A 57671-nucleotide genomic window follows, 5' to 3' on the forward strand; every position below is an offset into this window, starting at 1 on the left:
AAATCCTCGGCACCGTCACGTCAACCGAATGCCGAAATTACTTCACAGAGGCAGGCTATGCCCAACCTAAATTCATCCCGCTCTAGCCGGCGAGTTTTCCGCCACGCATCGGCTGCGGCGCGCCGGTGGTGCTCGGGAAACTGATCGGCAAGCCGCGCAACACGCGAACCGCGAGGAAGGCAAAACACTCCGCCTCGACCGCATCGCCGCTCCAACCGAGGCTTTCCGCCAGCACCACCTCGACGCCGGCGCGGCTGGCCAGCATTGCCATCATGGTCGGGTTATGGCGACCACCGCCGCTGACCACCAGCTTTTTAGGCCGGCTTGGTAAGAGGTCGAGTGCCTTGCCGACGGCGCCGGCGGTGAAGGCGGTGAGCAAGGCGGCACCATCCTCGGCATCCAGGCCGTCCGCCATCGCGGCACCGAAGTCGAAACGGTCCAGCGATTTCGGGTAGGCTTTGCTCAGATAAGGGTGCTGCAACAGCTTGGCCAGCCGGGCCTCGTCCACCTTACCTGCACGGCCAAGCGCGCCGTCGCGGTCCATCTCGCCGAGCCCCTTCGACTTGATGAAATCGTTCAGCGGCGCGTTGGCCGGTCCGGTGTCGAAGGCGACGACATTGTCGGCGCCATCCCACCAGGTGATGTTGGCGACGCCGCCGAGATTGAGTACGGCGACCTCGCCATTGGCGCCGGCGCTGCGCATCAGCGCGGTGTGATAGACCGCGGCCAGCGGCGCGCCTTGCCCGCCGGCGCGTATGTCGGCCGAGCGGAAATCGTATGCGACCTTGGTGCCCAAGATGGCATGCATCAGCTCGCCATCGCCGAGCTGCCTTGTCTGGCCGAGATGTCCAACCTGCGGCGCGCGATGCAAAACGGTCTGGCCGTGAAAACCGACGATGCCGATATCGGCCATCGTCATGCCATAGCCTTCGACCAACTCCTTGACGGCCGCCGACTGCGCGCGCGTCAGGGCTTGCTCTGCGGTGCGGAAGATCGCCGGCTCCGGCCCGACGAAATTCCACGCCCGCGCCTGCGTCAGCGTTTCTTCCAGCAGGGAGCGGATAGATGGGGGATAGGGCATCAGCCGATATGTGCCGAAATCCTCGATCTGCTCGCCATCGGTCTTGATCAGCGCGACGTCGATGTTGCCGTCCAGCACCGTGCCGGTCATCAGGCCGATAGCCCAGATTGGTTCCATGGTCGTTTCCTCGTTGAGCATGATCTTTTCCGAAAACCGTTTCCCACTTTTCGGGACCATGCTCCAGTCCCCATTGATGAGATCGCCGACAGCTTTACGAAGCCTAACGATTCTACCGTCAAAATGTCGGTCGGATGAATCCGGTTGGCGGGCAAGGTCCAAGCCTTGCCACTTTCGAAGTGGCGGTCTCGTTGCTGAAGGCCGAGCGGCCTTCGTAGCGCCACAGGCGATGCTGGACCGCGCAACGCCGGTTCTGCGGTCGTTTGGGCTCAACACAGCGGCAATGCCACCTCTTGCCTATCATGCGCGAAGGCGCGACCTTGCTCGATCTGGCGAAACGCTTCCGCCGAAATCCGCAAGGGAGAGAAATCATGACATCCGATGTGGCCGTTATTGCAGGCGCGGGCGCTGGTCTGAGCGCCTCGCTTGCGCGCCTTCTCACCCGGGAAGGCTTTCGCGTGGTTCTGGCCGCCCGCAACGTCGAGAAGCTGGGCGCTCTGGTCGATGAGACCGGTGCGCTGGCCGTTGAGACGGATGTCGCCGACGCTGCGTCCGTCGCCAGGCTGTTCGACACCGCCGACAAGGCCGGCCCGCTGGCGCTCGTGGTGTTCAACGCCAGCGCACGCACACGCGGCCCGATCGCCGAGCTCGATGCCGAAGCGGTCAAACAGGCATTGCTGGTCGGCGCCTATGGCGGCTTCCTGGTCGGCCAGCAGGCGGCGCGCCGGCTGCTTGTGCGGGGATCCGGTTCGATCCTGTTCACCGGCGCCACCGCCAGTGTGAAGGGCTTTCCCGGCTCGGGCGGCTTTGCCATGCCGAAATTCGGCCTGCGCGGCCTGGCGCAGTCCATGGCCCGCGAACTCGCCCCGAAGAACATCCATGTCGCCCACTTCATCATCGACGGCCAGATCGAGCCGCCCGGACAGGCAGCCGATCCCGACCGGCCGGACCGCCGCCTGTCGCCGGATGCCATCGCCGAGGCCTATCTCACAACCCATCGCCAGCATCGCAGCGCCTGGAGCTCGGAGCTTGAGTTGCGGCCCTGGGTCGAGACGTTTTGACAATCCAGCTGACCGGCGGGCGGGAAGTAATGCGATCCTTCCGCCGTTCCTTGCATATTAGGCAATGCTGATATTTTGTGGCGCTAAGCTGCTTATCCAATACATAAAAAGACATAGAGTAATATATACGTTTGTTTAACGCCGGTTGTGCATGTTGCAGCTTTCCCGGGTTAATTGAGAACGCGCATGTCGGTTACACGTCGTACACTGCTTGCGGCCGGGAGCGGCGGGTTGCTGATTTCACAAGCCCGGGCAGCCAGCACTCTGGGACAGCAGGCGGAGAGCGCCCCTCAACCTATCGCGAGCGGCGATGCATTGCGCATCGCAATGCCGGCCTTCGCTTCCAATCCGTTCTTCCCGGCCGACGGATCGGGGGACGATGGCATAGACATGGAACTGGCCCACGGCATCGCCGCGGCGCTTGGCGTCGAGCCGGTGTTCGATCGATCCGCCGCAACGTTCGACGATATCGTCAGACAGGTCAGTTCCGGGCAGGCCGACATGGCGATTGGCAAGCTCAGCCGGACGCTTCAGCGCGGCCGGTCGATCATCTATTCCCGCCCCTACGCCATGCTGCGGCAAGGGCTGATCGCCAACCGCCTCAACCTGGCGCGTATCGCGCAAGGTAAGCCGCCCGAACAGATCGTCCGTGACTTCTCAGGCGATCTTGGCGTGATCGAGGGCTCTTCATTCGCCACCTATGCGGCCACGACCTTCCCGCATGCGCAAATCCACCGCCTGGCAAGCTGGGACCTGATCATCGATGCGATCCGAAACGGGACGATCGACATGGCCTATCGCGATGATTTCGAGATCAAGAAGCTGATGGTCGACGATCCGTCGATGACGGTCGTCGCGCGCTCCATCACGCTGACCGACAAGGTCGATACGATCGCAGTCGGCGTGCGGCCGGACAATCCGCATCTCGCGGCCTTTGTCGATCTGTATCTCGATCTCGCGCGGGGTCAGCAGATTCTCAACACGGATGAGATCATCGCCCGCTATCGCCTGGGGAGCAAAGCCTGACAATGGCCATCTCCGACGTAGCCGGACCCCTGCCTTTCGACTGGCGCCTCGCGGCAAGGCGTATCCTGCGCTCGCCCGTGACGACGATTGTGATGATTGCTGCAGGGATACTGTGCGGCCTCTACTATCCAGACTTTGCCCATGCGATCAGCCCTGTCGCACAGCTCTACCTGAATTTCCTCAAGATGGTCGTCCTGCCCTATTTGGTCTCGTCGGTCATCTTCTCCATCACGGCGATGGTCCAGGACCCGAAATCGGTCCGCTACCTCGGCAAGGTGGGTATGGCCGTGCTGGTCGTGTCGTTCCTGAGCGTGCTGGTGAGTGGCACCTTGTCGCTGATCCTGCAGCCGGGCCAGATCGAGAATCCCCAGTCACGTATCGAGCTTGGCGAGTTCATCAATTCGCAAGGCAGCGTATCCACCGATCTCGCCTTCCCGTTCCAGCCGCCAGCCTCCAATGGGGATCCCAATGGCGGGCACTCGATCCTGCTCGACCTGGTGCCGAACAACGTCTTCAACGCGCTGGCCTCGGGCCAGACCATTCAGGTTTTGCTGTTCTGCCTGCTTTTCGGGCTCGCAATGGGGAAGATTCCCCAGCCCTCGTCCATGAGCCTGACCCAGGCGCTCAACGCCGTCTACCGGGCCTGCACGGTGCTCACCAACTGGTTCATCTGGGGGTTGCCCTTTGCAACCTTCATCCTGATCGCGGACCAGACCGCGTCGACCGGAACCAAGCCGCTCACGCTGATGGGCGGTTACCTGCTGGTGATGGGCCTTTCCTGCCTCATATTCGTTGCCGGGGCTTTTGCCATTATCGCCATCCGGTCGCGACGAAGCTACTGGACCACGATCAAGACCTGCCAGCCCCTTCTCATGGTGGCCATCACCACACGCTCTACGGTCGCCTCGCTGCCTTGGGTCATCAACCTTTTGAGCGAGCGCCTGCGGTTCAGCCTGGTGGTGGTCGAACTGCTGGTGCCGCTACAGGCGGCATTGCTGCGGACAGGCCCAGCGCTGCTCTACACCTCGGGTGCGCTTTTCATCGCCCAGCTTTACGGCCACCAGCTTGCAGTCTCGGACCTCGTGCTCGTCGGTATCATCTCAGCGCTTCTCGCGCTCACCACCGGCGGCATGGGCAGCCTGCTCATCCTGTCGCAGATGTCCATCGTCTGCGGATACCTGAAGCTTCCCTTCGAGGCGGCGTTCGTCCTGTTCGTCGCGGTGGATGCAGCCGTCGACACGTTCATGACGCTGGCCAGCGTTTGCACCGTCGCGGCGAGCACGGCAATGATCGCTCCCAGCCACAGGGAGACGACGCAGCCTGACGCCGCCTCGGACCAGCTCGAAGCCGAGCCTGTCGGATGATCGACGACAGCATCCGTCCCCAGCTCGGCATTATCGGCGGTCTCGGGCCGCTTGCCTCGGCTGATTTCTACTTCAAGCTGACCCGGATGACCCAGGCGCTTAGGGACAACGAACATGTGCCTGCCGTGATCCTCAGTGTCCCGCAGCTGCCCGACAGGACCGAAGCGATCCTTGCCGGCCATGACGGGCCGCTGGCGCCTTTGAAAGCCGCGGTCGCGACGCTCAATGCGCTCGGTGTCGCCCGCATCGCGATGCCGTGCAACACCGCCCACCATTGGTACGGCCAACTGGCGGCGAATTCGCGCGCGGAAATCATCCATATCGGAGATGCTGTGGTGACGGAGACGCGTCGTAGCCTGGAGCCGGGCCGGGTTGCGATACTCGCCACCCAGGGCACGCTGGTCTCCGGTTTCTATCAGCACAGGATGTCGGCGGCGGGATTTGAGTTCTGCCTTCCCGCGAACACCGAATTTCAGGCGTGCGTCGACAGCGCGATCAGCCTCGTCAAGGCGGGTTCGATCGCGGATGCGGCGGTTGAAACCGAGCGCGCGCTCGACATCGCGCAAGCGGCCGGCGCCGATGCCGCCCTGCTCGGCTGCACCGAACTGTCGGTGGTGGCCGCCAGCCTCAACGATATCAATGGATTGGTCGTCATCGACAGCAATGCGGCCTTGGCAAGAGCCTGTCTGAACCGATTGGGCTTCGGTGCCCAGGAAGCCCGCGGCCTGTCGACTGTATCGCGGCTGCCGGAACATGACCGATCGATGCGCGCCAGCTTGGCCGCACTGGCCTAGCCCTATGGATAGAACCTCATAGCATTTCGGAACCCGTCAGCCTTGGCGCGGCACGCCCTTGGCAAGCAGGTAGACGAGGTACGGCCCGCCAAGCAGCGAAGCGAACAGGCCGGCGGGAAGTTCGTAGGGAAAGGCCGCCATGCGCGACAGCCAGTCCGAAACGATCATCAGCAGGGCGCCCAGAAGCATCGCTCCGGCGAGATGGACGCGGGCGTGGGAAAAGCCGACCAGACGGGCAAGGTGTGGCGCGATCAGGCCGACGAAGCTCAATGGCCCGACGACCATGGCGGCCAGCGCAGTCAGCAGCGCGGCAACGATGATCAGCATCAGCCGTCCGCCGGCAACCGGCACGCCCAGCCCGCGTGCGCTGTCGGACCCGAGCGGCAGGATATCCAGCCAGCGGGCGGCAAGGAACAGCGGCAACGTCAGCGGCAACAGACAGGCGAGTGCTAGCCCTGCATCGAGCGCCGACGCCTGGCCGGTCGAGCCGCTCAGCCAGCGCAACAGAATGTAGGACTGCGCGTTGCCCATCGCGATCGTCGCGGTGATCGCAGCGCTGCACAGCGCGCTCATGGCGATACCGGCAAGCAGCAGCCGCTCGGCACCGAACTTTGCTTGTGCGGCAAGGGCCAGCATGGCAATCAAGGCCGCCAGTGAGCCTAGGGCTGAGCCGGCGAGCTGCCAGCCGAGACTGGCCGTGGCGCTGACCATCAGCACGGCTGTCAGGCCGGCACCGGCGCCGGTGCCGACTCCCAGCACTTCGGGGCTTGCCAGCGGGTTGCCGGTGACCCGCTGGATGACGACGCCGGCGGCCGCGAGCATGGCACCTGCGGCAGTTGCCACGCCGATCCGCGGCGCACGCCACGCGGCGAGATCGGTTAACAGGTCTCCCCCAGCAATAGACCAGCCGTCCGGGCCACGCCCGACGACAAGCGCCACGATGGCAGCGACAAGCGCCAGCGCAAGCAGAAGCAGGATGATGAGCCAGGGCCGGCTGGCCTTGCGCGGTGCGGTACCATTCGAACCGAGATGCGGCCACTCGAAAAGGCGCAGCCGCGGCAACAGCCACAGCAGCAGCGGACCGCCGAGCAGGGCGGTGCCGGCACCGGTCGGAATGCGTTCACCACCGGAACCGGCGGCCAGCTGTACCAGCCCGTCCGTCAGCCACAGCAGCACGGCGCCGATCAGCGGCGCGGCGATCAGTTTTTGGCGCAGTGTGCGGGCGCCCGAAAGCGTGGCCAGCGCCGGCGCTGCAAGGCCGACGAACCCGATGACGCCAACCTCTGCCGCGACTGACGTCGCCATCCACACGGCAAGCGCGATGATGAGAAAGCGGCTTGAGTGACGGGCGACGCCCAGGCCGCGTGCCGAGGCATCGTCGAGACCAAGAATGGTCAGCGGCCGCAGCAGCATCAATGCGGCAACCACACCGGCCGCCAGCCTGATCGTCAGCGCGATGGTCGGCTCCCAGTCCTGCTGGACCAGCGATCCGCCGCCCCAGATGAACAGCGAAAACAGGTACTCGCCATTGGCGAGGATCAGTGCTGCGCTGACGGAACTGGCGGTCAGCGCCACCATCATCCCGGCGAGCACGACGGAGACCGGTTCCAGCCCGCGCCGCCAGGTCAATGCCAGCACCAGCAGCACCGCGGCGATGCCACCGGCGAAGGCGACCAGGCCCTGCGACCGCTCCATCAGCAGCGGTGCGTAAAGCGAGGCGATCGTCATGGCCAGTTGCGCGCCGGCCGAAATACCGAGCGTCGACGGTTCGGCCAGCGGGTTGCGCAGCACATGCTGCAACAGCAGGCCGGACAGGCCGAGCACCGCGCCGGCCAGCACCGCCACGGCGGCGCGCGGCAGCGTGCTGTAGACCAGGATGACGCTGTCGAGATCAATGCCGTCGCCCGGCGGTGCGGCCGGCCATTGCATGCCGACGCGCCATGCGAAGAGGAGGGCGGCCAGCGCCGCCAGGAAGCTCCACAGGGCGATTGGCGACAGCGCGGCACTCGTCGCGGTGCGATCGTTCATGGCACGCTCAGCCATGGCTCTGCCCGGCAAGGGCGGCCGTCGCCAGACGCGCGAAGCGGCGTGCCGATGGCAGGCAACCGAAATGGTTGACCGGATCCAGCACAGCAACACGCCCCTGGCGGACAGCGGGTAGCGCGTTCCACAAGGCATTTGTAGGAAGCGAACGCCCGACATCCGCCGGCAGTGGCGAAACGATCAGGATCGACGCCTCGGGCACGCGCGCTAGCGCCTCCAGTCCGACGGGTGCCGCCGCGCTGTAGCTCGTCTCGTCGGTCCATGCATTGACCAGGCCGAGACGCGTCAGCACATCGCCGAACATGGAATCTCGGCCAAAGGCTCGAAAATGCCTGCTATCGCCGAGACTGATGACGAAGACCCGCGCGGGGGAGGGGGGCAAGGTGGCGCCAAGCTGCGTGATCTCGACCGCCGTCTCATCGACGTAGCGCTTCGCCTCGGCCTGCCGTCCCAGCTTTTCGCCCAGGGCCAGTGTCGCCGCCTCGGCGAACGCATAAGGTGGCACGCCGGCCTCGTACACCGTTTGCGCAAACACCGGCGCGATGCGCTCCAGCATCGGGCGCTGGTACTCGTAGAAATTGGAGATCACGATGAGATCAGGCGCGACGATGCGCAGCAGCTCGTAATTGGGCGCGCCGCGCAGCCCGAGATCGGTTGCCGATTGAGGAACCGCCGGCTCGACCGCGATCTTGCGGAACTGGATCAGTTCGGTCGCCGCCACCGGCTCGATGCCGAGCGCCAGCAACGTCTCCAGCATGCCCCAGTCGATCGCGGCAACGCGCATCGCCGCCGCCCTGGCGGCGACCGGTGGCAGCAATGCCGCGGCCGCCAGCGCAAGCACCTGCCGTCTGTTGGGCAGATGGATCATCACTGGCGGATTCGGCACATGGCTACCAAGTCGTATGCGCCTTCAGCTTGAATGAGCGGCCTTCGCCATAAGAACAGGCTTCGACAGTGGTGGTCTGACAACTGGAGACATAGGTTTTGTCGAACAGATTGGTGATGTTCAGATCGACACCCCAGGTCTCCTTGTCGTAGCCAAGCTTCAAGTCGGCCAGCGTGACAGCTGGAACCTTGTTGTTGTTTGCGTTGTCTGCCCATGAGGAGCCGACGTAGCGCAGGCCGCCGCCGATCGAGATGCCGTCGTACCAGCCGCCACGAAAAGTATAATCGACTGAGGCGGAGGCCATCACCTCTGGCACGATGAACGGCGTCTTGCCAATCAGCGCCGGGTTGGCGTCCTTGGTGATGTCGATGTCATAGGCGGTGAAAGCGCCGGTGAGCCGGAAATCCTCGGTGACGTTGACCTTGCCTTCCAGTTCTATACCGCGTGAGCGCACTTCGCCGGTTTGCAACTGCGTGAAGAAAGTAACGTTCGACGGTACATTCTGACGGGTCAGGTCAAAAAGCGACAGGGTGAACAGGCCATCGACAAAGGTCGGCACATATTTGACGCCGACTTCGTACTGCACGCCTTCTTCCGGCTTGAACAGATTACCGTTGGCGTCGGTGCCGATGAGCGGGTTGAAGAAGGTGGCAATGCTGGCATAGGGGGTTACGCCATTGGCAAACTCATAGGCGAGGCCCGCGCGACCGGAGAAGTCGCCGACAGTCTGGTTCTGCGTGCTGGAACTCGCCGAGTAATATGTCGGCCGATTGTCGGCGTCGAGCCAGCCACGGTCGTAACGGCCGTTCAGCGTCACCAGCCAGCTGTCGCCGAAGCGCAACTGGTCCTGCGCGTAAAAGCCGAGCTGCTTCTGGGTCAAGTCCTGATTGAGGTAGCTGACTCGTGGCGTCAGTGGCGCGCCGTAGATTGGGTCGAAAGCATCAATGGGAGGGGTTGTGCCGAAGAGCGCCGACGACTGCACCTGGTCGATGTTGTAATATTTGTAGTCGATGCCGGCCAGCAGCGTGTGTTCCACAGCGCCTGTCTCCACCTTGCCCTCGATCTGCAGGTCCGACAGGAATGTCGTGGCGTCGGTATCGTGACCGAAATTGATGCGATTGAGCTGCGTCGCGCTCGCCCACCCGTTGGCGTAGACGTTGACTTCATTAATCGAGGCCGCACTGAGGCGCATGTTGGAACGCACCGTCCATTGGTTGTCGAAAGTGTGCTCGAACTCGTAGCCGATCGAACCTTGCTCGCGCTTGTAGAGATCGACACTCGGCTCGGTAAAATTGACATCTGGGTCGATTCGACCGTAATTCACGCCGCCGGTAATCCGATCCGTTACAGTGCCGATGTAAGGCAGGAAGCTGCCGCCATTGTGGTTCTCATCGATGTGGCTGTAGTTGGCCAGTACCGTCAGCTTGGTCTGCTCGTCGGGCTGCCAGGTGATGCTGGGCGAAATGAAGCCGCGCCAGCCATTCTGCAAATCGCTGTAGGTGTCGCCGCCGGCGACTTTGCCCGTTACCCGGTAGCTGACAACACCATTGCCGTCGACGTCGCCGATGTCGAAGCCCAGATAGACATTGCCGGCATCGTTGACGCCTGTCTCGATATAGCGCTGCCTGCCATCCGGGCGCTTGCTGACATAGTTGACCAGGCCGCCGGGATTGCTGCCGCCATAGAGTACGGACGCCGGCCCTTTCAACACTTCGACTCGCTCGAGACCGAAGCTGTCGACGTAGAAGCCGCCAAAGGCGTAGCTGAACAGTTGCAGCCCATCCATGTAGGTGCCATCAGCCGTGGCTTGGAAACCGCGGATGAACAGCCAGTTGGTGTCGCTGTCGGGGCCGAAGGGCTGCGCGAAGACGCCGGCCGTGTAGCGCAAGGCCTCATCAGCCTTCTGCGCGCCCTGGTCGTCGATCTCTTGACGGCCGACCACCGACACGGATTGTGGGATATCCTTGATGTCGGTCGCCGTCTTGGAGCCGGTCCTGCTTTTTTTGGCGACGACGCCTTTAACCGGTCCGGTCGCGCCATCGCCGGCCTCGCCCTCGACCACCACCGGTTCAAGCTGGGTGCTGGTTTGCACCGACTGCGCGAACGCGGCCATTGGCGGGATCATCGCGGCTGCGGCGACGCTGGCCGCCAGAAGCGCCTTCATCCGGTAAGTTCTGCTCATCAGGAAAGTCCCCGCCTGTCGATATTGAGATACTTGATAATTTATCTCAACTTATCTGCGGGTCATTGGACGGAATTGGGCGGCTTGTCCATTCTTGTCCAAACGAGGGACATCGCGGTGTGATGTTGCGGAAATGTCACTGGCGACTGGTGCTCCTCATCCAGGCGCCGGGTGTCACGCCGACAATCGACTTGAACACACGCGTCAGATGCGCCTGGTCGAAAAAACCCGTTGCCTCGGCGATGTCGCCAAGTGAAGCGGCGTCACGCGCCATCATCGCCTTGGCCCTGTCGACCCGCGCCTTCATCTGCCAACGATGCGGCGGCACGCCGGTCGCCGCCTTGAAGGCATGACTCATCGCGGTTTCGGACAGGCCGGTCAGCGCGGCGAGATCGGCAAGCCGGATCCTGTCAAGGCAATGCGCGTCGATGTAGTCGGTGACGAGGCGCAGCTTGCGGCGCGACAGCGGCGACCGCCGCCTAAGGGTATCAGGCCGGTCGATCTGGAACAGGCTTGCGAACAAGGCATTGAGCAGACCCTCGCCATAGAGATCATGCAGAGGCCGGTCGCTGCCGCATTCGGCGGCGATCAGGCCGGCAAGCATGGCGATCCGGTCGTCGCGAAACTGGAAGCGCGACATCCGCAAGGCCTCGTGGTCAAGGCCGCGGCCGAAGCGGCGCGTCAGCACTGCGGCGTCGAAATGCAGGTCGAGATGCCGGATCCGCCGCAGCCCCTCGACCCGGCCGCGGATCGGCACGCCGGCCGGTATGTAGGCCATGGAAAAAGCCTGGTCGTGGCGGCGCAATTCGCCCTTGGCGTCTTCGACGAAGAAAGCGCCATCGCCATCCACATCGAGCGCGACGAACAGCCGGGGGTCGGGAGAGACGTAATAGCCTTCGGCCTTGTCACCGCATGAGACATCCCAGAGGTCGGCGACCACGCCGTCCCAGACATGCCATTTCAGGTCGCCAATGACTGAAAAGCCCTCAATCCGGCTTTCCATGCGCGCAACGAAGGTCAAGTCCTGTGATCCCAGCCATAATACATGATAAAAACCATCATGTTTATGCCCGGTTAGCGACCCCACCGCAAGTGCTTTGCGGCTGCTCGAAAATCGGCCGGAACCAATGCCGCCGGGGCAATCGGGCCTCAAACACTTTCGAGGTATGTCTCGATTTCGAAATCGCTGACGTTGAGCGCGAACGTGTTCAATTCCTGGCGTTTGCAGGCAACGAAGGAGTCGCGCAGGATGGCTGGAAAAATCTCCGCCACATGCGTCCCGCTCTCGAAGGCGGCGATCGCCGACGCCCAGTCCGGCGGCAGCTTTGCCGGCGGAAGGCCCTGGCCGTCGGTGCCGATCGGATCGCCTGGCGATATTTGTCTTTCAATGCCCGTCAGTGCGGCGCCCAATATGGCCGCTAGCACCAGATAGGGATTGGCGTCCGCTCCCGAAACGCGATGCTCGATACGGCGCGCAGCGGTCGGTCCGCCGGGAATGCGGATGGCGACCATGCGGTTCTCATAACCCCAAGCGACCGCGGTCGGCGCGTAGGATCTTGGGCGTAGCCTGCGGTACGAATTGAAGTGTGGTGCGAACACCAGCGTGCTCTCAGCCATTGCCGCCAGCAGGCCGCCGACCGCATGACGCATGATCTCCGAGCCCTGGTCGGTGCCGTCGTCGAAGACATTGCGCCCTTCGCCGTCGACCAGGCTGAAATGGACGTGAAAGCCATTGCCGGCCCGGTCGCCATAGGGCTTGGCCATGAAGCAGGCGGCAAAACCGTGCTTGCGGGCAATGCCCTTGACCGTGCGCTTGAACAGCACCGCATCGTCAGCCGCCCGCAAGGCGTCCGCGACATGGTTCAGATTGATCTCGAACTGACCGACGCCGTTCTCGGCGATGGCCGTGTCGACGGGAATGCCTTGCGTCCGGCAGGCCTCATAGACGTCATGGATGAAGGATTCGAAGTCGTCGATTTCGTCGATCGACAGTGCCGCATCGGAATCGAGACGGCGCCCGGTCACCGGCGAGACAGGTCCGACCGGCCGCTGCGACTGCGGATCGACGAGGTAGAATTCGAGTTCCGTTGCCGCGACCGGGGTCAGGCCCAAAGCCTTGTAGCGATCGAGGATGCGGGCCAGCGCCCGTCGCGGGTCGCCGAGATAGGGCGCGCCGTTTTCGTCGGCGAGCCAGAGCGGGATCAGCGCGGTCGGATGCGCTGTCCAGGCCACCGGAAGAATGCCGCGCCCCGTCCATTGGCAAAGTCCATCGGCATCGCCGGTCGAGAAAACCAGCGTGTTGCCTTCGATATCCTCGCCCCAGACATCGAGCCCGATCAGCGAATAAGGCATGCGCAGCTTGCCTTCCAGCGCCTTCCTTGCCTGCTCGACCGGAATGCGCTTGCCACGCATGATGCCGTTGAGGTCGCACACCGCGGCCCTCAGGCTCTGGATGTCGGTTCTGCTTTCAAGCCAGTTCAAAACGTCCGCAATTGCATCGCTCAATTTATAACCTCTGGTTTTCGAAGGTGCCGCAACCTGACCGGCTGCACTGTCCCTGATAAAAATAGCTTGTGAGTTTTAGGAAAACAGACTGGGCTTTCGCCAAGCGCTTTTCCTTATTTTTTCAAGTCACTAGCCGGGATGTCGGGAGGCATTTCAAAACCAATTGCGCGATCTGCGATCGCAACATAGAGGCAAGAGGCCGGAAAGCCAAGTGGCGTCGCCCGAATCCGCACGAACGCGACACACATCAGTTTCTCGCCTGCGGAAATCTCGCCTGCCGCAGGATATGCGAGGCGCCTTCGTTGATGTCGCGCACGATGGCGGCGCGGGCGCGCTCGCAGTCCTGAGCCTCGATCGCGGCGACGACTTCCTCGTGAAAGTCAATGTCGAGGATGGAGGCGAGGTCATCCTCGAACCCCGTGGCAAGGTTCCTGAGGAAAGGGCCGACCTGCATCCATACGGTCTCGATCAGGAAGATCATCTGCTCGTTGCCGCAATGGCGATAGATCGAGAATTTGAAGTCGTGGTTCTTGCGCAGGTAATCATCGATATCGCCTTTGCGGGCCGCCAAAGTCAGGTCGGTGGCGTGGCGTCGGATCGTGCGCAGATTGTTGCCGTTGATGCGTTTTGTCGCCAGTTCGGTCGCCGAGCCTTCGAGGATAGTCCGCACCGCGGTCAACTGCGAAAACCGCTCGGCCGATATCGCCGGCACTTCGACGCTGCCGTTCGGCATCGGGCTGAGCGCCCGCAGCGCCTGCAGCCGCATGAAGGCGCTGCGCACCGGCATGTCGCTGGTGCCGAGTTCCCTTGCGAGTTTTCGCGACGTCAGCTTCTGGCCCGGCGTGAACTGGCCGGACATCAGTGCCCGCACAAGTTCCAGATAGACTTTTTCATGCAAGGGAACGGTGTCGACGGCGGTCAACCCGAATTGTGTTTTGTCGGCCATTGGCGGGGGCGCTGCTTCATCGGTTCAGAAATCTGTGCGGCCGGCTGGTTTCACCGCTGGGAATTCTGCGTGGCCGAGCCCGGCGAGAACGCCGAAGTCAGCGATTTATCAAGCACATGATAGACGCTTCGATCGCTGCCCGGCAAGCCGACGCGTCGCACCAAGGCCGACGGCTTGATTGTCAGGCATATGCGTCTCTGCCACGCTGTGCAAAACGGTCATCACAAATCTTGACCTCGCATGCACTTGCACCTCTGGCCGCTGTCTGGCTTTTTGGGCTACCCATCGCAACGGAGTGATTCGCATCATGCCACTCGATTGCAAGGTTTCAAGGCAGTCTGCGGGTGGGTCGTGAAGCGCGCGCAATTGGCGAAGGAGACACAGGCATGGCCGAGTTCAAGAAGCCCGAAATCTCCGAGATGAGACCCAAGATCACCGTGATCGGCGTTGGTGGCGGCGGTGGCAATGCCGTCAACAACATGATCGCGGAGCAGCTTCAGGGCACTGAATTCATCGCCGCCAACACGGACGCCCAGGCGCTGACCATGTCCAAGGCGTCCAGGCTGATCCAGCTTGGCGCCCACGTCACCGAAGGATTGGGCGCCGGATCGCTTCCCGAGATCGGCCGCGCCGCGGCCGAGGAATCGCTCGACGAGATCATGGATCATCTGGCCGGCACGCATATGTGTTTCGTCACCGCCGGAATGGGCGGCGGCACGGGAACCGGTGCGGCTCCAATCATCGCCCAGGCGGCGCGCAAGGCTGGCATCCTGACGGTGGGTGTCGTCACCAAGCCGTTCACCTTTGAAGGCCGGCGCCGCATGCAGATGGCCGAAGAGGGCATCGAGCGGCTGCGCGAGAGCGCCGACACGGTGATCGTCATCCCGAACCAGAACCTGTTTCGGATCGCCGATGCCAAGACCACCTTCGCCGATGCGTTCGTCATTGCCGACCGGGTGCTCTATGCCGGCGTGAGCTGCATCACCGATCTCATCGTCAAGGAAGGCCTGATCAATCTCGACTTCGCCGATGTCAAATCGGTGATGCGCGACATGGGCCGCGCCATGATGGGCACCGGTGAGGCCTCCGGCGAGGGTCGGGCGATGAAGGCGGCGGAAGCCGCGATCGCCAACCCGTTGCTAGACGAAGTGTCGATGAAAGGCGCCAAGGGCGTGCTGGTCTCGATATCGGGCGGCAGGGACATGACCCTGTTCGAGGTCGACGAGGCCGCCACCCGCATCCGCGAAGAGGTCTATGAGGATGCCGACATCATCGTTGGCGCCATCTTCGACAAGGGCATGGAGGGCCGCTTCAGGGTCTCGGTGGTGGCGACGGGTCTCGACCGTGCGTTTGGTGTGGAGGATGCCGAAGCCGGCATCGCGCGCGACCACGCCGGTCAGCCGGCGCGGACACTTCAATAAGTCATATCGCGCGTTTATCCTCGCCAAGAGTAATTTCTCGGGGGAGACATCGCTGAATAGCAATTGCATTGCCGACGGATCAGATTGACTGGCGCAACTATTGTGTTCAGCTGTATCGATCTCTGTACGGTTGCTGCTACAAGAATCCGTCATAGACGGCCATCTATACTGGCTACCCGTATCGTTCGAGCGACGAGAGGCGCGGCTTGGAATTCGACTTGAAAACCATCGAAGCGCTTGCGCCCGATCAGGCGTCGTTGAGCGCCGCTTCCAGGTTGACCAGGCAATCGAACTGGCCACGGCTCGAAAAGAGCGACCAACTGGGGCTCCTCTGGGGGGAATGCCAGGGTTCCGGCTCCAATCCCTATCGTGTGGTCGTCGACACCGGCGACCATGGCTACAAATGCACCTGCCCGTCGCGGAAATTTCCCTGCAAGCACACTTTGGCGCTGATGTGGATTGCAGCCACCACGCCGGCCAGTTTTACCGCCGCAGGCTCGACCCCGGAATGGGTGAATGATTGGCTCGGCCGCCGCAGGAAGGCCTCGCCGCAGCCGGCGGCGCCAGCGCCCGGTGCGGGAGGCAAGAGCATTAGCGAGGCCTCGCGCGACGACGAAAGCGCAGACATCGAGGACGCCGCTGCGGTCGAGCGCCGCGAGGCAGCGCAGCGCAAGCGGACACTGGATACGCAATCCGCGGTGTCGGCGGCGTTGGATGAGCTGGATCAATGGATCGCTGACCAGTTGCGGCTTGGCCTGGCCGGTTTTGTCGACAACAGCAGTGACCGTTGCCGCCGGATTGCTGCACGGCTGGTCGACATGAAGGCGACAGCGCTTGCCGGCCGCATCGACGAGATTCCGTCACGGCTGATGGGGCTGCGCAGCGAGGAGCGCCCGGACGCGGCGATCCGCGAACTCGGCAAGCTTGTGCTGGTGGCCAAGGCCTGGCGATCGACACCAGGCGACGCCGAACTGAGGCGGCTCGTATCTACGTCCGAAAGCCGTGAGCAGGTTCTGGCCAATCCCGATGCCAAACAGGTCGAAAGCGTCTGGGAGGTGCTTGGCGAGAAGATCGAGTCGCGCCGTGACGGTCTCGTCAGCCATTCGACCTGGCTCCTCGACCTGAAGAGCGCGAGCCCGCAATTTGCTCTCTTGCTCGACTATTTTCCGGCCTCGGCCGGTCGCCGTTCGAACGCCTTCACACCGGGCGACCGGTTCGATGCCAGGTTGGTCTTTTACCCGGCACGCCAGCCGCTGCGGGCCTTGGTGGCGGACCGCAAGGGCGACGTCCCGACAGGTGAGTGGCCCGATTTCGGCTTTCACACAGCCGATCCGCTCGCGGCGCATGCTGCTCACCAGAACGCAGCCCCTTGGCTCACCGATTGTCCTGTCATGCTGCCGCCCGGCGCGATCCTGCTGGACGATCGGGGTGCCGCCTGGTGGCAAGCCGCCGGCGATCCGCATGGTATCGCCTTGCCGATTGCCGACACCGTCAATCCAACGCTGCTTGGGCTGGACCTTATGGCAACGGCAGCACTTTGGAATGGCAGCCGGCTTGACCTGCTGGCGGCGCAAAGCGGTTTCGGTAGGCTTGACCTGTCGTGAACGAGATCGAGCAGACCGGCCTGGCGGCCATGCGCGACTGCTGGATCACCGGCGGGATCACCTTCGACCTGGCTCCGGGCGCGTGGAAGGAAATCGCCGGCGGTGCCAGCCCCGACGAGCGCGAACGCCGGCTGCTGGCGATCGCCGCACAAGCTCTCGACATCGCCTTGCGGCCAGCCGCGCCAAAGACGCTGAAACGCCGCCCGCAATTGCCCGAACTCGCCTTGCCGATGCTGCCGGAACGGCTGCGGCCGCTATTGCGAGCCGCGCTAAAGCATGCCGCCGACACAAGAAGCAAGTCGCGTGTGGTCACGCTCGTCGCCAGCCGCGGCTTCGTGCTGCATCCGATGGACTGGATGCCAGCCGCGTCGGATCAGAGCAGTCCGGACGTCTATGCACCCTGGATCGACTGGCAGGCAGGCGCGGACGGCGAAAAACCTGCAAGCCAGGAGCATCTGACGGTGGAAAACTGGGATGACTTCTATCCCGCCGCACGCCGCACCGCGCTCGCCGATATGCGCCGCACCGCACCGGCTTCGGCTAGGCAGCTGATCGAAACCAAGGCCTCCGGAGAGCCGGCGGAGATCAGGATTGCACTCGTCGACCTGTTGCGCTTCGGCCTGGGCGCCGATGACGTGCCATTCCTGAAGAGCCTCTCCGCAGATCGTTCCGGCAAGCTGCGCGAGCTCGCTGGCCGGTTGCTGGCAAGATTGGGAGAGCACGGCTCGCCAGGCGATGGCGGGCCGGAAGATCCGACGGCCGAACTCGCTGCCTTCATCGCTGAAGGCAAATCCGGCTTCATCCGCCGCCGCACCACCTACACGCCGGCAAAACTCAAATCGCCGGCGCAGGAAAGACGTCGCGCCGAACTGTTCGAGACCTGTAACCTGGTTGACCTCGCCACGCGCTTCGGCACCACCGAATCCGAGTTTATCGGGGCGTGGCAATTCGGCGCCGAGAGCAATGCCGATATCCTTGTTGCCCGAATGGTCGCCGCATCGGGCAGCGACGCCGCGGTGACGCACATGGCGGATACGCTTGTCGCCGAACGTGACAAGCCCGCACTCTTCGTCCTCCACCTCATGGCGCGTCTGGACAGCCGCAGGAAGCGTGTCCTGGTCAGGTCGATCCTGAAGGACACGCAACATCTCGGCGCGCTCAATCTGGCCGAGGGCCTCGAAGCAAGCTGGCTGGAATGGGCCGACCTGACAAACGGCCAGACGCTCGCGGCGCTTCGCTCCGCTGTTGCAGGAAACGATGACGCTGTGAAGCGAGGCGTCGACCAGCTCCTGGAAACTATGGGCTTTCTCGCCACGGCGGCGACGGCGGAGAAATTGATCGGAGACGTCGTTGCGGCCGGTATGGCGCCGGCAGCGCCGTCACTCGGTCTTCTGCGCCTCAACGCAGCGCTGGCCGAGCCTTAACCGACACATGATCAATCCGGAGAACAGCTAATGAACGCAGCCATCCGTCTTCCGGTCGAGCAGGCCTATGCCGCCGAATTGCAGGCGCTCTCGCGCAATGACGACCGGCAAAGGCCTGCCGGATGGAGCCTTTCGCCAAAGGCAGTCCTTACCTACCTGCTCGGCGGAAAGGCTGACGACGGGACAGTGATAACGCCCAAATATGTCGGCCGGCGCCGGCTGATGGAAACCGCGGTGGCGACGCTCGCCACCGATCGCGCGCTGTTGCTGCTGGGTGTTCCCGGCACGGCCAAATCCTGGGTGTCGGAACATCTCGCCGCCGCCATCATGGGCGATTCGACCCTGATCGTGCAGTGCACGGCTGGTACCGACGAGAACCAGATCCGCTATGGCTGGAACTACGCACAGCTTCTGGCAAAGGGCCCAAGCCAGGACGCGCTGGTGCCGACGCCGCTCTACCGCGCCATGCAGGACGGCAAGCTTTGCCGCCTCGAGGAGCTGACGCGCATGGGCTCCGATGTGCAGGACACGCTGATCACCGTGCTGTCCGAAAAGATGATGCCGATCCCGGAACTCAACACCTCGATCTACGCGCAGCGCGGCTTCAACATCATCGCCACCGCCAACAACCGCGACAAGGGCGTCAACGAGCTGTCCTCGGCGTTGAAGCGCCGCTTTAACGTCGTCGTACTGCCCTTGCCCGAAGACATGGCGGAGGAAGTGGCGATCGTCTCCAAGCGGGTCGGCGAGATGGCCGGCGGTCTTGACCTGCCGGTGCCGAAGAATGTCGGTGAGGAGATCGCGCGCGTGCTGACCATTTTTCGCGAGTTGCGCTCCGGCGCTACAGCCGACGGCAAGGTGACGTTGAAGACGCCGTCCGGTTCGCTGTCCACGGCCGAAGCCATTGCCACCATGGTCGGCGGCCTCAGCCAGGCGGCTTGGTTCGACAGCGGCAAGCTCGGCGCCGAAGGTCTTGCCGCCAGCCTCGTCGGTGCGATCGTGAAGGATCCGGTGCAGGACAAACTGGTGCTGGAGGAGTATCTGGAAACCGTGCTCAAGAAGCGGCCAGACTATGCCGGCTACTACGCGGCCTTGAACGCGGCGATCTGACGCCATGGCGCTTAGCGACGTTTCCTATTTCGGCATACGCCATCACGGGCCAGGCTCCGCCGACAGCCTAGTGCAGGCGTTGCAGGAGTTGAAACCGGTCGCCGTGCTGATCGAAGGACCGGCCGACGCCAGCCCGCTGCTGCCGTTGCTGGCCCACCCCGAAATGCAGCCGCCGGTGGCGCTGCTCTGCTATCCCGAAGACGATCCGGCCTCGACAAGCTTCTGGCCCTTCGCCGAATTCTCGCCGGAGTACCAGGCGACGCTCTGGGCCGTCACCAACAATGCGGCAGTGCGCTTCATCGATTTGCCGTCTTCAGCCCGCACTGCGCCGATTGAGGTCGTGGGGGAAACCGATAGCGATGGAACGGAAGCCAACGTCGAGGCTGACTTGGCGCCGCATCTGCGGGACCCGATCGGAACGCTGGCACAAGCTGCCGGCTATGAAGATGGCGAAAGCTGGTGGGCTGATATCATCGAGCAGAACCCTGAGCCCGGCCCGATCTTCGCGGCAATAGCCGACGCGATGACGACGTTGCGCGAAGGCGAAGGTCCGCTTGCCGAATTCGAGGCAAAGCGCGAAGCGCATATGCGACTTGAAATCGCCGCCGCGCGAAAGGAATTCGATGGGCCGGTCGCTATCGTTTGCGGTGCCTTCCATGTGCCGGCACTGCAGGCGACGCGACCGCTGAAGGAGGACCAGGCGCTACTCAAGGGGCTCGCCCGCCGCAAAAGCATGATGACCTGGGCGCCGTGGACGGGGCCGCGCCTGGCGCTGGGCTTCGGTTATGGCGCCGGCGTTGTCGCGCCCGGCTGGTGCAAGCATCTGTGGCAGACGCGCGGGCGAGGGGACTCCTCGGTCCTGTGGCTGGCGAAGATCGCGGCGGTCCTGAGGGCCAAGGGGCACATGGTCTCGACCGCCTCGCTGATCGAAGCCGAACGGCTGGCCCGCACGCTGGCTGTGATCCGTGAACGGCCAAAGCCCGGTTTCGAGGAATTGCGTGACGCCGCGATCGCCGCCCTGTTCAACGGGGAAGCGCTGCTGTGGGCGCTGGTCGAAGCCGAATTGCTGCTGGGCGCCGATGTCGGTGAAATTCCGCCGGACACGCCGCTGGCGCCGCTGATCGAGGACCTACAGCGCAACCAGAAGGCGGCACGGCTGAAGCCCGAGGCGCTGGAGCGCGAATTGTCGGTCGATCTGCGCAGCGAGAGCGGGCTGTTTCGGTCGACCTTGCTGCACCGGCTGTCCGTGCTTGGCGTGCATTGGGGCAAGCTGACCGACAGCGGCCGCAGCCGCGGCACCTTTCGCGAGCGCTGGATGCTGTCGTGGGAACCTGAATATGCCGTTCGACTGGTCGAGAACCTGGTCTACGGACCAACCATCGAAAAGGCGGCCAATGGCCGGCTGATCCAGATAATCGGCGCGGCGACGTCTCTTGATGCGATGGCCGCACTGGTCCAGGGCGCCATCACGGCAAACCTGTCGGAAGCGTCGGCGGCCGGTCTCGCGGCATTGGAGGAACGGGCGGCGCGCAGCAGCGAATGCCTGGAAATCCTGACATCGGTGCCGCCGCTCGCCGACATCATCCGCTACGGCGAGGCTCGCAAGACGGAAACCGCCCGTCTGTCCGGCCTCCTGGAGCGGCTGATCGTCGAAGGCGGGATCGCACTTGCCTATGCCGCCCGCGACCTCGATGCCCAGGCATCCACGACGCTGGTCGGCGCCATGCGCAAGGCCGACGAAGCGATCAGTCTGGTCGAGCCTGAACAGGACGTGCTGGACACCTGGCGCAATGGACTGGCTGCGGTGCTCGATGGATCGCGCTCGACGGCGCTGGTGGCAGGCTGTGCCGCGCATCTGCTCTACGAAGCCGGCCATTTGTCAGCCGACGCGGCAACCGGTCTGATCGCACGACGTCTGTCTCCAGGAACGCCGGTCACCGAGGCTGCAGGGTTCTTCGAGGGTTTCTTCAGCACTGCCGGCCAACGGCTGATCTACGACGAGGGCCTGCGCGGTGCGGTGGACGCCTGGCTCGCATCCCTCGACGGAGACGCCTTCATTGCCCATCTGCCGTTGCTGCGCCGGGTCTTTTCGCATCTGGACTCGATGGAGCGGCGACGGTTGATCGAAGCGGTGCTCGGCCGCACCGCACGGCTGCCTGCCGGACTGACGCCGACTCCGGATGGCGGCGAAACGTGGCGCCGGCATCTGGAACGGCTTGGACCCCTGCTGATGAGCGAGGCCGGCTATGGATGACGAGGCCGAAATCAGCGAGCCAATGCAAGCCGGCGACGGACGGGAGCGCCGCTGGCGCATGGCGATCGGTGCCGATGAGGAAACCTCGTCAGCGCTGTCCGACACCGACAAGCGGCTTTCCGCGGCGCTCGATGCGCTTTACGGCGATGGTGCCGGCGATGCGGCTGCCGATCCGCGCAAGCGGCGCGGCGGCCTCGGCCGCTCGGCGCCAAGGGTGGCACAGTGGATGGGCGATATCAGGTCGTTCTTTCCCGCACAGGTCGTCCAGATCGTCCAGAAGGATGCCTTCGAACGGCTCAACCTGAAGCAGATGCTGATGGAGCCGGAATTCCTCAAAGCGATCGAGGCCGACGTCAATCTCGTCGCCGACCTGATTTCGCTCCGCTCGGTCATGCCGGCCAAGACCAAGGACATTGCGCGCACGATCATCGCCGATATCGTTGCCAAGCTGATGCAGCGGCTGGAACAGAAGACAGCCGAGGCGATACGCGGCGCGGTCGACCGATCGCAGCGCACCAACCGCCCACGCCAGCGCGACATCGACTGGCTGCGTACGATCTCAGCCAACCTTCGCCATTACCAGCCCGAGCACAAGACCATCGTGCCGGAGAAGCTGGTCGGCTTCATGCGCAAACAGCGAAGGCTGGTCGACCTGGATGAGGTGGTGCTGTGCGTCGACCAGTCGGGCTCTATGGCAAGCTCGGTGATCTACGCCTCGATATTCGCGGCGGTGATGGCCTCCCTGCCGGTGGTGCGGACCAAGCTTGTCTGCTTCGACACGGCAATCGTCGATCTGACCGAGGAGCTTAGCGATCCTGTCGAAGTCCTGTTCGGCGTGCAACTGGGCGGCGGCACCGACATCAACCAGGCCGTGGCCTATTGCGCGGACCGCATCGAACGGCCGACCAAGTCGCATATGGTGCTGATCACTGACCTTTATGAGGGCGGCAACGGGCAGGAATTGCTGCAGCGGCTTGCTGCACTCGTTCGCTCCGGCGTCAACGTCGTGGTGCTCCTGGCGCTGACCGACCAGGGCAGGCCGGGTTATGACCCGAAGATGGCAGGCTCGGTGGCCGCCCTCGGCATTCCGGTCTTTGCCTGCACGCCGGATCTGTTTCCAGACATGATGGCGGCGGCATTGCGTCGGGAAGATATCGGCGCATGGGCGGCTGGCGCAGATATCAAGCTGGTTCGTGCCGAGGCCGAGACTCCGGAGTAAAACAGCCATCGCCAGAGCTGCCAGGATGCTTCTGGCAGCTCTGGGATAAATCGCTGGAGCTCAGCCGAACTTCGGGTCGAGGCTGCCCGACTTATAGCGCTTGGCCATTTCGGCGACCGGCAGCGGCTTGATTTTCTGCGCGTTGCCGGCGGTGCCGAACTGTTCGAAGCGCTCTTTGCAGAGCTTGCGCATGGCCGCCATGGCCGGTGTCAAATATTTGCGCGGATCGAACTCGCTCGGGTTCTCGGTCAGCACCTTGCGGATCGCGCCGGTCAGCGCCATGCGGTTGTCGGTGTCGATGTTGATCTTGCGCACGCCGTGCTTGATGCCGCGCTGGATTTCCTCGACCGGCACGCCCCAGGTCGGCTTCATCTGGCCGCCATATTTGTTGATGATTTCCTGCAGGTCCTCGGGCACCGAGGACGAGCCGTGCATGACCAGATGCATGTTCGGCAGCCGGCGGTGGATCTCCTCGATGACGTTCATGGCCAGCACCGCGCCGTCGGGCTTGCGCGAGAATTTGTAGGCGCCGTGGCTGGTGCCCATGGCAACCGCCAGCGCATCGACATGGGTGTCCTTGACGAACTCGACCGCTTGTTCGGGATCGGTCAAAAGCTGGTCGTGGCTGATCGCGCCTTCGACGCCGTGGCCGTCTTCCTGCTCGCCGCCGCCGCTCTCCAGTGAGCCGAGCACGCCGATCTCGCCTTCCACGGACACGCCGCCCCAATGCGCCATGTCGACGACGCGCTTGGTGATGCCGGAATTGTAGGCGTAGTCGGCCGGCGTCTTGCCGTCTTCCTTCAGCGACCCGTCCATCATGACCGAGGTGAAGCCGTACTGGATAGCGGTGACGCAGGTGGCTTCGTTATTGCCATGGTCGAGATGCATGCAGACCGGAATGTCGGGGTGGATTTCGACCAGCGCGTCGATCAGCTTGGCCAGCACCACGTCATTGGCATAGGCGCGGGCGCCGCGGCTTGCCTGCAGGATGACCGGTGACTTGGTCTCCTCGGCGGCCTCCATGATGGCAAGGCCCTGTTCCATGTTGTTCATGTTGAAAGCGGGCACGCCGTAGCCGTATTCGGCAGCGTGGTCGAGCAATTGTCTCAGTGTTATGCGAGCCACCCAATAGTCTCCCGTATCTGGTTTCAAGCGCAACGTCGCGGGCCGGCCGGTTGCCGGTCGGCCCTTGATGCTTCTGGCGGGATTTCAACGGAACCGCAACCTTCAGAGCTCTTCTCGATCGCAATTCTTGTTGCAGGGTTGAAATCCGGCCGTTTTGGTGACTTAAGCCGCGATCGACTCCCGCGCCGCCAGGAGTTGCACGCAGGCGTTCGCCGCTTCCTTGCCCTTGACCGTGAAGTGCTCGAAGAAGAAGCGGTGGTGCTCGGCGCTGTCGTGGTAGTTGTGTGGGGTGAGCACCGCCGACAGCACCGGCACGCCAGTCGACAGCTGCACGTTCATCATGCCGTCGATGACAGCACTTGCGACGAATTCATGCCGGTAGATGCCCCCATTGACGACAAAGGCGATGCCGAGGATCGCGGCATAGCGGCCGGTCCCGGCCAGGGTCTTGGCATGCAGGGGAATTTCATAGGCGCCGGGCACGTCGAAGACATCGACGGTGAAGCGCTCGCCTCCGATGCCGGCCAGTTCCGCCTCGAAGGCCTGTACGCATTGGTCGACGATGTCGGCATGCCAGCGCGCGCGGATAACGGCGATGCGAGTTTTTTCGTAGCCTTTATGGGAATGCTGATTCATGGGTCCATCCTTCCGTTTCGAACCAGAATCAGGACGCACGATACGGATTAAGCCCGCGAAAAGCGGGCCGGCTTCCGTTTCGTTCTCTTCCATCCGGACTATAACCGTCGGCTCCGGAATCACACCGGATCTGCTGACCTTTCCGAAACCGGAAAGCGCTCGCGGGCTCAGGCCGAAACCTTTACCGCCGGTGGGGACTCTCACCCCGCCCTGAGAACATTAACGGCTTTGTATGAAAGGGCAGGGCGCTGCTGTCAACCGTGAGAAGGTTGGACCAAGTCCGTTCGATTACCGCGTGCGCCACGCCGCTGCCGAAGCGGCAACCAGCATCAGCAATGCCGCGACCATTGCGCAGATGGCAAAACCAAAGCTGGAGTAGAGCGGCCCGAAGCTGGTGGTGCCGACGAAGACTGCGAGATAAGTCACCGCGCTGTTCAGGCCCATGATCGTGCCGCGCCGCGACGGATCGAGCGCCGACAGGCGCATCACCAGGACATTCAGGCCGAAATGATTGGCCAGTCCCCAGATCGCCACCATGGTCAAGGTCAGCCCGAAACTGCCGCTCGTCGTGGCCATCGCGACGTAGACGACGGCAACCAGAAGATAGGCGAACGGCATGACGCGCCGCGCACCCAGTCTGTCGATGACGCCGTCGAGCAGAGCAGCGGTGCCGAAACCTATGCCGTAGGCAAGCGCCGCCAGGCCATTGGCGCTCACCGGCTGTCCGAGCCCGACATGAAGATGGTCGCCGAGATAGCCATAGACGCCGTAGAACGAAGTCATGAAGGCCGCGCATGCGACCAGCAGCGGCAGGATTCCGGGAATGCCGAGCGCTTCCAGCGGGGCGGGCGCCGGTCCGGCCTTCCTGATGTCGCTGAGCGACGTCACCGTCAGCCCCATCCATGCAAGGGCCGCAAGCACCGCGACCGCTGCGAAAACGGCGCGCCAATGCACAAGATCGGCAAGCACGGCCGAAAGCGAAACGCCGGCGACCATGCTGAGCGTCCATCCGGTCAGCACGACGCCGATCGTGCCGCTCTCTCTGCCCGGTGGAGCGATGGCCGCGGCGCTGGCATAGATCGCGGGCATGGCGATGCCGGCAGCGATGCCGGCGAGTAACTGTGCCGCGACCAGCATGATCACCGTGGGTGCGGCGGCACTCGCAACCAGCGCCAGTGCCAGCAGCAACAAAGCCCCCTGCAGCATCCGGCGTGCGCCGAGCCGGTCGATGTAGCGGGCCAGGAACAGGGCGCTTGCGGAGGTGCCGAGGCCGAACGCGGCCGCCGCAATCATCACGGCAGGCACGCTGGTTCCGAACGACGAGGCGACAGCCGGTGCAATCGGACCCAGCACAAGCGAGTTCGAACCGATGACGGCGATGCAGCCCGTCAAGAGATAGGCAAGCGCCGGGATCGGGGCTCGGGCAGTCGATGGCGCAACTTGATCAATGTTCGACATATCAGCATAATGGCCGTATTCTATTCAGTGGAGAACCAGGAATTTCGCCATGGATGAAGAAACAGATGGTATTCCGCAGAACAAGGCTACGGCCCGCGACCTCGACGCGATTGACCGAAGAATATTAGGCGTCCTGGTCGATGACGCCACGATCAGCTACGCCGAACTCGGCGATCGCGTCGGCTTGTCGCCACCGGCCGCGCATGAGCGGGTCAAACGTCTTCGGCGCAGCGGCGCCATCCGCAACACAGTCGCCATCATCGATCCCCGGGCGGTGAAAAAGCCTTTGCTTGCCTTTGTCCATATCGACACCAGGGGCTGGGGAAAGACGCCCGAACTGATGGCGGTCTCGCAATATCCCGAAGTCGAGGAGATCCATACCGTCGCCGGTGATACCTGCATGCTGCTGAAGGTCCGCACGGAAGACACCAGAGCACTCGAAGGCCTTTTGGCGCGCCTGTACGAAACGCCGGGCGTCACCTCGACGCGCAGCTATGTGGTTTTATCGACCTATCTGGAGCGGCCGGTGCAGCCGGGCATTACCGAGACATGGCCGACGCCGAAGCATATGGCCGAGCCTCTGTACTAGGGACGTGGGCTACGCCCGCTCGGGGAACATCGCCTTCAATCCCTCGCGCGATGCCTTGGCAACGCCGCGCTCGGTGATCAGGCCGGTGACCAGCCGCGCCGGCGTCACGTCGAAGGCCGGGTTGGCCGCAGGCGTCGTCTCCGGCGAAATGCGCACCTGGGCAATCTCGCCGGCAGCGGTCTTGCCCCAGACCAGCGAGACCTCGTCGGCCGAGCGCTGCTCGATCGGGATCTCGGCCAGTCCGTCATGCACGGTCCAGTCGATGGTCGGCGACGGCAGCGCGACATAGAACGGCACATCATTGTCGGCGGCTGCGAGTGCTTTCAGATAGGTGCCGATCTTATTGCAGACATCGCCGTCGGCCGTGGTGCGGTCGGTGCCGACGATGACCATGTCGATCTCGCCGCGCTGCATCAGATGGCCGCCGGCATTGTCGACGATCAGCGTGTGCGGCACGCCGTGGCCGGCCATCTCCCAGGCGGTCAGCTGGGCGCCCTGGTTGCGCGGCCGTGTCTCGTCGACATAGACGTGGACCGGAATGCCGGCTTCCGTGGCCAGGTAGATCGGCGCCGTGGCGGTGCCGTAGTCGACGGTGGCCAGCCAGCCGGCATTGCAGTGGGTCAGGATGTTGACCGGCTCGCCCTTCTGCTTGCGCGCAGCGATCGCCTTGATGATGGCGAGACCGTTCTCGCCGATGGCGCGGTTGAGGCCGACATCCTCGTCGGCGATCTCACTGGCCCGCCGATAGGCGGCTGCCGCGCGTTGTTCGGGAGGCAAAGGCCGCAGGAAGCGCCGCATCTCGTCCAGCGCCCAGCGCAGATTGATCGCCGTCGGCCGTGTCTCGTGCAGGGTCTCCCACACGGCGTCGAGCGCTTCATCCGACGGATCGTCGGCCATCTGCATGGCGACGCCGTAGGCAGCGGTGACGCCGATCAGCGGCGCGCCGCGTACCCACATGTCGCGGATGGCGGTGGCGATGCCGTCGACCGTGCCGATCGTCTCGATGCGGAAGTCATGCGGCAGCCAGCGCTGGTCGATGATCTCCACCGAACGCCCGTCGTCGCTCAGCCAGATGGTGCGATAGTGGCGGTCGCCGACGTTCAAATGCTGCTCTCCTGTTCGATCAGCGCGGCCAGATTGTTGACCTCGTCGATGCTGTGGATCTGGCGCCGGTTGACGGCGAGGTGGCGGCCGAATTTCAGCGCCTTTGCTTCACAACTGGCGCGCAAATCCTCATCGGCAATGGTCTCGAAATCGGCATTGTGGGCGAGGCCGAGGATGCGCCGGTGAACCTCGATGCCGGCAAAGCCGAGCAGGTCGGTCCAGATCTGGTGCAGAACATGGTCGAGCGCCTGCTCGGCACCGAGTATGTCGCTCTGATCCTCGAACAGGCTCCTCTGGTAGAGCATGCCGGTGCGTTCGGTCCGCCATAGATGCGAGAACTCGGCGCGGAACACCGCCCAGGTCTCGACCGTCACCCCGAGCAGATAGGCGCGCATGGCGTCGCGCTTTCCCTCCTGCTCGTGGCCGCGCTGCGAGAAGAAGGACATCCAGAAATTGGCGAGCAGCATGCCGACATCGAAGGCCATCGGGCCGTAGAAGGCAAACTCCGGATCGATCATCCGGGTTTCGGTGTCGGTGACCATGATCGAGCCGGAATGCAGATCGCCATGCAGCAGCGTTTCGGCATTGGCGGCGAAGATGTGCTTCAGCCGCTGCGCCTCGACCTTGAGGTCACGGTCGGCGCGCAGTTCGGCGACGAGACCGTCGAGCTGCGGCGAGGTGTGCCGGTTCATCTTGGCGTCGAAATAGGGGTCGGAAAACACCAGGCTTTCGGTGATGTCGCAGAGCTCGACATTGTCGGCGAACAGCGCCAGATCGGCCTTGCGGTCCTTGGCGGCCATGTGCAGGTCGGAGCCGCGAAACAGCGTCCGGGCCATGAACAGGCCGATGTCCCGGGCAATGTTCGGCAACTGGCGCCCGTCGATCAGGGCACGGCGCAGGATGATGTGCGGCGGCGCAAGATATTCCATGATGATCAGCGCCTGGCCTTCATCGAAATAATGGATCGCCGGCACCGAGCCTGGCGCGCGCGCCTCTTGCCTGGTCAGCGCGTGATATTCGAAGAAGGAGCGCTTCAACGGCAGCGGCCAGCTGTCGCCGACCAGGCGGACATAGGGCAGGGCTTGCTTGACCACGGCCGCACCGCTGGCGCCCTCGACGATGAACACCAGGTTGAGATTGCCGTCGCCGACCTCGCGGACCTTCCAGGCGCCAGTGTCCTTACCGATCTTCGCGCACAGCGCCTCGTTGCCGGCAAGGCGCGCAGCAAGGGTTTCGACCGATAGTGCTTCGAACGGCAATTTTTCAGTCATCGTCATCCTCCCGCTTATGCGCTCCGAACATAACGGACACATGGCGGCTGGGCCAAGCTAGGAAGCGATCTGGCAATTGTCAATCGTGTTGACAATTGCCGATGCAGCCCATAGCGTCATATCAGGGAGGAACGCATGGTCGGCAATGCCGTGTTCCGCGTAGAGGGACTGAGGAAATCCTTTGGCCATAACGAGGTGCTTGGCGGCGTCTCGCTGGAACTGCATGCCGGTGAAGTCACCGTGCTGATGGGCGCCAATGGTGCCGGCAAATCCACCCTCGTCAAGATCATCTCCGGTGTCTACGAACGCGGCGGCGGCACGATGGCGCTCGCCGACCAGGATTTCGCGCCGAAAGCCCCGGCCGAAGCGATCCGCGCCGGCGTCGTCACCGTGCACCAGAATATCAACGACGGTGTCGTCGCCGATCTCGACGTCGCCACCAACCTGACCCTCGACCGGCTGAGCGGCAGCGGTGCGCCGACTCTGTTCAATCCAATGCGCGTGCGGCGGGAGGCCAAGGCGGTTGCCGACCGCATGGGGCTGACCATCGATTTGAAGGCGCGGGTGAGCGATCTTGCGCTGGCCGATCGCCAGATGGTGGCGATTGCCCGCGCGCTGGCGCACAAGCCGAAAGTGCTGATCCTCGACGAGCCGACCTCATCGCTCTCCAGCGCCGAGGCCGACCGGCTGTTCGCGCTGATCGACAGGCTGCGCGAGCAGGGCGTGGCGATCCTCTACATCTCGCATCGCATGTCGGACATCAGGCGGTTGGCCGATCGCATCGTCTCGATGCGTGACGGGATCATCTCAGGCATTTTCGACAAGAAGCCGCTCGACTATGAAGGCGCGGTCAACGCCATGCTCGGCCGCAAGATCCATCTCGACCAGATCGTCGTCAGGAATTCGGCCAAGGCCGTCCTTAAGATAGAAGGTCTGCGCGTCGCACAAGGCGCCAGGCCGATCTCGCTGACTCTCGGTGACGGCGAGGTCGTTGCCATCACCGGCCTCGTCGGCGTCGGCAAGACGGCGCTTGCCGAGACGCTGTTTGGCGTGCGCCAGCCGCTCGCCGGTACAATGACACTGAACGGCAGGCCTTATGCGCCTGAAACAGCCGGCGAAGCGATCGCTGCCGGCGTGTTCCTCGTCGCCAAGGACCGCGGCGAGAATGGCATCGTCCAAGGCTTCAACATCCAGGAAAATATCAGCCTGCCGTTTCACAAGCGCATGTCGCGCTTCGGCATCCTGAGGCGCCGCCTCGAACGCGCCACGGCACGCCGGCAGATCGAGGAGCTGAGCATCGTCTGCCGTTCCGAGAAGGACGAAATGTCGGAGCTGTCCGGCGGCAACCAGCAGAAGGTGATGGTCGCCCGCTGGATGGCGCAGGAGGCAAGACTGTTCATTCTGGATGAGCCGTTTCAGGGCGTCGATATCTCGGCCCGGCGCGACATTGCCGCCAAGCTCAGGGCCAGTGCAAACGGCCGCGCCACGCTGCTGTTCGTCACCGAACTCGACGAGGCGCTGGAGACCGCCGATCGCATCCTGGTCATGTCGGAACAGACCATCGTCGGCGAACACCGCAATGCCGATGTCGATCTCGACCGCCTGCTGGCCGAGGTCGCCGGCGGGCCGCTGCACAGTGCGGCCTGAGCGCGGGCGATAGGAATTGGAATGGAGAGAGCATGGGTTCGGATTGGGTAAAGACGGCAGCAGCGCGCGGGAGCGCCGGATGACATTGCGCGACCACGCCATCCGCTACGGGTTCATCGTGCTCTTGTTCGGGCTCGTCGCCTATTTCTCGATCGCCGCCGACGGTTTCGTTTCGCCGCAAAGTGCCGTTTTCATCTTTCAGTCGGTCGCCATCACCGGCGTGCTGGCGCTCGGCGTCACCGCCACGCTGGTCGTCGGCGGCTTTGATCTGTCGATCGGATCGGTCGCCACGTCAGCCATGATGGCGGCCGCCTATGTGATGGTGGTGCTGGAGCAGAACGCCCTTGTCGCGGTCGTCGTCTGCCTGCTGATCGGCGCCGTTGTCGGCCTGATCAATGGCTGGCTGATCGTCTACATGCGCGTGCCCGATCTGCTGGCGACGCTCGGCATGATGTTCCTGCTGGTCGGGCTGCAGCGCATCCCGACAGAAGGCCGCTCGATCGCCACCGGCATGACCATGCCGGACGGTTCGGTCGCCAACGGCAAATTCTCCGACGCCTTCCTGGCGCTCGGCCGCCACCGCTTCGATTTCTTCATCCCGAACCTCATTCCGGTGTCGGTGGTGGTGCTGCTCGTGCTCGCCGCACTGATCTGGTTCTTCCTCGAATACACACGTTTCGGGCGCATGATGTATGCCGTGGGCAGCAACGAGCGCGCCGCCGAACTCGCCGGTGCACCTGTCAAGGCATACAAGATCTGGGCCTACGTTATTTCAGGAGTTTTTGCCTCGATCGGCGGTATTTTGCTCGCTGCCCGGCTTGGACGCGGCGACATCGCCTCGGGTAATAATCTGCTGCTCGATGCGGTTGCCGCGGCGCTGATCGGCTACGCGGTGCTAGGTGCCGCCAAGCCGAACGCCTTCGGCACTGCCATCGGTGCGCTGTTCGTCGGCATCTTGCTGCAAGGCCTGACGATGATGAACGCGCCTTACTACACGCAGGATTTCGTCAAGGGCGTGGTTCTGGTCGTCGCCCTTGTCTTCACCTTTGCGCTTTCGGGCAGGGGCAGGAGGTAGCTTTCGACCGGAACAGGATTTTCGAGTTCAACAAGAGTGGAGGAAAACAAAGTGAGCATTACAAGAAGACTTCTGGGGAAGGTGGCGCTCGGATTGGCCGGCGCAACCATGCTGGTGCAGGTCCCGGCTTTTGCCGCGGACAAGCCGGCGCCTTTCGACAAGCCCGGCGTCAAGATCGCGCTGGTGCGTTATCTGTCGACCGGTGACTTCTTCCAGGCCTATCTCTCGGGCGTCGAGGCACAGTCGAAGGCGCTCGGCATCGACCTGCGCGTCCTCGACAGCCGCCAGGATGCCGCCCTTCAGTCCGACATGGTCGATCAGGCCATCGCGCTCGGCGTGCAGGGTATCATCATCCAGCACGGCCTGACGGAATCGATGAAGGACGCCGCCCAGCGTGCGGTCGACGCCGGCATCAAGGTGGTGGCGTTCGACGTCAATGTCGAAAATCCCAAGATCCCGCAGATCGAACAGTCCGACCGCGACCTGGCGCGCCTCGCGCTCGAGCAGGCGGTCAAGGACAATGGCGAAAGCTGGAATGCCGGCTATGTCTATGTCGCCGGCATCGCGCCGCTCGACCGCCGCAACGAGACCTGGGTCGACGTCAAGAAGAAGTATGCCGGCATCAAGGAAGTCGCGATGTTCGGCACGCTCGACAATCCGATTGCCAACTCCGTCGCCAACCAGGCGCGTTCGGTGCTGTCGGCTCATTCCGATATCAAGGTGATGTTTGCTCCCTATGACGAATTCGCCAAGGGCGTGAAAATCGCCGTCGACGAAGCCGGTTTGAACAAGGGCATCAAGATCTACTCGGCCGATATCTCGACGTCCGATATCGCAGCGATGCGCGAGCCCGACAGCGCCTGGGCTGCCACCGCCGCGACCAATCCGGCTGTCGTCGGCCAGGTCTCGGTGCGTGCGCTGGCGCAGCTGCTGGCCGGCGAAGACCCCGGCCACAACGTCGTCGTGCCGCCGACGCTGATCACCCAGAAGGACCTCATCGACAAGGACATCAAGAACATGGAGGACCTGTCGGCCAAGCTGCCGCAGTTCGCCCACGCCGATGTCGCGATGCCGGCCTGGATGCCGAACCCGAACGCGAAGTAAGTTTCGCTGTCGAAGGCCCCCAGCAGCGGGTTGCTGCTGGCGGCCTTTTGCCGAATATTTGCAGCCGGCTCGCAGGTTCCGGCCCAAGGTTCGGTGCATATATGGAAGTCCAGGCGGTAATCGAGGAAGGCCTGTCCGGCGCTATCGCCGGAACATTGCTTCGCTGCCCACACGCCACCACCGGCGTGGTGGTGCTGGGTGGATCGAGTGGTCGCGTCGATGTCGGGCGCGCACGGCTCTTTGCAAACCAGGGCTCGTCGGCTTTGGCCCTGCGATGGTTCGGCGGTGAGGGCCAGGCTCCTGGAATATGCGAAATTCCCCTCGAAACCTTCTTTGCGGCAACCGACTATCTCATTGGAACGGGATGCCGCCGCATCGTCTATGTCGGCACATCCAAGGGTGCCGAGGCATCACTCCTTGCGGCCGTCCATGACCAGCGCATCAACGCTGTGGTCGCTATCAGCCCGTCATCGGTGGTTTGGGGAAATATTGGTGCGGGCCGGGATGGCGTCAGCTGGCCAGAACGATCCTCATGGTCGCTCGACGGTATCCCCCTGCCATTCGTGCCGACGGATCCGGATTGGAGCCGAGAGTATGTGGATGGGTTGGTTTCTCACAGGGGGCTTTTCGAACGCTGTTTGAAAACCTTCGAGCGCGAAGCAAAGGCGGCGACCATCCCCGTCGAGACCGCAACAGCCGAGATCCTGCTTGTCGCAGGTGGCGACGATGCGCTGTGGCCTTCCCTGTGGTTCGCGAGGGATATTGTCCGGCGGCGCAGCGAAGCAGGTAAGCACACACATCTCGTTTCGTTGCCGGATGCGGGTCACCGCATTCTCTTGCCGGGCGAGGACACACCGCGCTCGACATTGCGTGCATATGGCGGCAATGACGAGGCTGATTCAGATCTGGGCAGAAAGGCCTGGGAAGGAAGCCGAGAACTGCTGTAGCAGCTTTTTTGATGCGTATCCCCAGCCCCTTCGGGTCGGTTACAGCCAGTGTTCCGGATCGCGCATCCCGTGGACAATCGCCACCACCAAGACACCTTCCGGCTGCGGTTCGTAGATGACGATATAGCGGCCTTCGATGAGCACACGGGCCGTCGGGCTCAATTCCGGTCGGGCCGTGCCCATCTTTGGGTGCTGTGCCGTCAGTTCCAGTTTGTCAAAAATTCGCATGAGCAGCTTGTCCGCTGCCTTTTCGTTGTCGATTGCGATGGTATGCCAGATATCTCGCAGCTCCTGCGAGGCGCGTGGTGTGAGCCGAATATCTAGCCACGGCCGCGGCGTTCTGCCTTCAGGCCGCGTAGAAACTCAGTGGGTTCGACTTCCAACGGCTTGCCGCTAGCCATGCCCTCGGCATAGGCCCGTTTCAAATGTTCGAGTTCCAAGGCTCGCAATTCTTCGCGCTGCTCCCACAGACGAAGGGCGTCACGAACAATCTCGCTGTTGGAGGCATATCCTCCGCCTTCGACGGCGCTTTGCAGGCGAGCAACCTGCTGAGGGGTAAGGGATATGGTAAGGGTACGCATTGGTTCGGTTTTCATTCCCAACCTGTAGCAGACCTAACAAGAATTAACAATTGTTGTTAGGGTTGCGCCCGCGTCTTGCCCCGCTGCCTCGCGGCAGCAGGGTGATCAAGGCAGGATTCCCTACCGCAACGCCGCCGCGATGTTGCCACCATCGACCGTCGTCACATCGGCGGTGGTGCGGTCGGCCAGCGCGTGATGCAGGAAGGCCTGCGCCACGTCCTGCGCCGTCACTTCCTGGCCGAGCAGATTGCCGGACATGTAGTCCTTCTCCGACACGCCGCGCGCGCCCGAACGGCTGGCAATCATGGCGTCGGTCAGAAGCCCCGAGCGGATGCGGTCGGCGTTGACGGCGTTGGAGCGGATGCCATGCGCGCCATAGTCGAGCGCGTATTGCCTGGACAGGAACAGTGTCGCCGCCTTCGGCACGCCATAGGCGCCGAACTTCGGGCCGGGGTTGACCGCCTGTTTGGAGGTGTTGAACAAAAGCACGCCGCCTGTGCCCTGCTCGAGCATGATGCGCACGGCATTCTGCGCCACCGATTGGTGGGCGAAGAAATTGAGCTCGAAACTCTTGCGCAGGAGTGCGTCGTCGAGCTCACCGATGCGGCCTTCCCAGGCCGCGCCGGCATTGGAAACCAGGATGTCGACACCGCCGAACACGGCGACGGCTCTGTCGAAGGCGGCACGCACCTGCGCCGGGTCGGTGATGTCGGCGGCGACGCCGATCGAATTGTTGCCGGCCTTCTTCGCCGCGTCGGCAGCCTTTTCGGCGTCGAGATCGACGACGACGGCATGGGCGCCATTGTCGGCGAACAATTTGGCTGTCGCTGCGCCGATCGCGCCGGCGCCGCCGGTGATCAGCACCACCTGGCCAGTCAGTGGCTTCGGCTTGTTGGAGGCGAGCTTGGCCTGTTCCAGCGACCAGTATTCCAGCGGGAACAGATCGGCCTTGGAGAGCGGGTGGAAACGGCCGACCGCCTCGGCGCCGCGCACCGCCTCGATCCACATCTCGCCGACATCCGAGGCGATCTTCGCGTCCTTCAGCGTGCGGCCGTGGCCGAACATGCCGAGGCCGGGCACCAGCGTCAGCCGCGGCATCTGGTCGAGCATGGTGCGCTTGACGTCGTCGAGCGCATCATTGGTTTCGAAATAGGCGCGATAATCGTTGGCGAACGCGTCGACATGGCTCTTGATCAACGCCTTGTAGTCGCCGGCCTTGTCCGCATCGGGCGCCGGCAGCGCCATCGGCCCGGTCTTGATGCGGATCGACAGATCGGGTGTCGACACGCCGCGCCCGGCATAGTCGGCGATCTCAGCCGAATTGATGAAATCGACGATTGCCGGCGAAGTGCGGAAATCAGAGATCATGCGGTCGAAGCGGCCTTCGCCGCGCGACACGGCCACCGCGCCGCGCAGCATCGGCGCGATGGACGCCGGTGTCGCGAGCTTTGCCGGCAAGGCTGCCTTTGCCGCCTTCGGCTTGCTGCTTGCGGCAATGAAGTCCTCGGCGACATTCACATAGTGGATCATCCGGTCGTAGGCCTGTTTGGCGTCGTCGCCGAAGGTGAAGATGCCGTGCTTGTCGAGGATCAGGCCCTCGACATCAGGGTCGGCATCGAAGATGTCTGCGGCCGCCTTGGCGAGGTCGAAGCCGGGCATGATATAAGGCACGTAGCCCATCTTGCTGCCGAAAACCGTCTTCACCAGCGGCTTGGAGTCCTCCTGGTCGACGATGGCGAGGATGGCGGTCGAGTGCGTGTGGTCGACGAATTTGTGCGGCAGGAAGGCATGCAGCAGCGTCTCGACCGACGGGTTGGGCGAGGACGGATCGATGAGGTTGACGCGTTGCAGGGCAACCATGTCCTCGTCGGCCAGCCTGTTCAGCGCGCGCGCCTTGAGCAGCGGCTTGAGCTTGACCGCCGGCAGGCCCTGCGGCTTGATGACGCCCATATCCCAGCCGCTGCCCTTGACGCACAGCACGTCCCATTGGTCGCCGACGAGGTCGGTTGCCGTCGTCTTGCAAGAGGTGTTGCCGCCGCCATGCAGGACCAGCCGTGGTTCGCCGCCGAGCAGCCGGGTCGTGTAGACGCGCAGCGCCAGGTCGCGGCCGACACCCTTTTTCGCGTAGTCGGCGACGAGTTTTTCGGCTGCTTCGTCATTCCACAAATTCTTCATGTTCGCTTCGTCCGGTTGCTGTCTTTGTTGGTGAAACAGGATTGCCGCGACGCTTTGATGACAATGCGCCGGCAGCGGAGAGGGGGGTTCTAGGAGGCCTTTTCTATGGTGGCAGCCGCATGGTCCAGGAGCCGCTGCGCCATGTGCGCGCCGACCACCAGATGCGTGCAAAGGCCGCCGGCGATCGCCGCGAGCAGCGGTTCGAACTTGCTGTCCTCCTGCACCACCACCAACCGCCTGGCGATGGCGCGCAGCGAGGCAAGCTCGGCGGAGATCACCCGCCTGTTGTAACTGCAATCGAGCAGCTTGCCCTCGGCGTCGATGATCTGCCCGGCAATGACACCGGCAGCACCCTGCCTGCGCAGCTCCGCCATTTCACTTGGTGTCAGCGCGCCGCATTTGACCAGATGGCTGTCGGCGTCGACCGCGCCGACCGAGTACAGCGCCAGATCGCATTCGCTCACGCCCGACAGTTGTTCGCGGATCACCGGTTCGGCGCGCAGCGCGCGTGCCAGCTCTTCCGTCGACAGCACCAGCGGTGCGTAGAAATTGAGCCCCTTGGCGTTCAGCCGCCGCGCGATTTCCATGGTGCATTGGTCGGGCCGGTAGGAATAGGGCGCGCCAAGATTGCCGCAGAGCTGCACCACCGTGACATCCTGCAGGTCGGCATAGGACATGATGTCGGCGATCATGTAGACGGTCCGGCCCCAGGCGACGCCGATGCGGTCGCCCTTCTTGACCAGTTCGAGGAAGACGCTCGCCGCCAGCACGGCGATTTCCGTCGACGGGTCGGCAATATGATCATTCTCCGGTGCGATCCAGACGGCGTCGAGGCTCAACGCATCCTCGAGCTTGCGCGCCAGAACGTCGTCGGTGAAAAGCTGGGTCGAAGTCGAGATGTTGACGATGCCGGTCTCGCGCGCCTTGCGCAGGTACATGGCGACCGAGGCACGGGAAATGTTAAGCTGGCTCGCCACTTGGTCCTGCCGCAGGCCATGGGCATAGTAGAGCCAGGCGGCCTTGTGGATGAGTTGTTCTGCCGGTCGGATCGCCATGCCGTCTCCTCGGCTGACATTATTCACGGCTCTCGACAAAAGTCAAACTGGGCAGAGGTATGCGACACTCCCGCTTACGCCGAATCTGGTTCATCATTGCGCCGAATGCGCTCTGTCGTGGCATCGTTTGTGGTGACGCGGCCCGAGCCTGTGATTAGAACGTCTGAAAGAAAACCGCGGGGGAGGAGCATGGGATGGGCAGTCCTTACGAACAGGATCTCGACAAGAACGCGGCCAACCATCAGCCACTGACACCGCTCACCTATCTGGAGCGCGCGGCCAAGACCTATCCCGACCATATCGCCATCATCCATGGCCGCCAGCGCATCGACTATCGCACTTTCTGGCAGCGGTCGCTGAAGCTCGCCTCGGCGCTCGACAGGCGCGGCGTCGGCAAGGGCGACACGGTCACCGTCATGCTGTCAAACACGCCGCCGATGCTGGAGGCGCATTTCGGTGTGCCGATGACCAAGGCGGTGCTGCATTCGCTCAACACCCGCCTCGATGCCGCGGTCATCGCCTTCCAGCTCGATCATGCCGAGACCAAGGTGCTGATCGTCGACCGCGAATTCTCCGGCGTCGTCAGGCAGGCCCTGGAACTGGCCAAGGTCAAGCCGCTGGTCATCGACTATGACGATCCCGAATACGCCGCCGACGCGCCATATCCGAAGGGTGAGCGCATCGGTTCGCTCGACTATGAGGACTTTATCGCCGGGGGCGACGCGGACTTCGTCTGGTCGATGCCCGACGATGAGTGGGACGCGATCTCGCTGAACTATACCTCCGGCACTACAGGCAATCCGAAGGGCGTCGTCTATCACCATCGCGGTGCCGCGCTGATGGCCTACACCAACACCATTCATGCCGGCATGGCCAAGCACGCCGTCTATCTCTGGACGCTGCCGATGTTCCACTGCAATGGCTGGTGTTTTCCCTGGACGCTCGCCGTCCAGGCCGGCACCCATGTCTGCCTGCGCTGGGTGCGGCCGAAGCCGATCTACGATGCGATCGCCGATCAGGGCGTCACCCATCTGTGCGGCGCGCCGGTCGTCATGTCGGTGCTGATCAATGCCAGGGACGAGGACAAGCGCGCATTTCCGCAGACGGTCACTTTCAACACGGCCGCAGCACCCCCGCCGGAAGCGGTGCTATCCGGCATGGCGGATGCCGGATTTGCCGTCACCCATCTCTACGGCCTGACCGAGACCTATGGCCCGGCGGTCGTCAACGAATGGCATGGCGCCTGGGATGATCTCGAAAAGGGCGAGCGCAGCGCCAGGAAGGCGCGGCAGGGCGTGCGCTATGCAGCGCTCGAAGGCCTGACGGTCATGGACCCCGAGACGATGCGGACGACACCGGCCGATGGCGAGACCATCGGCGAGGTCATGTTCCGCGGCAACATCGTCATGAAGGGCTACCTGAAAAACCGTAAGGCGAGCGACGAAGCCTTCGCTGGCGGCTGGTTCCATTCCGGCGATCTCGGCGTCATGCACCCCGATGGCTACATCCAGCTCAAGGACCGCTCCAAGGACATCATCATCTCCGGTGGCGAGAACATTTCCTCCATCGAGGTCGAGGACGCGCTCTACAAGCACCCGTCGGTTGCCTCTTGCGGCGTCGTCGCCAGGCCCGACGACAAATGGGGCGAGGTGCCTGTCGCCTATGTCGAGCTGAAGCCCGGCAAGATCGCGACCGAAGCCGAGATCATCGATCACTGCCGCGCACTGCTTGCCCGGTTCAAGGTGCCGAAGGCGGTCATCTTCGCCGAAATCCCAAAGACCTCGACCGGCAAGATCCAGAAATTCCGGTTGCGCGAGATGGCAAAGGACCTGACTTCGTCATCCTAGGGTGGAGCAGTCGCGAAGCGACGTCGCGGAAACCCTAGGATCCATGCCGTGACCTCTCAGCCATGCTCCAACGGTCGAGAATGACAGGGCGCGCTTACCAGCGTAACTTCTTGATCCGCCACACTCTTCAGCAGACGTCGCGGCATGGATCCTAGGGTCTGCGCCGCGTCGCTTCGCTCCTTGCTTCGCCCTAGGATGACGAATTCATCAGGGCCAGCCGCTAATAGCGATCGTCGATTCCACCTTCTCACTGTCACCATCTGTCACCATCTGTCACCATTCGTACGCGTACATCGAATCCGCGTTGACAGGCTGCTCTTTTCAATTTACGAGTGATGAAAATCGAAATTCGTCACTCGTAAATTGACAGTGGATCATGTCCGAAGCCACCACCATAGTCGCCGAAGCCGCCCGACAGGAAAATGTAACGCGCATTCTCGATTGCGCCGAGCGCCTGTTCCGGCACTATGGCTACGGCAAGACCAATGTCGCCGACATCGCGCGTGAGCTCGGCATGTCGCCCGCCAACATCTATCGTTTCTTCGCCTCCAAGGTCGAAATCCACCAGGCCGTCTGCGGCCGAATGCTCGGCGCCAGCTACAAGATGGCCTACGAGATTTCGCGCCTGCCGATCAGCGCCGAGGAGCGGCTCCGGCGTTACGTGCATGCGCAATACAAGATGACGATGGAAGTCATGCTCGACGACCAGAAGGTGCACGAGATGGTCATCGTCGCCCTCGAACGGGATTGGGGTGTGATCGACAAGCATGTCGACAGCATTCACGACCTGTTTGCGGAAATCATTCGTGACGGCATCGAGGCCGGTGAGTTCAGAAAACAGGATCCGGTGATCGCGTCTCGCTGTTTCGGCGCCGCGACCGTCATCCTGTGTCATCCGCAGATGGTGGCGCAATGCCTTGCCAAGACCAACCGGGCAATGCCTGACGACCTCATCGACTATGCAATCAAGGCCTTGAAGTAGCCTCCGCCCGCCGGGCGCCGGTTTCAACGATTCATCTCCATTTTTCGGGAGTACGCGCGTGTCTTCGTTCAGTTCAATCATCGGCAGGCTGCCGGCTGTAGGCCCGGTGCTGCTTGTCACCGCCACTCTCGGGCTTGCCGGCTGCAGCCAGGAAAAAGCCGAAGTCAAGGATATCATCCGTCCCGTCAAGGTTGTCGAGATCGCGAAGGTGCACGACACCCGCACGCTCTCCTATTCCGGCTCGGTGCGGGCCCGCACCGAGAGCGCTCTGGCCTTCCGCGTCAATGGCAAGATCACCGAGCGCCTCGTCGATATCGGCCAGCATGTGGCGTCGGGCGATGTGCTCGCCCGCATCGATCCCATTGACTACGACCTTTCGGTCAAGAGCGCGCAGGCAGCGCTCGATGCCGCCGAGCGGCAGGTCGAGACCGTGGAGCTTGCCCGCAAGCGTGCCGAGCAGCTTTTTGCCAAGAATTTTGCCCCGAAATCACAGCTCGAACAGGCGACCTTGACCTATGACCAAGCGGTCGCCACGCGTGATTCCGCCCTTTCGACACTTGCTCAGGCGAAGAACCAGGTCGGTTATACCGATCTCAAGGCCGACAGGGATGGCATAGTCACCACGGTCAGCGCCGATGTCGGCCAGGTGGTCGGTTCCGGCACGCCGGTTGTGACTGTCGCTGTCGACGGTGAAAAGGAAGTGCTGATCGCCGTCCCCGAAATGGAAATCGCCGAATTCAAGCCGGGCAAAGCCGTCAAGGCGGGCTTCTGGTCCGACGATGCGCTGGCGCTCGATGGCAAGGTCCGCGAAGTCGCCGGCAGCGCCGATCCGCAGTCACGCACCTTTGCCGTCCGCGTCAGCCTGCCCAACGATCCGCGTGTGCTGCTCGGCATGACCGCCAGCATCGAAGCCTCGGCGGCCAATGAGCGGCAGCTGGTCTCGGTCCCGCTGAGCGCACTGGCCGAGCAAGGCACCCAATCGATCGTCTGGACCGTCGATCGTGGCGCCGACACCGTTCATGCCCGTCCGATCAAGGTAGCCGAGTTCGCCGCCGATGGCGTGCGTGTCGCAGAGGGTTTGAAACCCGGCGATGTCGTGGTCGCCGCCGGAACGCAATTCATGACCGAAAACCTGAAAGTGAAGCTCGCCGGTGAGACGGCGCTGCAATCGGCATCCGCGGCAGACGGCGACGCCAAGCAGGTGCGCTGACGACAGACAACCGGCTGCGCGTTCCCGCAGTCGCTGGTTTCCGGGCGGCAGGCGCCCGACCGAGACGCTCGATTGATGTAACCCCCACATCGATTTCGCGTCCCACCGCGATGAGTGCTTCTCCGCTCGGAGAGCCTTGCCGCCCGGAAGCCACTACGAACCCTCGATTTTGTTGCGCTAGATAGATGGACCAGCGTCGATGACCAATTCCACGGAAGAGAAGCGGCCCTTCAACCTGTCGCGTTGGGCAATCGGCCATCCCGCCATCGCGCGGTTCCTGTTCGGCCTGATCATCATTTCCGGCGCGCTCGGCCTGATGCGCATGGGCCAGAAGGAAGATCCCGACTTCACCTTCCGGGTCATGGTCGTCCAGGCAATCTGGCCGGGCTCCTCGATCAAGGAGATGGAAGACCAGGTCGTCAACAAGATCGAACGCAAGCTGCAGGAAACGCCGCATCTCGATTTCGTGCGCTCCTTCACCCGCGCCGGCAGCGCCATCATCACGGTGCAGATCAAGGGCGACACCAACACCGCCGAGGTGACCGACGCCTTCTATCAGGTGCGCAAGAAGGTCGGCGATATCCAGGGCGACCTGCCGCAGGGCCTGCTCGGCCCCTATTTCAACGACGAGTTCGGCGACACCTTCATCACGCTGCATTCGATCAGCGGCGATGGCTTCAGCTATCCCGAGTTGAAGACGTTCGCCATCCAGGCGCGCGACATGCTTTTGACGACGCCCGGCGTCGAGAAGGCCGTCATCATCGGCGACCAGCCGGAAAAGCTCTATATCGACGTCTCGTCCAAGGCCCTGGCCGAACGCGGCTTGACGCTGACCGATCTGCAGAATGCGATCAAGGGACAGAACAATGTCGACCCGGCCGGCTCCGTCGATACCGGCACCAACTCGGTACGCATCTCCGTCGAGGGCGATGTCGGCAAGGTCGAGGATATCCGGAACCTGCGCCTGCGCGCCGGCGGCCAGGTCACAAGGCTGGGCGACATCGCCACGGTGACCTCGGGGCTGGAAGATCCGTTCCAGCGCAAATACCGCTTCAACGGTCACGACAGCGTGCAGTTGGGCGTCGTCATGGCCAAGGGCTTCAAGGTTACCGACGTCGGCAAGGATGTCGAGGCCACCTACAAGCGCTTCGAAGAGGCGCTGCCCTACGGCGTTGCGGTCGACCAGATCTCCGACCAGCCGGGCGTCGTCACCGATGCGGTGGCCGAGTTCATGCATGCGCTTGGCGAAGCGCTGCTGATCGTGCTCGTCGTCTCGTTCCTGTCGATAGGCTGGCGTTCCGGCCTGGTCATCGCCATCGCCATCCCGCTGGTGCTGGCTGCGACCTTCGCCATCATGTACGAACTCGGCATCGACCTGCAGCGCATCTCGCTGGGCGCGCTGATCATCGCGCTCGGTCTTCTGGTCGACGACGCGATGATCGTCGTCGAGATGATGGAGCGCAAGCTGGAGGAGGGGATGGTCAAGGTCGAGGCGGCGAGCTTCGCCTATTCCTCGACCGCCTTCCCGATGCTGACCGGCACGCTGATCACCACGGCCGGCTTCATTCCGGTCGGCTTCGCGGCCTCGACCGCCGGCGAATATGTCCGCACCCTGTTCTATGTCGTCGGCATCGCGCTGATCGTCTCCTGGTTCGTCGCGGTCTATTTCACGCCATGGCTCGGCAACATGATCCTCAAGCAGCGCAAGCATGCCGGCAGCCATCACGATGTCTTCGACACACGTTTCTACCGCCGGCTTCGTGCTACCGTCAGCTGGGCCGTGCGCCATCGCATCATCGTCCTGGTGATGACGCTGGTCACCTTCGGCACCAGCCTGTGGGCTTTCCAGTTCATTCCGCAGAACTTCTTCCCGCAATCGTCGCGGCCGGAAATCCTTGTCGACCTTTGGCTGCCGGAAGGCACCAGCATCAAGGAAGTCGAGGCGCAGGCCAAGGCGCTCGAAACCAAGATGATGGACGACAAGGACAAGCGTTTCATCGCCACCTATATCGGCGAAGGCGCGCCACGCTTCTTCCTGCCGCTCGACCAGCAGCTGAGCAACCCCAACTTCGCCCAGTTGCTCGTCATGGCCAATGACGAACCGGCTCGCGAACGTCTGATCGTCAAGTTGCGCACCGTCCTGGCGCAAGACTTCCCGTCCATCCGCGCCAAGGTCGATCGTCTGTTCCTCGGCCCGCCGACCGGCTGGCCGGTGCAGATGCGCGTCATGGGGCCGGATCGCCAGGAGGTGCGCCGCATCGCCGACCAGGTGAAGGCGAAGTTCCGTGAGGATCCGCTTCTTGGCGCCGTGCATGACGATTGGCTGGAGCCGGTTCCGGCGATGAAGCTGGTCATCGACCAGGATCGTGCCCGCGCACTCGGCGTCACCTCGCAGCGCATCCGCCAGATGCTGCAGGCGACGATGTCCGGCGCGCCGCTCGACGACTTCCGCGACGGCGAGGAGACGGTGTCCATCGTCGCCCGCGAGCCGGATGCCAGCCGCAGCCTGCTGTCCTCGGTCGACTCGGTCTATATCCCGACCGACTTCGGCGGCTTCGTGCCGCTGTCGCAGGTGGCCAAGGTGGTGCCGGTGCTGGAGCAAGGTATCGAGTGGCGCCGCGACCGTCTGCCGACCATCAGCGTGCGGGCAACGCTGCCCGACGGCGTGCAGTCCAATGACGTCGTCACCAAACTGTACAAGGATATGCAGGGCCTGCGTGACGGATTGGCGCCCGGCTACAAGATCGAGATCCAGGGCGGTGCGGAGGATTCGGCGGAAAGCCAGGCTTCGATCGCCGCCAAGGCGCCGATCATGCTGGCCGTCATCGTCGTGCTCCTGATGATCCAGCTGCAGAACTTCGGCAAGGCGATGCTGGTGCTGGCGACCGGTCCGCTTGGCATTATCGGCGCTGCCGCGGCACTCTTGATCAGCGGCGCGCCGTTCGGCTTCGTCGCCATTCTCGGCGTCATCGCGCTGCTCGGCATCATCATGCGCAACTCGATCATCCTGGTCGACCAGATCGACCAGGACATCGCCGCGGGCATGGACCGCTACGAGGCGATCATCGGTTCGGCCGTTCGCCGTTTCCGGCCGATCACGCTGACGGCGCTGACGGCGGTGCTGGCGCTGATCCCGATCTCGCGCGGCGTCTTCTGGGGTCCGCTCGCCTACGCCATGATGGGCGGCATCCTGGTCGCCACGGTGCTGACCATCCTGGTCCTGCCGGCCGGTTACGCCCTGTTCTTCGGCCGGGAGCCGAAGAAGCGCGGGGCGGAGGGGCGGACGGACGATCTGGAACTGAGCCAAGAAGCTGAAAAGCCGCAACTGGCGCTGGCCGCCGAATAGATCGATCACGCCAGTCGAAAAGGATCGGGCGCGCCGAAGCGGGCCCGATCCTTTTCATTTTTATGAGGTCAGATGACGAAGAACCAGTTGGCGAGCAGCATCACCACCACGCCGGCGACCAGCGTCAGATAGGGCAGCATGCCCGCCTTTTTGACCGAGAGGTCGGCCCCCGTCATGCCGAGATCGGCCAGCATGTGGTCGGGGAACTTGCCCTTGTCCTGGATGTAGTGGCGGAAGCAGAACACCGGGATGATCAAGGCCGCGGTGATCAGGCCGGCCCACAGCGCCATCGGGTTCCACACCTTGGCGCCGGCGCCCATGAAGATCGCGTTGACATATGCGAAGATCGCCCCGATCCCAAGCAGCCAGCTCGGCGCCTTCCACGGCCTTGCGATATGGCCGTTGTCGATGCGGTGGATCCAGCCGGCGTTGAGGTTGAGGAAGTTGAAGATGATATAGCCGCAGTTCGACACGGCGAGGATGAAGAAGAAGCTCGTCGCGTCGGCCGAGGCGATGGCCAGCACGATAAGGTTGAAGACGAGATCGGTCCACATTGCCCGTGTCGGTGCGCCATGTTCGTTGACATGGCTGAGATAGCGCGGCAGCCAGCCATCGACCGAGCCCTGGTAGAGCGTACGCGAAGAGCCGGCCATGGCCGTCATGATGCACAGCACCAGCGCCAGGATCATCAGCATCACCAAGAGGCTGTGGATCAGCGCGCCGCCGCCGACCATGCCGGCCAGCGCGTCGGCGACACCGGAGCCGTCGACAATCGGTGTCGCCAGCATGCCGTTGAGGCCAAGAACGCCCTGGAAGGTGAACGGCACGAGGATGAACAGCAGCATGCACAAAAGGCCGGAATAGAAGATGGCCTTGAACGTGTCGGTGCCGGGGTTCTTGAACTCGGACGTGTAGCAGACGGCGGTCTCAAAGCCGTAGGTCGACCAGGCGGCGATGAACATGCCGCCAAGCACCAGCGTCCAGCCGGCAATGTTCCAGGCCCCAGGCTCGGGCGCATAGGCGGCGGCCAGCGGCACCAGCGGCGAAAAATTCGCCCAGTTGATCTGGCCGGTGACGATCGGCACCACGCCGACGATCAGCATCGGGATGATCACCAGCAGGCCGATATATTTCTGCACGTTGGCCGTGCCGAGGATGCCGCGATGCTGGATGGCGAAGATGATCAGCATCAGCACCGCGCCGATGAAGAAGGTCGCGTTGAACGTGAACGAGACCGGTCCCAGCGTGTGGCTGTAAAGCGTCCAGTTGCGGATCGCCGGCGTCGCCGCCGCGGTCACCGCCGTGATGGCATCGGCGGCACTCGTCCCGGCATGCGCCGCGATATAGGCGACGACATCCGGCGAGGCGTCAGTGAACAGCGGCACCGGCGCCAACGCGTTGAGGATATAGGCGGCGGCGATCGAGCAGCCGAGCGACAGCACCGGCGACCAGGCGAACCAGTTGCACCACACCGACAGCGGCGCGATGAACTTGGAATAGCGCAGCCATGCGGTGGCGCCGTAGATCGACGCGCCGCCCGACTTGTTCGGAAACAGGCCGGCGATTTCGGCATAGGTGAAGGATTGCAGGAAGCCCATGATCATGGAGAAGATCCAGATCGCGAATGCCAGCGTGCCGGTCGTGCCGGCAATGCCGCCGATCGAAAACAGGACCAGGGCAGGCACACCGCTCGCCACCCAGAAGGCGCCGCGCCAGTCGATATTTCGGTGCAGCTTGCCTTCGGCAAGTGGCTCCAGGGCAGTCACTATCGTGCTCATATGTCTTTGTTCCCCATTTTGATGTTCCCCGTTCGTGACGGCCGCGGCTTGGCGAGGCTTCATCATCGACGCATGCCTTGGGCGACTGCCGGTGTTTCCACTCAGTCGCATTTTTTTCTTAACAGTGAAGATTGATCCGGCGCGCTTTCACGTCAAGCGAATTGTCGCGCCGTGCACATCACGCTTGCGAAACATGTCGGCTTCACACTGTCGCGGGCGGGATTGTTCAGAAAAGGACAAGGGGTCTGGAAGCGAAAAACCCGCCGGAGGCGGGTCGCGGCGCAAATCAGCACCATGGACGAATATGTAGCATAGCTGCCCTCAGCAGGTCAAGAAAAAATTCCTATCTCAGACTGCCGGAACGGCTCACTGGCTTGGGAGAAAGGCCGTCAGGAGCGTGGTTTGGTCTTTTGCGGATCGTAGTGGGCGAAGGCGACGACGCGCGCCGGCAGCCGCTTGGCATGGCCGTCGAGCTTGCCGATCTCGACCTCGGTACCGACAGCCGAATGGGTGACATCGAGCCTGGCCAGCGCGATGGTCTTGTTCAGCACCGGAGAACGCATGCCCGACGTGACCACGCCGATCTGGGCGCGGCCGACATGCACGCAGTCGCCATGGCCGACGTCGACATTGGCGTCGATGTCGAGGCCGACCAGCTTCGTCTGCGGGTGCTCCTTGCGGCGGATCAGCGCCTCGCGGCCGATGAAATCGTCGGTCTTGCTCTTCAGCGGCACGGTGAAGCCGATGCCGGCCTCGAACGGATCGGTCTGGTCGGAGAATTCATAGCCGGCGAAGATCAGCCCGGCTTCGATGCGCACCATGTCCAGCGCTTGCAGTCCCATCGGCTTCAGCCCATGCGGCTGGCCGGCTTCCCAGATGGCGTCGAACACCTTTTCGGCGTCGCGCGGATGGCACCAGATCTCGTAGCCGAGTTCGCCGGTGTAGCCGGTGCGCGAGACGACGACCGGAATGCCGTTGCCGCCACCAATGCGGGCGACGGCGAAGCGGAACCATTCGAGTTCGTCGATCGACGGCTGCAATGGCGAAGTCCAGATCACTTCTCGCAGGATGTCGCGGCTCTTCGGACCCTGCACGGCGACATTATGCATCTGGTCGGTCGACGAGCGCACCAGCACGTTGAGGCCGAGCTTCGCCGCCATCTCGCGCAGCCATTCGCCGGACAGATCGTCACCGCCGACCCAGCGGAAATTGTCCTTGCCGAGCCGCAGCAGCGTGCCGTCGTCGATCATGCCGCCATGCTCGTAGCACATGGCCGAATAAACGACCTGGCCGACGCCGAGCTTCTTGACGTCGCGGGTCAGCGTGTATTGCAGCAGCGCCTCGGAATCCGGGCCGGTGACCTCGAACTTGCGAAGCGGCGACAGGTCCATGATGACCGCGTCCTGCCGACAGGCCCAGTATTCGGCGATCGGCCCGTCCTTGGCGAAGGAATTGGCCAGCCAATAGCCCCTGTACTCGCCGAAGTTGCGGGTGTGCTTGGCAAAGCTCGAATGAAAAGCTGTCTCGCGGGTCATTTTCGGTTCCGAATCGGGCGTCATGCGTCTGGCGATCGCTCGCGAGAATTTGTGCTGGCCGGAATAGGTCCGCACATGGATGTCGGTCGGGTTCCAGCCATTGGCCGGCGTCGTGTCGTCGGGGCAAGCGGAGGAGACGCAGACAATGTCGGTGAGCGCGCGCAGCAGCACATAGTCGCCCGCCCGCGACCACGGCTCGTCGGACACCATGACGCCATGCGCGTCGATCGCCGTGTTGAAGAAGAAGTTGATCGCCATCCAGCCCGCGCGGGGATTGACGCCCTTGCCGGCCAGAGCGCCGTTGAAATTCTCAGAGCAGTTGGTGTGGCCGGGATAGCCGATGTCGTCGTAATATTTGGCCGCGCAGGCGAGCGCGAAGGCATCGTGCCGGCCGCATGTGTCCTGTACCACCTCGACCAGCGGCTCCATGTCCTGGTCGTAGTATTTCGAATGCAGGCCAGGCATCGGGTAGCTCGCACCCATCAGCGTGCGGGTGGTCGTGACGTCGAGCGGGTGGTCTAAACCCTTGTCCAGCTTGCGGGCCGAAAAGCACTGGAAGTCGGTGCATTGGCGCCCGTCGACATCGATGATCTGCAGATAGTCGCCCGCCTTGACGAAATAGGTCTCCGCCGTCGCCGAATGGACGCGCAAATCGAGCACCGGGTCGGCCAGCGGGTCCGCCAACTGCGATTTTGCCGTCGGACGGATCGTGGCGCGGCGGACGATGGCGGTCAGCGGCGTCGCTGTGTCGTGGCCATCGACCAGCATCGGCCCGCCGGGGGCCGCAATCAGCATCGCGCCGTCGCGTGCGACGGTGAAGGCCTGCTCGGTCCCGGCCGGCGTGGCTGCGCCGAAGACGCGCACCGCCTTGGCATGGTCAAGCTGCACTTGCCGGCGCGCAAGCCCGCCTCGCAGCGACGCGAGGCTATCGTCGCTCTCGGCAAGCAGCGCCTTGATGCCGGCAGCGTTGCTGTTCGATGCTTCACCAAAAATGCCGGGATCGGTCGCGCCGGTCCTGTCCCAGGCCAGCAACTCGCAGGCCTGGCCGCCTTCGACATTCCGCACGGTGATCGTGTCGCCAGCCTCGATGTCGATCAGCACCGCGCCATTGCCCTGGATCGTATAACGCTCCATGCCCGGCGGCAGCGCGATCTGGCCGGGCCTCAGGATGAGGCTCGGCCGGGGCGGTCCGGCGGCAATTGCGGGGTAGGGCGACTGGCTCATCTCAGCCTTGCGGTTCGAGAAACAAGTTTGCCTGTGTGTGAAATTATTTTAGCGGTAAGAATAGCAGTGCGCGTGCGTTTGGCAAGGCGAAGGTGGCGTCGGGACGCGATCGGTTCAGGTTGAATTTCACAGATCAGCCTTGTCTTCCAAACGTCAGCGCTGCCCCTCATCTGGCTGCCGCCATCTTCTCCCCGTAAACGGGGCGAAGGACGCTATCGTCTCCGATTTCGCCAAGTGCCAACGCCAAAGAGATGGCGCGGCATTGCAGCCAGCCTCTTTCGCCCCGTTTACGGGGAGAAATGCCCGGCAGGGCAATGAGGGGCAGCGCCGAGATCTAAAGTTCCTCGGAATGGCTGACGTCGACGCCATATTCCGCTGCCGCATCAAGCATCGTGCCCCACAGGCTTTCGGCAAACGTCGCAAACACCAGAAGATTGAGCACCGCCTGCCCATCTGGCCGATCACCGCCGCGCCAAAGTGTGACACTGGTGTGGTCCATCGATGTGGCGGCGGCAGCGCCAATCAGGAACGCTCCAGCATGCAGATCGATCGACAACAGCTTGGCCAGCATGGCGCGCGCATTGGCTCCGGAAATGCTGATCATGGCGCGTGCATGCGACTGGTCGGACAGCGACGCGGGACCGGACAATGCCGGCGCCAACGTCTGCATCGTGTGCCTGCCGCCCTTCGACAGCACGAAAAACTGATCCGGTCCCGACCAGATCAGCGTGGCGTCCGAAGTCTGCACCGCCTTGGGCGCATCAGGGACAGCAACACCAAACCGGGCCTTGGCCGCCTTTGCCAGTTCGGCTCCTTTGCCGCGCCGCGCCATCACCTGGATCAGATCAAAATTGCGAACCTCGGTCAGCGAGACGCCGGCCTCGATACCGCGTGCACCATGCACCCCGGCAACAAGCGCCTTTTCAAGGGGACTGCGGGGAGCCCAGGAAAACTCAGCCACGCTGGCGCCCTCCATCCGGATCGTAGAAGACGGGATTGCACAGTTCGACATCATAATCCTCACCGCGCAACGGATCATGCGCGTGGACGATCTCGCCGATCCGCTCGCGGCCGCGCTCGACCAAGGCCAACCCGATCCACTGATCCAACGTGGGCGAGAAGCAGACCGAGGTGATATAGCCCTGGTCGTTGCCGGGGCCGGGCGTCTGACCCTTCGGGATGATGTGCGCGCCAGAGCGCAAGCGGCGGCCCTTGTCGGTCGGCTTGATGCCGACCACGACCTGGCGATCCGGGGCGATCAGTGCCTCGCGTCCGGCCATGACGCGGCCGATATAATCCTTCTTGGTCGACATCATCTTGCCAAGACCAAGATCAGCCGCCGTCGTCGTGCCGCTCAGTTCCGGTCCGGCGATGTGCCCCTTTTCGACGCGCATGACGCCGAGCGCCTCGGTGCCGTAGGGCGTCACGCCGAATGGCGCGCCGGCCAGCATCAGATTGCGCGCCATGGCATCGCCAAAGCGCGCCGGCACCGAAATCTCGAAAGCCATCTCGCCTGAGAACGAGATGCGGAACAGCCGTGCCCTCAGGCCCCCGCGAAGTGCTATTTCGCGCGCGCCCATGAATGGAAAGCCTTCGTTGGAAAGGTCCTCGGTCGGATCGACGATTTCCCTTAGCAGGTCGCGTGTCTTCGGCCCGGCGATCGAGAATTGCGCCCACTGGTCGGAGCCCGAGGTCAATTGCACGTCGAGTTCGGGAAACAGCACCTGCCGACAGAATTCGAGATGCTGCATCACCAGCCCGGCCTTGGCGGTGGTGGTGGTCAGGAAATAGTGGTCCTCGGCCAGCCGCGATGTCGTGCCATCGTCATAGACGATGCCATCCTCGCGCAGCATCAGCCCGTAGCGGGCTTTGCCCACCGCAAGACTGGAGAAGGTGTTGATGTAGACGCGATCCAGGAAGGCGCCGGCATCGGGGCCGTGCACGTCGATCTTGCCGAGCGTCGAGACATCGCAGAAGCCGACGCCACCGCGCACCGCCTTGACCTCGCGGGTCACCGATTCCAGCCAGTCCTTCTCGCCGGCGCGCGGGTACCATTGCGCGCGTTTCCACAGGCCGGTGTCGACGAAGACAGCACCTTGTTCCACGGCCCAGTGGTGCGACGGCGTCAGCCGCGTCGCATGGAACGTCTCGTCGCGGTGATGGCCGGCGAAGGCACCGATGGCGACCGGCACGTAAGGCGGCCGGTAGATCGTCGTGCCGGTCTCGGGGATCGAACGGCCGCTGACCGCGGCCATGATGGCAAGGCCGGCGACATTCGAGGTCTTGCCCTGGTCGGTGGCCATGCCGAGCGTGGTGTAGCGCTTCAAATGCTCGACCGATTCAAAGCCCTCGCGCTGCGCCAGTTCGATGTCAGAGGCGGTGACGTCATGCTGGTAATCGACAAAAGCCTTGCCCTTGCCGGCGACGTGCCATAGCGGCGTCAGCGAGAATGCCTCGTCGTCGGCGACAGGCGCGGCCCCCGCCGTACTAGCGTGCCCCGCGTCACGCGCCGCTGCCGCGCCGGCGGCAAATCCCTGGCTCAGGCAAGCGCCAAGCCCGAAATCGCCATTGGCGGCGCCCGCGGCGACCATGCCGGGAGGCGCGCCGTCGGGCACGAAGGCGGAGATGTCGTCACTCCATTTCGGCCGGCCGCGATGGTATGAGGTCAATCCGACCGCCGGGTTCCAGCCGCCGGAGACCGCGAGCCCGTCCGCTTCGACCTCGGCGCGCGCGCCACCGGTCAGCGAGACCGCGATTTTCCTGACGCCATCCTTGCCGCCATCGACGCCGCTGACAGAACCGTGCAGCACCGGGAAGCCGCCCTTGGAGGCCAGCGAACGATGCGCCGGCGACACGTCAGACCGTGCATCGATGACCGCCGCGATCTGCATGCCGGCATTGAGCGCGGTCTCGACCGTGCGCCAGCCATCCTCATTGTTGGTGAACAACGCGAGGCGCTTCGCCGGTGTCGCCGCATAGCGCGCGACATAGGTGCGCATGGCGGAGGCCATCATCACGCCGGGCGTGTCGTTGCCGGCAAACACGATCGGGCGTTCGAGGGCGCCGGCAGCAACCACGCAGCGTTTAGCCACGATCCGCCACAGCCGCTGGCGCACCTGGTGCTCGGGCGGCGAGGGCAGGTGGTCGTTGACCCGCTCAATCGCGCCATAGGTGCCGCCATCGTAGACGCCGAACAGCGTCGTGCGGGTCATGATGCGGACATCGGGCATTGAGCCAAGTTCGATCAGCGTCCGCGACAGCCATTCGGCCGCCGGCAGGCCGTCGATTGTGCCGCCGTCCGACAGCAGGCCGCCGCCGGGGACAAAATCCTCTTCGCACAGGATGACGCGGGCACCAGAGCGGCCGGCTGCCAATGCCGCGGCCAGACCGGCCGGACCTGAACCGGCGATCAGCACATCGCAATGCGCCCATGCCTTGTCGTAGTGGTCCGGGTCTGCAACGCCGGCGGCGCGGCCTAGACCGGCGGCGCGGCGGATCGCCGGCTCATAGATGGCTTCCCAGAACTTCGCCGGCCACATGAAGGTCTTGTAGTAGAAGCCGGCAACGAAGATCGGCGCGAACAGCTGGTTCACCGACATCACGTCGTGTCGCAGCGATGGCCAGCGGTTCTGGCTTGCGGCTTCCAGCCCTTCATAGAGTTCGGCTGTCGTCGCCTTGGTGTTCGGCTCGCGCCGTGCGCCGTTGCGCAGCTCGACCAGCGCGTTGGGTTCTTCCGAACCGGCGGTGAGAATACCGCGCGGGCGATGGTATTTGAACGAGCGGCCGACCAGCTTGACGCCATTGGCGATCAGCGCCGAGGCGAGCGTATCGCCCTGGAAGCCGGAGAAAGCCTTGCCGTCGAAACGGAAGTTCAGCGGCGCCGAGCGGTCGACAAGACCGCCGGATGTGAGGCGGTGGGATTGGCTGGAGGTCATGACTGCCGACCCTTCGTCGCTTCGACCTCATGTGGCAGCGTAGTGCTGCCCCTCATCGCCCTGCCGGGCACTTCTCCCCGTATAGAGACGGGGAGAAGGACGCTCTCGTCCACGATTTCGCTAATCATCAACGTTGCAGGAATAGCGGCCAGGTTGCGGCCAGCGTCCCTCTCCCCGTCTCTATACGGGGAGAGGATGCCGGCAGGCAGGTGAGGGGCGGCGCTGACTTGCACAAGAAAATTCATTTCGCGACCTGCCTCGCCCCAGCGCCGGCCGCCGCCTCGACCGCCGAAATCTCGTGCGTCAGCGTGTTGCGGGTGACCTTCAGCCAGGCCCGGCAACCACCGCCATGGTACCAGTGTTCGCTGGTCTGTCCGGCGACATTGTCGCGCAGATAGACATAGTCGAAGACCTCGTCTTCCGAGGCGCCGGCTTCGGGCCGCAAAGGCTTGGCGTCGCCGAGATAGGTGAACTCGCCGAGTTCGCGTTCGCCGCAGAAGGGACAGACAATGCGCATTTTCTTCTAACCGCCTTCAATGCAGGTTCGGTTGGGCGCCCTGGCCCTTTTCGTCGATCATGGCGCCGGTCCGAAACCGGTCGAGGCGGAACCGCGCGGCTTCTTCGTGCGATTCATCGCGGGCTAGAAGGTGGGCAAAGACAAAGCCGGAGCCCGGCGTCGCCTTGAAGCCGCCATAGCACCAGCCGGCGTTGATATAGAGCCCGTCGACCGGGCTCTTGTCGATGATCGGTGAACCGTCCATCGACATGTCCATGATGCCGCCCCACTGGCGCAGCAGACGCACGCGGCCGATCATCGGCATCAGCGCCATGCCGCCCTCGCAGACGTCCTCCATGACAGGCATGTTGCCGCGCTGGGCGTAGGAATTGTAGCCGTCTATGTCGCCGCCGAACACCAGCCCGCCCTTGTCGGACTGGCTGACGTAGAAATGGCCGGCGCCGAAGGTCATGACGCCGGGGATGAGCGGCTTGATCGCCTCGGAGACGAAGGCCTGCAGCACATGGCTTTCAATAGGCAGGCGTAAACCGGCCATTGCCGCGACACGCGAGGAACTTCCGGCAACCGCCATGCCGACCTTGCCGGCGCCGATCTTGCCGCGGGATGTCTCGACGCCGGTCACCTTGCCATTGGCGTCCCTGACGAAGCCGGTGACTTCGCAATTCTGGATGATGTCGACGCCGAGTTCGCTCGCCGCATGCGCATAGCCCCAGACAACAGCATCGTGCCGCGCCGTGCCGCCGCGTCGCTGCAACAGCCCGCCTTGCACGGGAAAGCGCGCATTGTCGAAGTTCAGGAACGGTATCATCTTCTTGACGGCAGCGAGGTCGAGCAGTTCGGCGTCGATGCCGTTGATGCGCATGGTGTTGCCGCGCCGCGCATAAGCGTCGCGCTGTGCGTCGGAGTGGTAGAGGTTGATGACGCCGCGCTGGCTGACCATCGTGTTGTAGTTGAGATCCTGCTCCATCCGCTCCCAGAGCTTCATCGACAATTCGTAGAAGCCTGTGTTTCCGGGCAGGCCGTAATTGGAGCGGATGATGGTGGTGTTGCGGCCGGCATTGCCGGAGCCGATCCAGCCTTTTTCAAGCACGGCGACATTCTTGATGCCGTACTCGCTGGCCAGGAACCAGGCGGTGGCAAGGCCATGGCCGCCGCCGCCGATGATCACCACGTCGTAGCGATCCTTCGGCGTGGCGTCGCGCCAGGTGCGTTGCCAGTTCTTGTGGCCGGACAGGGCGGCGCGGGCGAGCGAAAAGATCGAATATTTCATACGTTCATTCCGAGGTCGCTCGCGTCGCGCTGGATCTTTCCTGACGCATCGGATTCATCCGAAAACCGCTTCGCACTTTTCGGTCCGATGCTCTAGATATCCAGCGTGTGGTCGCGCTCCCATTGCGTGAAGTGCGAAGCATAGGAATTCCATTCCTGGTGCTTCAGCTTTAGGTAGGCCGACGAGAATTCCTCACCCAGCGCCGCCTTGAGCGATTTGTCCTTGTCGAACTCGCGCAAGGCATCGAGCAGGTTGAGCGGCAGCTTCGGTGCCCCTTTCACCGTATGTCCATGCTGGTACATGTCGATGTCGTAGCGCTTGCCGGGATCGGCCTTCGAGCGAATGCCGTCAAGTCCGGCCGCGATGATGACCGCCTGCAGGAGATAGGGGTTGGCGGCGCCATCCGGCAGGCGCAGCTCGAAGCGGCCGGGGCCGGGCACGCGCACCATGTGGGTGCGATTGTTGCCGGTCCAGGTCACCGTGTTCGGCGCCCAGGTCGCGCCCGAAATGGTGCGCGGCGCGTTGATGCGCTTGTAGGAATTCACCGTCGGGTTGGTGATCGCGGCCAGCGCGGAGGCATGCTTCATGATGCCGCCGAGGAAATTCCTGCCCTTGGCCGACAGGCCAAGCTCCATCGAATTGTCGGCGAAGACGTTGGTCTTGCCGGCCTTGTCCCAGACCGAGATATGGGCATGGCAGCCATTGCCGGTCAGGCCCTGGAAGGGTTTGGGCATGAAGGTTGCGCGCAGGCCATGCTTCTCCGCGATCGACTTCACCATGAACTTGAAGAACGAGTGCTTGTCAGCGGTCGCCAGCGCGTCGTCGAAGGCCCAGTTCATCTCGAACTGGCCGTTGGCGTCCTCGTGGTCGTTCTGATAGGCGCCCCAGCCGAGTGCCAGCATGTGGTCGCAGATCTCGGCGATGACGTCGTAGCGCCGCATCACCGCTTGCTGGTCGTAGCAGGGCTTTGAGGCCGTGTCGTATTCGTCGGAGATCGTCTTGCCGTCGGGCGAGATCAGGAAGAACTCGGCCTCGACGCCGGTCTTGACATGCATGCCGTCGCTGGCCGCCTCCGCGATCAGCCGATTCAGCGTGTTGCGCGGTGCCTGATCGACCTCCTTGTCGTCCATGATGCAGTTGGCCGCGACCCAGGCGACCTCAGGCTTCCATGGCAGCTGGATGACCGAGCCCGGGTCCGGCACCGCCAGCATGTCGGGATGCGCCGGCGTGAGATCGAGCCAGGTGGCGAAACCCGCAAAGCCGGCGCCGTCCTTCTGCATGTCGGCTATGGCTTGCGCCGGCACCAGCTTGGCGCGTTGCCCGCTGAACAGGTCGGTGTAGGAAATCATGAAGTATTTGACGTTTTTCGCCCTTGCGAATTCAGCAAGATCAACTGTCACGGAAGTTCCCCATTTTTTTGTCGATTGTGGCCCCAGAGCGTGTGGGCTTCGGCCCTTCATTGATCAGAAGCCGTTCTTCCCCGGTATCCAGTTGGTGCCGGCCAGCGGTACGCCGGCCATGGCGGCTGCCTCGATCGTCAGCGCGACGAGGTCCTCGGGTTCCAGATTGTGCAGGCTGTTCTTGCCGCAGGCACGGGCGATGGTCTGCGCTTCCAGCGTCATCACCTTGAGGTAGTTCGCCAGCCGGCGTCCGGCGGCCACCGGGTCGACCCGCTTCATCAGTTCGGGGTCCTGCGTGGTGATGCCTGCGGGGTCGCGCCCCTCGTGCCAGTCGTCATAGGCGCCGGCCGTGGTGCCGAGCTCGTTGTACTCCGCCTCCCAGCGGGGATCGTTGTCGCCGAGCGCGACAAGGGCGGCCGTGCCGATCGAGACCGCGTCGACGCCGAGCGCCAGCGCCTTGGCGACGTCGGCGCCGTTGCGGATGCCGCCGGAGACGATCAACTGCACCTTGCGGTGCATGCCGAGATCCTGCAGCGCCTGCACCGCCGGCCTGATGCAGGCAAGCGTCGGCATGCCGACATTTTCGATGAACACTTCCTGGGTTGCCGCGGTGCCGCCCTGCATGCCGTCGACGACGACCACATCGGCGCCCGCCTTCACTGCAAGCGCGGTGTCATAGTAGGGCCGCGCGCCGCCGACCTTGACGTAGATCGGCTTTTCCCAGTCGGTGATCTCGCGCAGTTCGAGGATCTTGATCTCGAGATCGTCGGGTCCGGTCCAGTCCGGGTGGCGCGAAGCCGAGCGCTGGTCGATGCCTTTCGGC

General features: G+C 63.4%; 43 protein-coding genes and 1 riboswitch (1 of these 44 running past the window's edge). Of the genes, 19 read left to right on the forward strand and 24 right to left on the reverse strand.

Annotation, left to right across the window (positions count from 1 at the left end; all coding sequences use genetic code 11):
* Positions 1-82: 82 nt before the first annotated feature.
* Complete coding sequence (locus NKH52_RS12335; RefSeq protein ID WP_352736291.1) at positions 83-1198, reverse strand: anhydro-N-acetylmuramic acid kinase; 1116 nt, start codon at positions 1196-1198, stop codon at positions 83-85.
* A 371-nt stretch (positions 1199-1569) separates the two neighbouring features.
* Here NKH52_RS12335 and NKH52_RS12340 point away from each other — a divergent pair, with 371 nt between their 5' ends.
* The 4 genes from NKH52_RS12340 to cuyB all read left to right on the forward strand — a co-directional run bounded on the left by NKH52_RS12340 (position 1570) and on the right by cuyB (position 5443).
* Complete coding sequence (locus NKH52_RS12340) at positions 1570-2259, forward strand: SDR family NAD(P)-dependent oxidoreductase (protein ID WP_352736290.1); 690 nt, start codon at positions 1570-1572, stop codon at positions 2257-2259.
* Between the two features lie 186 nt (positions 2260-2445).
* Positions 2446-3285 carry a substrate-binding periplasmic protein gene (locus NKH52_RS12345; RefSeq protein WP_352736289.1) on the forward strand — a complete coding sequence of 280 codons (840 nt, stop codon included), beginning with the start codon at positions 2446-2448 and terminating at the stop codon, positions 3283-3285.
* A 2-nt stretch (positions 3286-3287) separates the two neighbouring features.
* The gene (locus NKH52_RS12350; protein WP_352736288.1) at positions 3288-4649 is read left to right on the forward strand and encodes a dicarboxylate/amino acid:cation symporter; all 1362 of its coding nucleotides are present in this window, start codon (positions 3288-3290) and stop codon (positions 4647-4649) included.
* Positions 4646-5443 carry a cysteate racemase gene (gene cuyB, locus NKH52_RS12355; protein ID WP_352736287.1) on the forward strand — a complete coding sequence of 266 codons (798 nt, stop codon included), beginning with the start codon at positions 4646-4648 and terminating at the stop codon, positions 5441-5443. The genes NKH52_RS12350 and cuyB overlap by 4 nt, the downstream gene beginning before the upstream one ends.
* Positions 5444-5479: 36 nt before the next feature.
* On the opposite strand, the gene fhuB is transcribed toward cuyB, so the two are convergent.
* The 6 genes from fhuB to NKH52_RS12385 form a co-directional block, all read right to left on the reverse strand.
* Complete coding sequence (gene fhuB / locus NKH52_RS12360) at positions 5480-7486, reverse strand: Fe(3+)-hydroxamate ABC transporter permease FhuB (RefSeq protein WP_352736286.1); 2007 nt, start codon at positions 7484-7486, stop codon at positions 5480-5482.
* Positions 7479-8354, reverse strand: a complete 876-nt coding sequence (locus NKH52_RS12365) for an iron-siderophore ABC transporter substrate-binding protein (protein ID WP_352736292.1) — start codon at positions 8352-8354, stop codon at positions 7479-7481. Before NKH52_RS12365 ends, fhuB begins: the two co-directional genes overlap by 8 nt.
* 22 nt (positions 8355-8376) lie before the next feature.
* The gene (locus NKH52_RS12370) at positions 8377-10554 is read right to left on the reverse strand and encodes a TonB-dependent siderophore receptor (protein WP_352736285.1); all 2178 of its coding nucleotides are present in this window, start codon (positions 10552-10554) and stop codon (positions 8377-8379) included.
* A 136-nt stretch (positions 10555-10690) separates the two neighbouring features.
* Positions 10691-11575 carry a helix-turn-helix domain-containing protein gene (locus NKH52_RS12375; RefSeq protein WP_352736284.1) on the reverse strand — a complete coding sequence of 295 codons (885 nt, stop codon included), beginning with the start codon at positions 11573-11575 and terminating at the stop codon, positions 10691-10693.
* A gap of 128 nt (positions 11576-11703) precedes the next feature.
* On the reverse strand, positions 11704-13059 hold the full coding sequence (locus tag NKH52_RS12380) for a glutamine synthetase family protein (RefSeq protein WP_352736283.1): 1356 nt from the start codon (positions 13057-13059) through the stop codon (positions 11704-11706).
* 247 nt (positions 13060-13306) lie between these two features.
* Positions 13307-14005 (reverse strand): GntR family transcriptional regulator, encoded by a 699-nt coding sequence (locus tag NKH52_RS12385; protein WP_352736282.1) that lies wholly within the window; start codon positions 14003-14005, stop codon positions 13307-13309.
* A 386-nt stretch (positions 14006-14391) separates the two neighbouring features.
* On the opposite strand from NKH52_RS12385, the gene ftsZ reads away from it, so the two are divergent.
* The 6 genes from ftsZ (at position 14392) to NKH52_RS12415 (ending at position 23037) form a co-directional block, all read left to right on the forward strand.
* A complete protein-coding gene (gene ftsZ / locus NKH52_RS12390) occupies positions 14392-15426 on the forward strand; it encodes a cell division protein FtsZ (protein ID WP_352736281.1) in 1035 nt (344 codons plus the stop codon).
* Positions 15427-15644: 218 nt separating this feature from the next.
* Positions 15645-17030 (forward strand): SWIM zinc finger family protein, encoded by a 1386-nt coding sequence (locus tag NKH52_RS12395; RefSeq protein ID WP_352736280.1) that lies wholly within the window; start codon positions 15645-15647, stop codon positions 17028-17030.
* Entirely contained in the window at positions 17027-18454 is a 1428-nt protein-coding gene (locus NKH52_RS12400; protein ID WP_352736279.1) for a DUF5691 domain-containing protein, read from the forward strand. Before NKH52_RS12395 ends, NKH52_RS12400 begins: the two co-directional genes overlap by 4 nt.
* A 30-nt stretch (positions 18455-18484) precedes the next feature.
* Entirely contained in the window at positions 18485-19564 is a 1080-nt protein-coding gene (locus NKH52_RS12405) for an ATP-binding protein (protein WP_027036087.1), read from the forward strand.
* 4 nt (positions 19565-19568) lie between these two features.
* Positions 19569-21818 (forward strand): DUF5682 family protein, encoded by a 2250-nt coding sequence (locus tag NKH52_RS12410; RefSeq protein WP_352736278.1) that lies wholly within the window; start codon positions 19569-19571, stop codon positions 21816-21818.
* Positions 21811-23037, forward strand: a complete 1227-nt coding sequence (locus NKH52_RS12415) for a VWA domain-containing protein (protein WP_352736277.1) — start codon at positions 21811-21813, stop codon at positions 23035-23037. The genes NKH52_RS12410 and NKH52_RS12415 overlap by 8 nt, the downstream gene beginning before the upstream one ends.
* 60 nt (positions 23038-23097) lie before the next feature.
* Here NKH52_RS12415 and fba read toward each other — a convergent pair whose 3' ends face one another.
* From fba to NKH52_RS12430, 3 genes are all read right to left on the reverse strand, one after another.
* Entirely contained in the window at positions 23098-24162 is a 1065-nt protein-coding gene (gene fba, locus NKH52_RS12420; RefSeq protein ID WP_013532928.1) for a class II fructose-bisphosphate aldolase, read from the reverse strand.
* Between the two features lie 162 nt (positions 24163-24324).
* A complete protein-coding gene (locus NKH52_RS12425; RefSeq protein ID WP_352736276.1) occupies positions 24325-24798 on the reverse strand; it encodes a 6,7-dimethyl-8-ribityllumazine synthase in 474 nt (157 codons plus the stop codon).
* A gap of 77 nt (positions 24799-24875) precedes the next feature.
* Positions 24876-25020: riboswitch (FMN riboswitch) on the reverse strand.
* A gap of 66 nt (positions 25021-25086) precedes the next feature.
* Entirely contained in the window at positions 25087-26256 is a 1170-nt protein-coding gene (locus NKH52_RS12430) for an MFS transporter (protein ID WP_352736275.1), read from the reverse strand.
* A gap of 49 nt (positions 26257-26305) precedes the next feature.
* On the opposite strand from NKH52_RS12430, the gene NKH52_RS12435 reads away from it, so the two are divergent.
* Positions 26306-26845 carry an Lrp/AsnC family transcriptional regulator gene (locus NKH52_RS12435; protein WP_023808760.1) on the forward strand — a complete coding sequence of 180 codons (540 nt, stop codon included), beginning with the start codon at positions 26306-26308 and terminating at the stop codon, positions 26843-26845.
* A 9-nt stretch (positions 26846-26854) separates the two neighbouring features.
* Here NKH52_RS12435 and mtnA read toward each other — a convergent pair whose 3' ends face one another.
* On the reverse strand, positions 26855-27949 hold the full coding sequence (mtnA, locus tag NKH52_RS12440) for an S-methyl-5-thioribose-1-phosphate isomerase (protein WP_352440044.1): 1095 nt from the start codon (positions 27947-27949) through the stop codon (positions 26855-26857).
* Positions 27946-29220: an S-methyl-5-thioribose kinase gene (gene mtnK, locus NKH52_RS12445; protein WP_352736274.1), complete on the reverse strand. Its 1275-nt coding sequence runs from the start codon at positions 29218-29220 to the stop codon at positions 27946-27948. Before mtnK ends, mtnA begins: the two co-directional genes overlap by 4 nt.
* A gap of 135 nt (positions 29221-29355) precedes the next feature.
* On the opposite strand from mtnK, the gene NKH52_RS12450 reads away from it, so the two are divergent.
* The 4 genes from NKH52_RS12450 (at position 29356) to NKH52_RS12465 (ending at position 33993) form a co-directional block, all read left to right on the forward strand.
* On the forward strand, positions 29356-30867 hold the full coding sequence (locus NKH52_RS12450) for a sugar ABC transporter ATP-binding protein (protein WP_352736273.1): 1512 nt from the start codon (positions 29356-29358) through the stop codon (positions 30865-30867).
* A 79-nt stretch (positions 30868-30946) separates the two neighbouring features.
* Positions 30947-31942, forward strand: a complete 996-nt coding sequence (locus NKH52_RS12455) for an ABC transporter permease (protein ID WP_352736272.1) — start codon at positions 30947-30949, stop codon at positions 31940-31942.
* A 51-nt stretch (positions 31943-31993) separates the two neighbouring features.
* A complete protein-coding gene (locus NKH52_RS12460; RefSeq protein WP_352736271.1) occupies positions 31994-33046 on the forward strand; it encodes a substrate-binding domain-containing protein in 1053 nt (350 codons plus the stop codon).
* A gap of 101 nt (positions 33047-33147) precedes the next feature.
* Positions 33148-33993: an acyl-CoA thioester hydrolase/BAAT C-terminal domain-containing protein gene (locus tag NKH52_RS12465; RefSeq protein WP_352735760.1), complete on the forward strand. Its 846-nt coding sequence runs from the start codon at positions 33148-33150 to the stop codon at positions 33991-33993.
* A gap of 39 nt (positions 33994-34032) precedes the next feature.
* Here the strand turns inward: NKH52_RS12465 and NKH52_RS12470 are convergent, their stop codons facing one another.
* From NKH52_RS12470 to NKH52_RS12485, 4 genes are all read right to left on the reverse strand, one after another.
* Positions 34033-34311: a type II toxin-antitoxin system RelE/ParE family toxin gene (locus NKH52_RS12470; RefSeq protein ID WP_352735763.1), complete on the reverse strand. Its 279-nt coding sequence runs from the start codon at positions 34309-34311 to the stop codon at positions 34033-34035.
* Between the two features lie 2 nt (positions 34312-34313).
* Positions 34314-34574 carry a type II toxin-antitoxin system ParD family antitoxin gene (locus NKH52_RS12475; RefSeq protein ID WP_502908025.1) on the reverse strand — a complete coding sequence of 87 codons (261 nt, stop codon included), beginning with the start codon at positions 34572-34574 and terminating at the stop codon, positions 34314-34316.
* A 120-nt stretch (positions 34575-34694) separates the two neighbouring features.
* Positions 34695-36749: a bifunctional aldolase/short-chain dehydrogenase gene (locus NKH52_RS12480; RefSeq protein WP_352735758.1), complete on the reverse strand. Its 2055-nt coding sequence runs from the start codon at positions 36747-36749 to the stop codon at positions 34695-34697.
* An 89-nt stretch (positions 36750-36838) separates the two neighbouring features.
* Positions 36839-37804, reverse strand: coding sequence for a sugar-binding transcriptional regulator (locus NKH52_RS12485; RefSeq protein ID WP_352735757.1), 966 nt, complete (start codon positions 37802-37804; stop codon positions 36839-36841).
* A gap of 194 nt (positions 37805-37998) precedes the next feature.
* Between NKH52_RS12485 and NKH52_RS12490 the strand changes: the two genes are divergently transcribed.
* From NKH52_RS12490 to NKH52_RS12505, 4 genes are all read left to right on the forward strand, one after another.
* A complete protein-coding gene (locus tag NKH52_RS12490; RefSeq protein WP_352735756.1) occupies positions 37999-39651 on the forward strand; it encodes an acyl-CoA synthetase in 1653 nt (550 codons plus the stop codon).
* Positions 39652-40027: 376 nt separating this feature from the next.
* A complete protein-coding gene (locus tag NKH52_RS12495) occupies positions 40028-40633 on the forward strand; it encodes a TetR/AcrR family transcriptional regulator (RefSeq protein ID WP_127291068.1) in 606 nt (201 codons plus the stop codon).
* A 58-nt stretch (positions 40634-40691) separates the two neighbouring features.
* Complete coding sequence (locus NKH52_RS12500) at positions 40692-41843, forward strand: efflux RND transporter periplasmic adaptor subunit (RefSeq protein WP_352735755.1); 1152 nt, start codon at positions 40692-40694, stop codon at positions 41841-41843.
* 199 nt (positions 41844-42042) lie between these two features.
* Complete coding sequence (locus NKH52_RS12505; RefSeq protein WP_352735754.1) at positions 42043-45189, forward strand: efflux RND transporter permease subunit; 3147 nt, start codon at positions 42043-42045, stop codon at positions 45187-45189.
* Between the two features lie 68 nt (positions 45190-45257).
* Here the strand turns inward: NKH52_RS12505 and NKH52_RS12510 are convergent, their stop codons facing one another.
* From NKH52_RS12510 to NKH52_RS12545, 8 genes are all read right to left on the reverse strand, one after another.
* Positions 45258-46967 (reverse strand): trimethylamine N-oxide permease, encoded by a 1710-nt coding sequence (locus tag NKH52_RS12510; RefSeq protein ID WP_352735753.1) that lies wholly within the window; start codon positions 46965-46967, stop codon positions 45258-45260.
* Between the two features lie 389 nt (positions 46968-47356).
* A complete protein-coding gene (locus NKH52_RS12515) occupies positions 47357-49726 on the reverse strand; it encodes a trimethylamine N-oxide demethylase (RefSeq protein ID WP_352735752.1) in 2370 nt (789 codons plus the stop codon).
* A gap of 334 nt (positions 49727-50060) precedes the next feature.
* The gene (locus tag NKH52_RS12520) at positions 50061-50687 is read right to left on the reverse strand and encodes a sarcosine oxidase subunit gamma (protein ID WP_352735751.1); all 627 of its coding nucleotides are present in this window, start codon (positions 50685-50687) and stop codon (positions 50061-50063) included.
* Complete coding sequence (locus NKH52_RS12525) at positions 50680-53661, reverse strand: sarcosine oxidase subunit alpha (protein WP_352735750.1); 2982 nt, start codon at positions 53659-53661, stop codon at positions 50680-50682. The genes NKH52_RS12520 and NKH52_RS12525 overlap by 8 nt, the downstream gene beginning before the upstream one ends.
* Before the next feature lie 241 nt (positions 53662-53902).
* The gene (locus NKH52_RS12530; RefSeq protein ID WP_352735749.1) at positions 53903-54178 is read right to left on the reverse strand and encodes a sarcosine oxidase subunit delta; all 276 of its coding nucleotides are present in this window, start codon (positions 54176-54178) and stop codon (positions 53903-53905) included.
* Between the two features lie 16 nt (positions 54179-54194).
* A complete protein-coding gene (locus NKH52_RS12535; protein ID WP_352735748.1) occupies positions 54195-55448 on the reverse strand; it encodes a sarcosine oxidase subunit beta family protein in 1254 nt (417 codons plus the stop codon).
* 92 nt (positions 55449-55540) lie between these two features.
* Complete coding sequence (gene glnT / locus NKH52_RS12540) at positions 55541-56848, reverse strand: type III glutamate--ammonia ligase (RefSeq protein ID WP_352735747.1); 1308 nt, start codon at positions 56846-56848, stop codon at positions 55541-55543.
* 63 nt (positions 56849-56911) lie between these two features.
* Positions 56912-57671: the 3' portion of an FMN-binding glutamate synthase family protein gene (locus NKH52_RS12545; RefSeq protein ID WP_127255237.1), read on the reverse strand. Its footprint extends 569 nt past the window's final position; 760 of the gene's 1329 nt are visible here — the last part of the coding sequence; the start codon falls outside the window, past its right edge; its stop codon occupies positions 56912-56914.

The organism is Mesorhizobium sp. M1066 (genome assembly GCF_040318635.1).
Lineage (GTDB): Bacteria > Pseudomonadota > Alphaproteobacteria > Rhizobiales > Rhizobiaceae > Mesorhizobium.

Bases quoted from the DNA above. Each gene is read 5' to 3' on its own strand.
- NKH52_RS12515 (WP_352735752.1), bottom strand. From the start codon at position 49,726: ATGAGCCAGTCGCCCTACCCCGCAATTGCCGCCGGACCGCCCCGGCCG.
- NKH52_RS12465 (WP_352735760.1), top strand. From the start codon at position 33,148: ATGGAAGTCCAGGCGGTAATCGAGGAAGGCCTGTCCGGCGCTATCGCC.
- NKH52_RS12435 (WP_023808760.1), top strand. From the start codon at position 26,306: ATGGATGAAGAAACAGATGGTATTCCGCAGAACAAGGCTACGGCCCGC.
- NKH52_RS12450 (WP_352736273.1), top strand. From the start codon at position 29,356: ATGGTCGGCAATGCCGTGTTCCGCGTAGAGGGACTGAGGAAATCCTTT.
- NKH52_RS12365 (WP_352736292.1), bottom strand. From the start codon at position 8,354: ATGATCCATCTGCCCAACAGACGGCAGGTGCTTGCGCTGGCGGCCGCG.
- NKH52_RS12340 (WP_352736290.1), top strand. From the start codon at position 1,570: ATGACATCCGATGTGGCCGTTATTGCAGGCGCGGGCGCTGGTCTGAGC.
- NKH52_RS12480 (WP_352735758.1), bottom strand. From the start codon at position 36,749: ATGAAGAATTTGTGGAATGACGAAGCAGCCGAAAAACTCGTCGCCGAC.
- NKH52_RS12455 (WP_352736272.1), top strand. From the start codon at position 30,947: ATGACATTGCGCGACCACGCCATCCGCTACGGGTTCATCGTGCTCTTG.
- NKH52_RS12350 (WP_352736288.1), top strand. From the start codon at position 3,288: ATGGCCATCTCCGACGTAGCCGGACCCCTGCCTTTCGACTGGCGCCTC.
- NKH52_RS12385 (WP_352736282.1), bottom strand. From the start codon at position 14,005: ATGGCCGACAAAACACAATTCGGGTTGACCGCCGTCGACACCGTTCCC.
- NKH52_RS12425 (WP_352736276.1), bottom strand. From the start codon at position 24,798: ATGAATCAGCATTCCCATAAAGGCTACGAAAAAACTCGCATCGCCGTT.
- NKH52_RS12415 (WP_352736277.1), top strand. From the start codon at position 21,811: ATGGATGACGAGGCCGAAATCAGCGAGCCAATGCAAGCCGGCGACGGA.
- NKH52_RS12510 (WP_352735753.1), bottom strand. From the start codon at position 46,967: ATGAGCACGATAGTGACTGCCCTGGAGCCACTTGCCGAAGGCAAGCTG.
- cuyB (WP_352736287.1), top strand. From the start codon at position 4,646: ATGATCGACGACAGCATCCGTCCCCAGCTCGGCATTATCGGCGGTCTC.
- NKH52_RS12405 (WP_027036087.1), top strand. From the start codon at position 18,485: ATGAACGCAGCCATCCGTCTTCCGGTCGAGCAGGCCTATGCCGCCGAA.
- NKH52_RS12485 (WP_352735757.1), bottom strand. From the start codon at position 37,804: ATGGCGATCCGACCGGCAGAACAACTCATCCACAAGGCCGCCTGGCTC.
- NKH52_RS12410 (WP_352736278.1), top strand. From the start codon at position 19,569: ATGGCGCTTAGCGACGTTTCCTATTTCGGCATACGCCATCACGGGCCA.
- ftsZ (WP_352736281.1), top strand. From the start codon at position 14,392: ATGGCCGAGTTCAAGAAGCCCGAAATCTCCGAGATGAGACCCAAGATC.
- NKH52_RS12335 (WP_352736291.1), bottom strand. From the start codon at position 1,198: ATGGAACCAATCTGGGCTATCGGCCTGATGACCGGCACGGTGCTGGAC.
- NKH52_RS12530 (WP_352735749.1), bottom strand. From the start codon at position 54,178: ATGCGCATTGTCTGTCCCTTCTGCGGCGAACGCGAACTCGGCGAGTTC.
- NKH52_RS12495 (WP_127291068.1), top strand. From the start codon at position 40,028: ATGTCCGAAGCCACCACCATAGTCGCCGAAGCCGCCCGACAGGAAAAT.
- NKH52_RS12505 (WP_352735754.1), top strand. From the start codon at position 42,043: ATGACCAATTCCACGGAAGAGAAGCGGCCCTTCAACCTGTCGCGTTGG.
- fhuB (WP_352736286.1), bottom strand. From the start codon at position 7,486: ATGGCTGAGCGTGCCATGAACGATCGCACCGCGACGAGTGCCGCGCTG.
- NKH52_RS12525 (WP_352735750.1), bottom strand. From the start codon at position 53,661: ATGACCTCCAGCCAATCCCACCGCCTCACATCCGGCGGTCTTGTCGAC.
- NKH52_RS12490 (WP_352735756.1), top strand. From the start codon at position 37,999: ATGGGCAGTCCTTACGAACAGGATCTCGACAAGAACGCGGCCAACCAT.
- NKH52_RS12370 (WP_352736285.1), bottom strand. From the start codon at position 10,554: ATGAGCAGAACTTACCGGATGAAGGCGCTTCTGGCGGCCAGCGTCGCC.
- NKH52_RS12345 (WP_352736289.1), top strand. From the start codon at position 2,446: ATGTCGGTTACACGTCGTACACTGCTTGCGGCCGGGAGCGGCGGGTTG.
- NKH52_RS12430 (WP_352736275.1), bottom strand. From the start codon at position 26,256: ATGTCGAACATTGATCAAGTTGCGCCATCGACTGCCCGAGCCCCGATC.
- NKH52_RS12475 (WP_502908025.1), bottom strand. From the start codon at position 34,574: ATGCGTACCCTTACCATATCCCTTACCCCTCAGCAGGTTGCTCGCCTG.
- mtnK (WP_352736274.1), bottom strand. From the start codon at position 29,220: ATGACTGAAAAATTGCCGTTCGAAGCACTATCGGTCGAAACCCTTGCT.
- NKH52_RS12535 (WP_352735748.1), bottom strand. From the start codon at position 55,448: ATGAAATATTCGATCTTTTCGCTCGCCCGCGCCGCCCTGTCCGGCCAC.